The sequence below is a fragment of the Pseudomonas sp. GM60 genome (genome assembly GCF_000282415.1).
Lineage (GTDB): Bacteria > Pseudomonadota > Gammaproteobacteria > Pseudomonadales > Pseudomonadaceae > Aquipseudomonas > Aquipseudomonas migulae.
In genome coordinates, this window is the sequence record NZ_AKJI01000060.1 from 1 (window position 1) to 46,254 (window position 46,254).

43 protein-coding genes and 1 pseudogene are annotated in these 46,254 nt (G+C 59.3%); 28 read left to right on the forward strand and 16 right to left on the reverse strand.

Going from position 1 to position 46,254, the window contains the following annotated elements; all coding sequences use genetic code 11:
* Positions 1–268 precede the first annotated feature (268 nt).
* Positions 269–556: a DUF3509 domain-containing protein gene (locus PMI32_RS14145; protein WP_008029673.1), complete on the forward strand. Its 288-nt coding sequence runs from the start codon at positions 269–271 to the stop codon at positions 554–556.
* A gap of 171 nt (positions 557–727) precedes the next feature.
* On the opposite strand, the gene PMI32_RS14140 is transcribed toward PMI32_RS14145, so the two are convergent.
* Both PMI32_RS14140 and PMI32_RS14135 read right to left on the reverse strand, forming a co-directional pair.
* Complete coding sequence (locus tag PMI32_RS14140) at positions 728–1,591, reverse strand: TIGR02285 family protein (protein ID WP_008029675.1); 864 nt, start codon at positions 1,589–1,591, stop codon at positions 728–730.
* A 58-nt stretch (positions 1,592–1,649) separates the two neighbouring features.
* On the reverse strand, positions 1,650–2,849 hold the full coding sequence (locus tag PMI32_RS14135) for a CaiB/BaiF CoA transferase family protein (RefSeq protein ID WP_008029677.1): 1,200 nt from the start codon (positions 2,847–2,849) through the stop codon (positions 1,650–1,652).
* A gap of 137 nt (positions 2,850–2,986) precedes the next feature.
* On the opposite strand from PMI32_RS14135, the gene PMI32_RS14130 reads away from it, so the two are divergent.
* The 3 genes from PMI32_RS14130 (at position 2,987) to PMI32_RS14120 (ending at position 6,671) form a co-directional block, all read left to right on the forward strand.
* A complete protein-coding gene (locus PMI32_RS14130; RefSeq protein WP_007944886.1) occupies positions 2,987–3,529 on the forward strand; it encodes a YaeQ family protein in 543 nt (180 codons plus the stop codon).
* A gap of 58 nt (positions 3,530–3,587) precedes the next feature.
* Positions 3,588–5,297: a single-stranded-DNA-specific exonuclease RecJ gene (recJ, locus tag PMI32_RS14125; protein WP_008029678.1), complete on the forward strand. Its 1,710-nt coding sequence runs from the start codon at positions 3,588–3,590 to the stop codon at positions 5,295–5,297.
* A 267-nt stretch (positions 5,298–5,564) separates the two neighbouring features.
* Positions 5,565–6,671, forward strand: coding sequence for an NADH:flavin oxidoreductase/NADH oxidase (locus PMI32_RS14120; RefSeq protein WP_008029680.1), 1,107 nt, complete (start codon positions 5,565–5,567; stop codon positions 6,669–6,671).
* A 204-nt stretch (positions 6,672–6,875) separates the two neighbouring features.
* Here the strand turns inward: PMI32_RS14120 and PMI32_RS14115 are convergent, their stop codons facing one another.
* Positions 6,876–8,501, reverse strand: a complete 1,626-nt coding sequence (locus PMI32_RS14115) for a glucan biosynthesis protein D (protein WP_008029682.1) — start codon at positions 8,499–8,501, stop codon at positions 6,876–6,878.
* A gap of 416 nt (positions 8,502–8,917) precedes the next feature.
* Here PMI32_RS14115 and PMI32_RS14110 point away from each other — a divergent pair, with 416 nt between their 5' ends.
* Positions 8,918–9,103: a hypothetical protein gene (locus PMI32_RS14110; RefSeq protein ID WP_008029684.1), complete on the forward strand. Its 186-nt coding sequence runs from the start codon at positions 8,918–8,920 to the stop codon at positions 9,101–9,103.
* An 80-nt stretch (positions 9,104–9,183) separates the two neighbouring features.
* On the opposite strand, the gene PMI32_RS14105 is transcribed toward PMI32_RS14110, so the two are convergent.
* On the reverse strand, positions 9,184–10,053 hold the full coding sequence (locus PMI32_RS14105) for a response regulator transcription factor (protein WP_008029686.1): 870 nt from the start codon (positions 10,051–10,053) through the stop codon (positions 9,184–9,186).
* A gap of 407 nt (positions 10,054–10,460) precedes the next feature.
* Between PMI32_RS14105 and PMI32_RS14100 the strand changes: the two genes are divergently transcribed.
* The 13 genes from PMI32_RS14100 to PMI32_RS14040 all read left to right on the forward strand — a co-directional run bounded on the left by PMI32_RS14100 (position 10,461) and on the right by PMI32_RS14040 (position 21,098).
* Positions 10,461–10,652: a Flp family type IVb pilin gene (locus tag PMI32_RS14100; protein ID WP_008029688.1), complete on the forward strand. Its 192-nt coding sequence runs from the start codon at positions 10,461–10,463 to the stop codon at positions 10,650–10,652.
* 151 nt (positions 10,653–10,803) lie between these two features.
* Positions 10,804–10,995, forward strand: coding sequence for a Flp family type IVb pilin (locus PMI32_RS14095; protein ID WP_008029690.1), 192 nt, complete (start codon positions 10,804–10,806; stop codon positions 10,993–10,995).
* A 153-nt stretch (positions 10,996–11,148) separates the two neighbouring features.
* Entirely contained in the window at positions 11,149–11,340 is a 192-nt protein-coding gene (locus PMI32_RS14090) for a Flp family type IVb pilin (protein WP_008029692.1), read from the forward strand.
* Positions 11,341–11,368: 28 nt separating this feature from the next.
* Positions 11,369–11,899 (forward strand): A24 family peptidase, encoded by a 531-nt coding sequence (locus tag PMI32_RS14085; protein WP_008029694.1) that lies wholly within the window; start codon positions 11,369–11,371, stop codon positions 11,897–11,899.
* A gap of 2 nt (positions 11,900–11,901) precedes the next feature.
* Positions 11,902–13,236, forward strand: coding sequence for a DUF8689 domain-containing protein (locus PMI32_RS14080; protein WP_008029696.1), 1,335 nt, complete (start codon positions 11,902–11,904; stop codon positions 13,234–13,236).
* Positions 13,237–13,251: 15 nt separating this feature from the next.
* Entirely contained in the window at positions 13,252–14,070 is an 819-nt protein-coding gene (cpaB, locus tag PMI32_RS14075) for a Flp pilus assembly protein CpaB (RefSeq protein WP_008029698.1), read from the forward strand.
* Between the two features lie 73 nt (positions 14,071–14,143).
* Complete coding sequence (locus PMI32_RS14070; protein WP_008029700.1) at positions 14,144–15,490, forward strand: TadE/TadG family type IV pilus assembly protein; 1,347 nt, start codon at positions 14,144–14,146, stop codon at positions 15,488–15,490.
* 8 nt (positions 15,491–15,498) lie between these two features.
* Positions 15,499–15,978, forward strand: coding sequence for a TadE/TadG family type IV pilus assembly protein (locus PMI32_RS14065; protein WP_008029701.1), 480 nt, complete (start codon positions 15,499–15,501; stop codon positions 15,976–15,978).
* A complete protein-coding gene (locus PMI32_RS14060; RefSeq protein ID WP_008029703.1) occupies positions 15,978–16,472 on the forward strand; it encodes a TadE family protein in 495 nt (164 codons plus the stop codon). The genes PMI32_RS14065 and PMI32_RS14060 overlap by 1 nt, the downstream gene beginning before the upstream one ends.
* A complete protein-coding gene (locus PMI32_RS14055; RefSeq protein WP_008029705.1) occupies positions 16,466–17,686 on the forward strand; it encodes an AAA family ATPase in 1,221 nt (406 codons plus the stop codon). Before PMI32_RS14060 ends, PMI32_RS14055 begins: the two co-directional genes overlap by 7 nt.
* 3 nt (positions 17,687–17,689) lie before the next feature.
* The gene (locus tag PMI32_RS14050; RefSeq protein ID WP_008029707.1) at positions 17,690–19,123 is read left to right on the forward strand and encodes a TadA family conjugal transfer-associated ATPase; all 1,434 of its coding nucleotides are present in this window, start codon (positions 17,690–17,692) and stop codon (positions 19,121–19,123) included.
* Complete coding sequence (locus PMI32_RS14045; protein WP_008029709.1) at positions 19,120–20,106, forward strand: type II secretion system F family protein; 987 nt, start codon at positions 19,120–19,122, stop codon at positions 20,104–20,106. Before PMI32_RS14050 ends, PMI32_RS14045 begins: the two co-directional genes overlap by 4 nt.
* Before the next feature lie 29 nt (positions 20,107–20,135).
* On the forward strand, positions 20,136–21,098 hold the full coding sequence (locus PMI32_RS14040; protein ID WP_008029711.1) for a type II secretion system F family protein: 963 nt from the start codon (positions 20,136–20,138) through the stop codon (positions 21,096–21,098).
* Between the two features lie 214 nt (positions 21,099–21,312).
* On the opposite strand, the gene PMI32_RS14035 is transcribed toward PMI32_RS14040, so the two are convergent.
* The 4 genes and pseudogenes from PMI32_RS14035 to PMI32_RS30660 all read right to left on the reverse strand — a co-directional run.
* Positions 21,313–21,582: a DUF3613 domain-containing protein gene (locus PMI32_RS14035; RefSeq protein WP_008029713.1), complete on the reverse strand. Its 270-nt coding sequence runs from the start codon at positions 21,580–21,582 to the stop codon at positions 21,313–21,315.
* 18 nt (positions 21,583–21,600) lie between these two features.
* Positions 21,601–22,314, reverse strand: coding sequence for a tetratricopeptide repeat protein (locus PMI32_RS14030; protein WP_008029716.1), 714 nt, complete (start codon positions 22,312–22,314; stop codon positions 21,601–21,603).
* Positions 22,315–22,433: 119 nt separating this feature from the next.
* Entirely contained in the window at positions 22,434–23,657 is a 1,224-nt protein-coding gene (locus PMI32_RS14025) for a type II and III secretion system protein family protein (protein WP_008029718.1), read from the reverse strand.
* A gap of 605 nt (positions 23,658–24,262) precedes the next feature.
* A pseudogene (locus PMI32_RS30660) lies at positions 24,263–24,382 on the reverse strand (phage antirepressor protein); the annotation flags it as partial.
* 296 nt (positions 24,383–24,678) lie between these two features.
* Between PMI32_RS30660 and PMI32_RS14020 the strand changes: the two are divergent.
* Together PMI32_RS14020 and PMI32_RS14015 are read left to right on the forward strand one after the other, a co-directional pair.
* Complete coding sequence (locus PMI32_RS14020) at positions 24,679–25,260, forward strand: ComF family protein (RefSeq protein WP_008029722.1); 582 nt, start codon at positions 24,679–24,681, stop codon at positions 25,258–25,260.
* Positions 25,261–25,265: 5 nt separating this feature from the next.
* The gene (locus PMI32_RS14015; RefSeq protein ID WP_008029724.1) at positions 25,266–25,823 is read left to right on the forward strand and encodes a hypothetical protein; all 558 of its coding nucleotides are present in this window, start codon (positions 25,266–25,268) and stop codon (positions 25,821–25,823) included.
* A gap of 149 nt (positions 25,824–25,972) precedes the next feature.
* Here PMI32_RS14015 and PMI32_RS14010 read toward each other — a convergent pair whose 3' ends face one another.
* The 8 genes from PMI32_RS14010 to PMI32_RS13975 form a co-directional block, all read right to left on the reverse strand.
* Positions 25,973–27,457, reverse strand: a complete 1,485-nt coding sequence (locus tag PMI32_RS14010; RefSeq protein WP_008029726.1) for an APC family permease — start codon at positions 27,455–27,457, stop codon at positions 25,973–25,975.
* 253 nt (positions 27,458–27,710) lie between these two features.
* A complete protein-coding gene (locus PMI32_RS14005) occupies positions 27,711–29,135 on the reverse strand; it encodes a gamma-aminobutyraldehyde dehydrogenase (RefSeq protein ID WP_008029727.1) in 1,425 nt (474 codons plus the stop codon).
* Between the two features lie 160 nt (positions 29,136–29,295).
* Positions 29,296–30,105: an ABC transporter permease gene (locus tag PMI32_RS14000; RefSeq protein WP_008029730.1), complete on the reverse strand. Its 810-nt coding sequence runs from the start codon at positions 30,103–30,105 to the stop codon at positions 29,296–29,298.
* The gene (locus PMI32_RS13995; RefSeq protein WP_008029732.1) at positions 30,095–31,042 is read right to left on the reverse strand and encodes an ABC transporter permease; all 948 of its coding nucleotides are present in this window, start codon (positions 31,040–31,042) and stop codon (positions 30,095–30,097) included. Before PMI32_RS13995 ends, PMI32_RS14000 begins: the two co-directional genes overlap by 11 nt.
* Position 31,043: 1 nt before the next feature.
* Positions 31,044–32,081, reverse strand: a complete 1,038-nt coding sequence (locus PMI32_RS13990) for an ABC transporter ATP-binding protein (protein WP_008029734.1) — start codon at positions 32,079–32,081, stop codon at positions 31,044–31,046.
* Between the two features lie 121 nt (positions 32,082–32,202).
* Complete coding sequence (gene ydcS, locus PMI32_RS13985; protein ID WP_008029736.1) at positions 32,203–33,354, reverse strand: putative ABC transporter substrate-binding protein YdcS; 1,152 nt, start codon at positions 33,352–33,354, stop codon at positions 32,203–32,205.
* A gap of 222 nt (positions 33,355–33,576) precedes the next feature.
* Positions 33,577–35,064: a gamma-aminobutyraldehyde dehydrogenase gene (locus PMI32_RS13980; RefSeq protein WP_081501770.1), complete on the reverse strand. Its 1,488-nt coding sequence runs from the start codon at positions 35,062–35,064 to the stop codon at positions 33,577–33,579.
* Positions 35,065–35,164: 100 nt separating this feature from the next.
* Positions 35,165–36,079, reverse strand: coding sequence for a LysR family transcriptional regulator (locus tag PMI32_RS13975; protein WP_008029741.1), 915 nt, complete (start codon positions 36,077–36,079; stop codon positions 35,165–35,167).
* 187 nt (positions 36,080–36,266) lie between these two features.
* On the opposite strand from PMI32_RS13975, the gene PMI32_RS13970 reads away from it, so the two are divergent.
* The 8 genes from PMI32_RS13970 (at position 36,267) to PMI32_RS13935 (ending at position 46,083) form a co-directional block, all read left to right on the forward strand.
* On the forward strand, positions 36,267–36,989 hold the full coding sequence (locus tag PMI32_RS13970) for a tellurite resistance TerB family protein (RefSeq protein WP_008029743.1): 723 nt from the start codon (positions 36,267–36,269) through the stop codon (positions 36,987–36,989).
* A 642-nt stretch (positions 36,990–37,631) separates the two neighbouring features.
* Entirely contained in the window at positions 37,632–39,254 is a 1,623-nt protein-coding gene (locus tag PMI32_RS13965; RefSeq protein ID WP_008029745.1) for a methyl-accepting chemotaxis protein, read from the forward strand.
* Positions 39,254–39,790 (forward strand): chemotaxis protein CheW, encoded by a 537-nt coding sequence (locus PMI32_RS13960; RefSeq protein WP_008029747.1) that lies wholly within the window; start codon positions 39,254–39,256, stop codon positions 39,788–39,790. The genes PMI32_RS13965 and PMI32_RS13960 overlap by 1 nt, the downstream gene beginning before the upstream one ends.
* On the forward strand, positions 39,787–41,061 hold the full coding sequence (locus tag PMI32_RS13955) for a CheR family methyltransferase (RefSeq protein ID WP_008029749.1): 1,275 nt from the start codon (positions 39,787–39,789) through the stop codon (positions 41,059–41,061). Before PMI32_RS13960 ends, PMI32_RS13955 begins: the two co-directional genes overlap by 4 nt.
* Positions 41,058–41,741, forward strand: coding sequence for a chemotaxis protein CheW (locus PMI32_RS13950; protein WP_008029751.1), 684 nt, complete (start codon positions 41,058–41,060; stop codon positions 41,739–41,741). Before PMI32_RS13955 ends, PMI32_RS13950 begins: the two co-directional genes overlap by 4 nt.
* A complete protein-coding gene (locus PMI32_RS13945) occupies positions 41,738–44,026 on the forward strand; it encodes a hybrid sensor histidine kinase/response regulator (RefSeq protein ID WP_008029753.1) in 2,289 nt (762 codons plus the stop codon). The genes PMI32_RS13950 and PMI32_RS13945 overlap by 4 nt, the downstream gene beginning before the upstream one ends.
* Positions 44,023–45,033, forward strand: a complete 1,011-nt coding sequence (locus PMI32_RS13940) for a chemotaxis response regulator protein-glutamate methylesterase (protein WP_008029755.1) — start codon at positions 44,023–44,025, stop codon at positions 45,031–45,033. The genes PMI32_RS13945 and PMI32_RS13940 overlap by 4 nt, the downstream gene beginning before the upstream one ends.
* Before the next feature lie 48 nt (positions 45,034–45,081).
* The gene (locus tag PMI32_RS13935; RefSeq protein ID WP_008029757.1) at positions 45,082–46,083 is read left to right on the forward strand and encodes a response regulator; all 1,002 of its coding nucleotides are present in this window, start codon (positions 45,082–45,084) and stop codon (positions 46,081–46,083) included.
* The last annotated feature ends 171 nt before the right edge of the window (positions 46,084–46,254 follow it).

Consider the following 46,254-nt stretch of genomic DNA (forward strand, 5'->3'; position numbering starts at 1 on the left):
TCCAAGTGACTCGCCGTAAGGGCGAAACCAATAGCCGCCCTCACCGAAGAACCGGATATTCACCCAATCCCAATCCCAATCCCAATCCCAATCCACCACCAAAACCCAAGCCATACACAAACCTGTCATCTACCCCATGCATGCTCTACCCACCAGAGACGCCGACGCGCCTGCACCTGGAATCCAGAACTTTCTTCTCGGGCCAATGGTCACTTAATGTGAACACGCCCCAGGCACTTTGTTTTCGGACTATTGAGTGGTGATCGAGATGGAAAGTATCAATCTATTGCTCGGTGAGGCTCTGAGCCCGTACCAGGTAACGTTGACCCCCTCGGGCGCCCACGGCGAATGCCTGGTGACACTGAAGAGCACAACCGGCGCCATCGTGGTTGAGCGGGAGTTCAATCAGGCCCAGTTGAACGACAAACGTCTGCTCACGGATGTGGTCGACGGCTTGCATCGCGATCTGATGATTGCCGAAGGACGCCTGGAACCCTGCGTTATCGCGGCATTGCGCAACGCTGCACAAGACAAGGTTTTGGCCAGCCGTAATTGAATTGTCTTTTGTGGGAACCTTCCTCGACCAAGGTCAGTCAGAGCATGTAACAGCAGGATCAAGCATTGTGCTCCGGTGCTTGTAGTCGTGCTGCCACTGGTCTCTTTGTAGACCACGTTTAACCCCGAGATGTCTCCCCACTTCTCGGGGTTTCTTTTTGCCCGCGATTTGTCATTCCAGCGCCTGTTGCTCGAAATACTTCCTGGATTCCTCCAGATAGGCATCGCGACTTTCCGGGTCGAGCCACGCGGCGTACGCCTCGCTCAAGCGATCGTGGGGCATTTTGCGCAGCAATTGATTGATCTCGACAATCGCCTGCCGGCCTTTGGGCGTGTCGGTGCAGCCGATGTAACCGGACAAGAATTTCTCGGCGCCGCGAATCGGGTAGAACTGCAATTCATCCTCGGCGATCCCTTGCTGTTGGGCCTGATAGCGGATTTCCGGGCGGTAGCCCAACAGCAGCCGCAAGCGCCCCAGGCGTTGCATCTGCAACAGGCTGCCCAAGGCGTCGTTGCCGTAGTGCGGGGTCAGCGAGTCAGGTGGTGCCTGTTTGAGCAGCGCGTCGAGGTAATCACCGTAGTTACGCTCGGCGATAATGCCCAGCTTCTCGCCGCCGCTCGCCAGGAAGGCCGCCAGGTCCAGTTCACCGTCCTGGATGAAGGGGGCAAGCGTCTCACGGTCTACGCGCCTTACGGCCACGCCGTTACTCATGGCCCGAAACACCGGAATCGAAAACGCGATCCAGCGTTCGCGTTCCTTGCTCCGGTTCAGCGCCGCATCGCAGGTAAGGGACGGCTCGTGGAGCATTTGCAAGGCGCGAGCACGGTTGACTCGCATCAAGGTGTGTTCGTATTGCGGCATGTCGGCGATCAACAGCGGCAACAGTTGGTCGATGACGCCCAGGCCCTTTTTCGGTCCTTCGAAAATCGTCAGCGGTGGCAGATCCCGCAACAGCCAGATCATGGTTTCCTTGGGCTGCGCCATCGCCGACGAGGTCGGACCGATGAGCAAGGCTATCGCCGCGAGCGCGCACATCACCCTCCTGCCGTGCGACAGGCAGTCTGTGATGAGCAGCGAAAGCAGGCGTTTCAGCTTAGATGGCCCCGTCTTCACGCAGCTTTGCGATCTGTTCCTTGTCGTAGCCAAGATCGTTGAGTACCTGCGCATTGTGTTCGCCCAACTGCGGCCCGACCCATTGCGAACTGCCGGGTGTCTCTGAGAGTTTCGGCACAATTCCCGGCATCTTGAAATCTTTGCCGTCCGGCAGCTTTGCCTTCAGGAACATTTCCCGAGCCAGGTACTGCGGATCACTGAACATATCTTCGGCGCTGAAGATCCGGCTGGCGGGGACGTCGGCCTGATTCAACTGCTCGATGACGGTGTCCAGCGGCAGCGCATTGACCCAGCGATCAATCACCCCATAAATCTCGTCGCGACGGCTGTCACGCCCGTCATTGCTGGCCAGCGCCGGGTCGTTGGCCAGGTCTTCGCGGCCGATGATCAGCATGAATCGCTTGAAAATCGCATCGCCATTGGCGCCGATCTGTACATGTTTGCCGTCGGCGCTGGTGTGGATCGAGGAGGGTGTGATGCCGGGCATGATGTTGCCGGTGCGTTCGCGAATGAAACCGAACACGTCGAACTCCGGGACCATGCTTTCCATCATGGCGAAGATCGCTTCGTACAGCGCCACATCCACCACTTGACCCTGGCCGCCATTGACCTCGCGATGACGCAAAGCCATCAGCGCACCGATCACGCCCCAGAGCGCCGCAATCGAGTCGCCGATGGAAATCCCGGTGCGTACCGGCGGTCGATCCTCAAACCCGGTGATGTAGCGCAGGCCGCCCATGGATTCACCGACCGCACCAAAACCCGGTTGATCCTTCATGGGCCCGGTCTGGCCGAAACCCGAAAGGCGCACCATCACCAGTTTCGGGTTCAGTGCGTGCAAGACGTCCCAGCCCAGACCGAGCTTTTCCAGCACGCCGGGGCGAAAATTCTCGATGAGGATGTCCGCTTCACCGAGCAACTTTTTCAGGATCGCCAGGCCGTCCGGGTGTTTCAGGTTCAAGGTCAGGGACTTTTTGTTGCGTGCCTGAACGAACCACCACAGTGACGTGCCTTCATACAACTTGCGCCATTTGCGCAACGGATCACCACCGTCGGGGGATTCGATCTTGATGACCTCGGCACCGAATTCGCCGCAAATGCGCGAGGCAAACGGCCCGGCGATCAACGTGCCCAATTCGATGACTTTCAGACCTGAGAGGGGTTTGGCGGTGAACGGCATGCTGGATCCTGTAGGACAAAGGCTTGGCTGATAGAGCGTTTTAGCACAGCCCGCCGTCAGTCGCTCAAGGTTGATGGCCGCGAAGCCTGCCGCATCGGTTAGACTTGCCGCCTTTCCACGTATCAAGAAGCCCGTTCATGGCCCAGCCGTCCACGACCTACAAGTTTGAACTGAACCTTACCGACCTCGACCGCAGCGTTTACGAGACGGTGAAGCAGACCATCGCCCGTCACCCTTCGGAAACCGAAGAGCGCATGACTGTGCGGCTGCTGGCCTACGCCTTCTGGTACAACGAGCAGCTGTCGTTTGGCCGTGGTCTGTCAGACGTGGATGAACCCGCCCTGTGGGAAAAGAGCCTGGATGATCGCGTACTGCACTGGATCGAAGTCGGTCAGCCAGACGCCGACCGCCTGACGTGGTGCTCGCGTCGCACCGAACGCACCAGCCTGCTGGCCTACGGCAGCTTGCGCGTCTGGGAAACCAAAGTGATCCCGGCGATCAAGAACCTGAAAAACGTGCACATCGCTGCTGTGCCGCAGGAAGTTCTGGAAACCCTGGCCAAAGACATGCCGCGCGTTATCAAGTGGGACGTGATGATCAGCGAAGGGACGATTTTCGTCACCGACGACCGTGGTCAGCACGAAGTCCAGTTGCAGTGGCTGAGCGGCGAACGCGGCTGATTTTTCGCCACGTCATCCGGTTTTATCCTACGTATTCAAGAGAAGTACCTGTCACCCCATGCGCATCGAACCTCGCCTGTTGCCCGACACCCTGCCATTCCTCGGTGACCTGCCGCCGCTGCTAACCCGTCTGTACGCGGCGCGGGGCGTGGTTTCAGAGGCTGAACTGGACAAGAGCCTGGCGCGGCTGATTCCGTTCCAGCAGCTCAAGGGCATCGATGCCGCGGTGGATTTGCTGGTGACCGCGCTGGAGCAGCGTCAGCGGATTCTGATTGTCGGCGACTTCGACGCCGACGGCGCGACGGCCAGTACCGTGGGCATGTTGGGCCTGCGACTGCTGGGCGCGGCTCACGTTGATTATCTGGTGCCGAACCGCTTCGAGTATGGCTACGGCCTTACGCCTGAAATCGTTGAGGTGGCGCTGACCCGCACGCCGCAGTTGCTGATCACCGTGGACAACGGCATCTCCAGCGTTGAAGGCGTGGCGGCGGCGAAAAAGGCTGGCCTCAACGTGCTGGTCACCGACCACCACTTGCCGGGCGATGAATTGCCGCTGGCCGATGCCATCGTCAATCCCAACCAGCCGGGCTGCGGGTTTCCGAGCAAGGCACTGGCCGGCGTCGGGGTGATTTTCTACGTGCTGATGGCCCTGCGCGCACGCCTGCGCAGCCTCGGCTGGTACGAGAGCAAGCCGCAGCCGAACATCGGCGAGCTGCTGGACCTGGTGGCCCTCGGCAGCGTCGCCGACGTGGTACCGCTGGACGCCAACAACCGGATTCTCGTCCACCAAGGCCTCGAGCGAATCCGCGCCGGACGTGCGCGGCCGGGGATCAAGGCGATCCTCGAAGTGGCGAAGCGTGATCATGCGCGCATCACGTCCACGGATCTTGGGTTCATTGTCGGCCCGCGCCTGAACGCGGCGGGGCGGCTGGATGACATGAGCCTGGGCATCGAATGCCTGCTCACCGAAGACGCCGGGCTCGCCCGGGAAATGGCTATCCAGCTGGACGGCATGAACCAGGACCGCAAATCCATCGAGCAGGGCATGCAGCGCGAGGCGCTGGCCCAGCTCAAGGATTTGCCGGTGGAATCGATGCCGTTCGGCCTGTGCCTGTTCGATCCCGAGTGGCACCAGGGTGTCATCGGCATCCTCGCCTCGCGTATGAAAGAGCGCTATTTCCGCCCGACCATCGCATTTGCCGATGCAGGCGATGGCATGCTCAAAGGCTCGGGGCGTTCGGTGCAAGGCTTCCATATTCGCGACGCCTTGAGCGTGGTGGCGGCTCAGCACCCAAATTTGATCAGCAAGTACGGCGGCCATGCCATGGCGGCAGGCTTGACCTTGCCGGAAGCGAATTTTCCGCTGTTCGCCGAAGCCTTTGACGCTGAAGTGCGTAGGCAATTGCGCGAGGAGGACCTGACCGGGCGACTGCTGTCGGACGGGACTTTGGCGGTCGAAGAATTTCACCTCGAACTGGCGCGTGCATTGCGGCATGCCGGTCCTTGGGGGCAACACTTCCCGGAGCCGTTGTTCCATGGTGTGTTCCAGTTGGTCGAACAACGGGTTGTTGGTGAACGGCACCTCAAAGTTGTGCTGAGAAGTGAATGCGGTTCGGTGAAGCTGGACGGCATCGCGTTCGGAATCGACCGCGATATCTGGCCGAACCCGACCATCAAATGGGTGGAACTGGCCTACAAGCTCGACCTTAACGAGTTTCGCGGGAATGAGACGGTCCAGTTGATGATTGCCCACATAGAACCGCGTTGACCCCATTCGCGAGCAAGCCCGCTCCCACAGGATCTGCGCAGACCCTGTGGGAGCGGGCTTGCTCGCGAAGCGATTTCCCTCACACCGAATCTCTCGGAACCCTCCCTCAACCGTCAATGTCGACTAGGCTCTAAGCACTGCTTGATTTTCCTTGTGACGTCTTGTCGAATTTTTTGCCCGCGGGGGCGGGTGCTGCACCTTTTTCCTGTCACTCGTCGACTTTCAAACAGAACCCTGGAGCCTGCCCACTGATTCGAGAGGTGCCCCATGAGTCTGCTGCTTGAACCCTATACCCTTCGCCAATTGACCCTGCTCAACCGCATCGCGGTGTCACCGATGTGCCAGTATTCGAGTGTCGATGGCCTGGCCAATGACTGGCACCTGGTTCATCTCGGCAGTCGTGCTGTCGGTGGGGCCGGTCTGGTTTTTACTGAAGCCACGGCGGTGACCGCCGATGGACGCATCACCGCCGAAGACCTCGGTTTGTGGAATGACGAACAGATCGAACCCCTGCAACGCATCACGCGTTTCATCGCCGCTCAAGGCGCTGTCGCCGGTATTCAACTGGCCCACGCCGGGCGCAAGGCCAGCACCCATCGGCCGTGGATCGGCAAGCACGGTAGCGTCAAACCTGAAGATGGCGGCTGGACGCCGGTCGGCCCTTCGCCCATTGCGTTCGACCCACAGCACACACCACCGAAGCAGCTGAATGAGAGTGAAATTGCCGAGGTCATCCAGGCGTTCGTTGATTCAGCGAAACGGGCGCTGATCGCCGGTTTCAAAGTCGTCGAAGTTCACGCGGCTCATGGTTACCTGTTGCATCAATTTCTATCGCCCTTGAGCAATCAGCGACGCGATCAATACGGTAGTTCGTTCGAGAATCGAATTCGGTTGGTGCTGCAAGTCACCGAAGCGGTGCGTGCGGTGTGGCCTGAGGAGTTGCCGGTGTTCGTACGGGTCTCGGCCACCGATTGGGTGGAAGACGGCTGGAATCCGGATGAAACCGTTGAACTGGCGCGTCGCCTCAAAGATTTGGGTGTGGACCTGATCGATGTGTCGTCGGGCGGCACGGCGGTCAACGCGGAAATTCCTACAGGCCCCGGTTATCAAACCCGCTTCGCCGAACGAGTGCGCAAGGAGTCAGGCATCGCCACCGGCACCGTAGGAATGATCACCGAGCCGGCCCAGGCCGAGCACATTCTGCGCACCTGTCAGGCGGACATTATCTTCCTCGCCCGTGAGCTGCTGCGCGACCCGTACTGGCCATTGCATGCGGATGATGATTTGGGTGGACACAAGGCCATCTGGCCGGCGCAGTATCAACGCGCGACGCATCGGGATCAGCCGATTCATGAGTCGGATTTGCGTGACTGAGTGATGCGCTAAAAGCAAAAAGCCCCGATCGATGTGATCGGGGCTTTTGCGTTTCTGTGCAGGGATGTTTGTTGGCTGTTAGGCCATCTTCGCGGGCAAGCCTCGCTCCTACAGGTTAGTGTCGGACGAGGATGATAGGCTCGACATCAACTTGTAGGAGCGAGGCTTGCCCGCGAAAGGGCCCGGCCAGACAACCCTTTAACTTCAGGTGTACTTACGCTTCTCCGGCGCCGGCGGGAAATACTGATACAACCAGGTCTCGCTCAACGTCCGGTCATTGGTGCGAATAAACAACCGTAGCTCCACCGGGGCCACACTGTCATTGGTCGGGAACCAGTCAAAGGTAATCCGGTAGCCCTTGATGTCATCCAGCACCAGCACGTTGAAATCCTTGACCTGGCCGTTGGAGCACGTCACCACCGGTTCGATGCCCGTACCTTGCGGCAAGCGATCCAGCCCGCCGCCAGTGAAGTCCACCGCAAACCGGCGCGCCCAGACTGGCGGGTAATGCTCGCCCGGCGCCCAACCTTCAGTGAAGCCGCCCATGCCCGAACGGGTCGCGTTGACCCGCGCCAGTGGCGTTCCGACCGGCGGCAAAGCGCTCCAGTACAGCTTGTAGCCGTAGTTCAGGGAATCGCCGGCCGCGACCGGTTTCTTCGGAGTCCAGAACGCGACGATGTTATCCAGGGTTTCGCCGGTTGTAGGAATTTCCAACAGATCGATAGAGCCTTCGCCCCACGCGGTTGTAGGTTCTACCCACAGGCTCGGTCGTTTGCTGTACCAGTCGACGGTGTCCTGATAACTGGCGAACTCGTGGTCGGTCTGCACCAGGCCGAAACCTTTCGGGTCGGTGTCGGCGAAGGCATTGAATTGCAGGGTTGCCGGGTTGTTCAGCGGACGGCAGATCCACTCGCCGTTGCCACGCCACATTGCCAGGCGATCCGAATCGTGGATCTGCGGGTGGATGGTGTCGCACATGCGCCGCTCGTGGGTGCCGCAGCTGAACATGCTGGTCATCGGTGCGATGCCCAGTTGTTCGATGGCGGTACGCGCATTGATGTGGGCGTCGACGGCCATGACGACCTGACTGGCCTGGCAATCGATATCGAAACGGTAGGCGCCGGTGGCACTTGGCGAGTCCAGCAGGGCGTAGACCACGAAACGGGTGCTGTCCTTGTCCGGGGTTTCGAACCAGAACTTGGTGAAGTCGGGGAATTCTTCGCGCTTCTTGGCGTAGGTATCGACCGCCAGACCGCGTGCCGACAGGCCGTATTGGCCAGTGGCGTCTACCGCACGGAAATAGCTGGCGCCGAGGAAAGACAGCACGTCGTGCCGGTCCAGTTCCGGGGCCTTGAACAGCTTGAACCCGGAGAAACCCAGATCGCCCGTGAGCTGCTTGGTATCGACCGTGGTGTTTTCATAGTTGAACAGCGAAGGGCGGAAATGCACCTCCCGCGCCTGACGTGTCTTGGGGTCGACGCTGTACATGCGCACCGGCTGCTTGAAACCCATGCCGACGTGAAAAAACTGCACGTCCAGCTGACCTTTCAAATCCTTCCACAGCGAATGATTGCCGTCGTAGCGGATCGCGTTGAAATTTTGTGGGGTCATGGTCGCCAGGGTCGGCGGCAGCACTTGCTTGGTGTCCTGATAGCGGTTGCCGGCAAGTTGCTTGGCCTGGATTTTCAGGGCTTCGAAATCGAACGCCTGTGCCTCGCCGTCAGCCGTGCCATTACCGGCCCAGGCCCGCGCAGCCAACAGGCCGGAGGCAGACAAACCGGTGTAGGCAGCGATGGCCATGGACGCTTTGAGCAAATTCCTGCGGTGCATAAGTACAACCTGTCGTGAACAATCCCGCGCCGTTCCTGGCACGTGCTGGATCAGAAATGGAGGTTCGGACATGCCTTCGGCCAAACGCAACGGACTTTAAACAGATGCCAAATAGCTTAAACCGTTCGGTGGCAGAGCAAAAATGATTGATGGCGTGGCAGTGGCACCGCTATGAAACAAGACATTTCCGGTAAACGTTTCCCACAGAGATTTCTGATTTATGCGGCATTTCTGCTTTTTTTGACTAATTACTCTAAAAACCGCTTTTCAGCGCCAATTTAGTTCCTATTCTATGGGCATAACCGGTTTCTGCCCTCAGGCCGGTGGGATTCAGTTGGCACGAGGTGACCGCTGAAAAAGGGTAGGGCGATGCGGTTTTTGCAGTTTTCTTTTTGACGTAGAGAGGGACATCGTCCATGTCGAAAGTACAAGGCATCACTGAAATGTTGGGGATCTTTCCGTGCCTGGGTATGGGGCGGCGAAGGCGCCGGCTTAATTCCGAGGAGTTGAAGCTGGTGGAGCGGTATCGCGAGTTGTCGGAGAACGACCGGATTGCGATGCGATATCTGGTGGATGCGATGCGCAGTGTTTCGCGGTTTTGAGTAAGAAGCCGAGGGGCGGACTGTGAAGTCTGCCCCTTTTTCATGTGCGCCCGGCATGGGCGCAATCTTGCGGGTGCCGATCAACCGCTGAGGCTTTCTATCAGGCTTTCGAGCGCTTCAGTGATAGTTTCATCCTGCGCCAGTTGCGCTGCTGCAGTCGCTCTGACTTGACGTGCCAAGCGGTATTCACTGGGCGTGCAGTTTGCGAACTGCTTGAAGGCACGAGCGAAGTAGGACGGATCCTTGAAGCCGGCCTCATAGCCGATGCTGGTAATAGGCATCTGGCTGTTGTCGAGCAGTTCTTTGGCGAAGTTCATGCGCTTGTTCAAGATGTAATCCGTGAAGCCAAGTCCATTGGCTTCCTTGAACAGGCGGCTGAAGCGAAATGTCGTCATGCCGCAGCGCTGCGCCAAATCCCTTTGATCGATGCTGTCTCGAAAGTGCTGTTCGATGTACAGCATGACATTGCTCAGCGCCTGGTGTTTTTGGTGCCCTGAGGTCAGCCGGATGCTGTCCGGCAGGGTTGGGGAGTGGTCGATCAGCATCGTCTTGCGCAGGTCGGTCACATTTCGGCGCAGCTCGCAGAGCTGAACTACAGCAGTCAGGTAGCGACTTTTCTCTGTGAGCGAGAGCGGGAGCACCATGTATTCCCAGACGCTGGAACGCATGGCCCAGACGGCCAGTTCCTCTGAGTGCTGCACGGTGAACATGGTGATCGGGATGCCCGGTGTGCTGCGTTTGATCTCCAGCAACAGCCTCAAGCCTGGTGTGTCGGGGCGATCGAAATGCATGCAGATCATGTCCGCCTGTTCCCCGATGGGCAGCGCGGAGTTTTTCGCCAGTTTGCAGTCGCAGGTACCCTCGAACTGTGCGATGAGTTCTTTCGTGGATCGATCATGAGTCAGATCGAACCATAGGAGCGATGGCCTTTTGGTCAAATTGGACGTCATGTCTCTACTCGGCAGGTCTGATTGACTCTCTACTCGCTAGTATTGCCAATACGCCATCACTTTGCAGATTGAATCCTTATAAAAACGACGAATTACAGATCTGTTCGATCTATGTGTTTCCTGGAAGGTTGTCCGGTCCCAGTGTTTGCGGGTGTGTTGTCGACGAACCCGGGTTTAACCACTTGTCGCTTCTGAATCAATGGCAATTGCCGTTGCGTTTCAATGCCTTGTTTACCCCTCTCGCGACTTCTGCAAAGGCCAATGAACCGTATCCGGCCGCTGCGCAAAAAAGTCCTAACGATGTGCAAAATCCTCCTAACGCCTATGCCTGCTTACTGACTAGGGTTGCATCAGGCAGCACAGAAAGTTCTGCCTCAGAAACACAACATTTGAGTGAGGTGGCCAAAATGATCATGCAAACAATCAAGGCTTCGGTAGTGAAGTTCGCCAAAGACGAAGACGGTCTGACCATTGTGGAATACGCGGTGGCCGGCGGATTAATCACGGTAGCTGTTGCCGCAATGTTCACTCTTTTGGGCGGTGCCGTGAACACCAGAATCACAGCGCTGTGCGCTGCGGTCAAAGGCGCTACCTGCTGATGACAGTAACCCACTGTGGTGGGGCGCGGTGATATTCATGGAGCAACCGGTTTTACAGTTTCTCTGATCGACCGGCAACTCAATGAACTTCGCGCAGACCCCGCCAATGTATTTTCTGAGTCGTATGACCGCTGAAACGAGGTACTAAAAAATGAATCTGCAAACAATCAGAACTTCAATTACCAAGTTCGCCAAAGATGAAGATGGCCTGACCATTGTGGAATACGCGGTAGCCGGTGGATTAATTACGGTAGCTGTTGCTGCAATGTTTATTCTTTTAGGTGGCGCCGTGAACACCAGGATCACAGCACTGTGCGCTGCGGTCAAAGGTGCCACCTGCTGATGACAACCACTCGTTGTGGCGGGGGCGCGGTGATATCCATAGAGCAACCAGTTTTACAGTTTCTCTGATAGACCGGGCAACTCAATAGACTTCACGCTGTCCCCGCCAACGTACTTTCTGATCCATATCACGGCTGAAGCGAGGTATACAAAAATGAATCTGCTAACAATCAGAACTTCAATCACCAAGTTCGCCAAAGATGAAGATGGCCTGACAATTGTGGAATACGCCGTGGCCGGTGGATTAGTTACGGTAGCGGTTGCCGCAATGTTTATTCTTTTGGGGGCCGAGGTGAACACCAGGATTACAGCACTTTGCGCAGCGGTCAAAGGTGCTACCTGCTAACGATAATCCCGGTTAGGGGGGGCGCGCCATGTCCATGGAATTGTTGGTAATGACTGTTTTACTGCTAGGACTATTGGGCGTGGCGGTGGTGAGCGATCTGCGTCGCCACCGTATTCCCAACATGCTGGTCCTGTTGGGCCTTGCCCTGGGACTGGGCGGTCAAATGTATTTAGGTGGCGTCAGCGGATTGGGTGACAGCCTGTTGGGCATCCTGGTCTGTTTTGCACTGTTTCTGCCGATGTACGCCTTGGGTGGCATGGCCGCCGGCGACGTCAAGTTAATGGCCATGGTCGGCAGCTTTTTACCCTTCCATTTTGCATTGTGGGCTGCCTTGTTCAGCCTGATAGCCGGTGGCGTGTGCGGTTTTTTGATTGTGCTGTATCGCGGCCAGCTGCTTCAGACCCTGGGACGTTATTGGTTGATTCTGAAGGCGCAGGCCTATCTGGCGCCAACTTCAGATGAAGTAGCCAGCAAGCCTTTCCCTTATTCGATTGCAATCTTGATAGGCACTTTAATCAGCGTCTACTGGCAACTGGTTGCCGGTGGATTCGGAGGCTAGTCATGCACATCATTGTCGATAGTGATGCCTACCCCAGCGCTCGGGGCGCGGTGCAACGACTGGCTCCCCAGCCGTGCACAATCCGCGAAACTGGACTGACAGACAGTTTCCTCGGTGAGTTGGTATGCAAACACTTGTATGACGCTGGCGTGCTGGACATGCCGCGGCTGGTGGAGCGCCTGGCGCTGACCGGCGCCGTACTTGATGAAGTCCTGGCGTTTCTGCGCAAGGACGGTCGTGTCGAAGTGCTTGGCCAGTTGGGGTCGCAATCGACAAGTGGGCAAATGCTGCGTTATGGCCTGACCGAACGCGGTCGCAGCGCCGCCCGCGATGCCTTGTCCCGCAGTGGCTATATCGGTGCGGCACCCTTCCCGGTGGACACCTACCGATCCCTGATCAAACTGCAAACCATTCACCATGGTCGCATCAACGCCAACGATATGCGCAATGCCTTTGCTGGCGTAGTGCTTACCGACAGCATGCTCGATCAGTTAGGTGTGGCGATGAACTCCGGGCGCGCCATTATGATTTATGGCCCCGCGGGTACTGGCAAGACCTACATCAGCCGTCGGTTGATCCGTCTGTTCACCGAGGCCATCTGGGTGCCTCATGCCATCGTCATCAACGAGTCCGTGATCGAGATCTATGACCCGCAAGTGCATCAGCGGTTCGAAGATAACGTTCAACAGAACAATCTGATGCTCAACGAAGGGATCGACCGTCGATTGCTGCGCTGCAAACGCCCGATCGTCGTCACTGGCGGTGAGTTGAGCATGGAGCAACTGGACGTTCGCTATGACACTAACACCCGCCAATACCAGGCTTCTTTGCAGCTCAAGGCCAGCAATGGCCTGTTCATCATCGATGACATGGGGCGTCAGCGCATGGCACCCGCGGAGTTGTTGAATCGCTGGATCGTCCCGATGGAAGAGAAGTGCGATTTCCTCAACCTGGGCGGCGGTCGGCATTGCGAGCTGCCGTTCGATCTGATTCTGGTGTTTTCCACCAACCTCAATCCCCTGGAGTTGGCCGATGAGGCCTTTCTTCGCCGGATTGGCTACAAGCTGCAATTCGGTTATCTGAAGCCTGAGGAGTACGAAAAGATCTGGCGTCAGGAAAGCGAGCGTCTGGGCGTGCCTTATGACCAGTTGCTGGTGCGTTATGTGCTGCAAAGGCTTTATGCAAGTGAAGGCATGCCCCTGGTGCCTTGCCATCCCCGCGATCTCCTGAGCATGGCGCTCGATCGTCAACGTTACATGGGCGGTTCCGGACCACTGTCACCGCAAGAGTTGGAATGGGCCTGGCACAACTACTTCGTCCAGCTCGACTTTCTTTGATACGGAGATACTGACATGAGCTCTCGTACTCTTTCCCTGATAGGCGTTTCCCTGGTCATGGGCCTTGGTGCTGCATGGATGGCCGACTCCTGGCTGAGCGCCCGGCTCAATGCCAGCCCGGATGATCACCTTCGAAGCGTAGTGGTCGCCACAGTAGAGATTCCATTCGGGCAGATGGTCGAGGCTCAGCAGGTCACGACCGTACGCATGCCCATGGATACGATCCCGGAAGACGCCTTCGACTTGAGCGAAAAGGCTGTGGGCAAGATCGCAACGTTCGACATTCTGAAGGGCGACATTGTGCGCGGTGCGCGTCTGAGCGAGCACTTGGGTGGCAGCACTCTGGCTTCGCTGATTGCGACAGACAAGCGTGCCATCTCGGTACGGGTGGATGATGTGGTCGGTGTGGGCGGGTTCCTGTTGCCGGGTAACCGGGTCGATGTACTCGCGACCAAAACCACCAGTGCCGGCAGCAACAGCGCCGTGTCCAGGACCATCCTCGAGAACTTGCGGGTATTGGCGGTGGACCAGACGGCAGGTACCGACAAGACCCAACCGGTGGTGGTGCGTGCAGTGACGCTGGAAATGACGACCGCAGAGGCTGAAACCCTGGTCACGGCGCAAACGGAAGGGAAACTGCAATTGACCTTGCGCAATCCGCTGAACTCCGAGAAAAAAATCGCGGCCGTTGCACCTGTAGCGCCTGCCGCACCGGTCATGACGGTGGCCACCGCCACGGTGCCAAAACGCGTGGTGCAACGCAGCGGTGGCGAAAGTAGTGGGGCTGTCACCGTCATCCGCGGGGTCGAAACCAAAGTAGTCAACATTCGCTGACAGGGCGTAACAGGTCCTGGACACCAGGTCTTGGCGGAGCCGATCCGCATCAGTATTGGCAAATGAGGGCTTGATGATGAATCGTCGTATTCAGCAGCCGTTCACTGCGACGCCAAGGCGCCAGAAAGGATCGGTGAGTGTATTGATGGTGATCGCGTTGGCGGCGATTGGCATGGTGGCCGCACTGGCTCTGGACGGCGGGCACATGATGCTGAACAAAACGCGCTTGCAGAATGCGGTGGACGCCGCGGCCCTGAGTGGTGCCAAAACCCTGAGTCAGGTGGAAGGTGGAATCAATATTGCCAGTACGACGCGCACTGCCGCACTCAATACGCTGACGCACAATGCGAATGCCACGGGCAACACAGAATTGGCAACGGCGGTTGGTGGCAACGCAGCCACATTCGCGGTGGTGGAACTGGCAAGCAGTGTCTATGGGCCGTTCTCCTATCCCGGGCCAGCGAATGCCAAATACGTTCGGGTATCGGTACCGAGCTATAACCTGACCGGATTTTTCTGGAACTTCGCCCAGGTATTCGGTTCTGGCGGTCTGGGGGCCAAAGCGGTGGCGGCAATCGCCACTGCCGGACCCAGCCCTACCAGTCCTTGTGATCTCGCACCTTTGATGGTCTGTGGCGACCCGACTCAATACAACCCTGGCGCCGGCGTGTTCTGGGGCTTCCAGTTTGGTGATTTGCAGGTATTGAAGACGGCTGCCGGCAATTCGTCGCCCATTGGTCCAGGCAACTTTCAGTTGCTCGATTTTGGTTCGGGCGGCAGTACGGTCAGGGAGGATCTGGCCGGAGGTGGCAAGGTCTGCCGCACTGTGGGGGACAACGTCCAGACCGCACCTGGCAACAAGGTCGGCCCTACCTCCCAAGGCTTGAACACACGCTTCGGCATCTACAACGGCCCGGTCAGTGCCTCGGACTATCCGCCGGACATGGTGACCGAGTCCAGCAACCCCGCGATCACTTACGACGACTCGGTCACACCGGCACAGGCGAAGTACAAAGGGAAAACCGTCACCTCGAGCAACGGCAATCTCACGGCGGGCGGCGACGCGATATTTGACTACAACGACTGGCGCACGAGCGTTGCCGGGTGTGTGGCAGGGTCTGGCAGTGGTTGTGAGAGCCATGGCGTGTTCGAGCGCCGGATGATGAAAATTGTGGTGGGCAACTGCACTGGCAAACAAGGCGGTTCAACCTCGATCCCTGTCCTCGGTTTTGGCTGCTATTACGTGGTGCAACCAATGGATGGCGGTGGCGGGGACGCTCAGATCTTCGGGCAGTTCGTGAAGGAGTGCGAAGGCGACAACGTGGCCGGCCCTACGCCGTCAACCGATTCCGGCCCACAGATCATTCAGCTCTACAAAACCTATCTCAACGGCAGCGGTACTCCGAGCACTGACTCATAGGAGGCGTCATGAGACTTCACGCGTTTAAACATTCGAAGCGCCAGCAAGGCCTGGCCATGGTGGAGTTCACCCTCGTCCTGCCGGTGTTGTTGCTGCTGTTACTGAGCCTCGGTGAGATCGGCCGCATGCTCTATCAGTACAACGTGTTGCTGCAGGCCAGCCGTGATGCCGACCGTTTTGTCGCAAACCACGCCTGGGACTCGACGCTGGGTGCGGTCTCTCTGAGCAATGCGCTGCAGACCCAGACGAAAAACGTTGCGGTGTATGGCGTGCCTGCCAACACCGGCACCGCTGTGTTGTCCGGGTTGACGCCTGACAACGTGGTCGTCGCCGCGGTGGGCACCGACCATGTGCGAGTCACCATCACCTATACGTTCTGCCCGGTGATTGGCAGTGGCAATTGTGCCGGCTCGATTCCGGGTTTTTTTGGCAATCAGATTGCGCTGAACATTCCGCTGGTTGCCACTACCGTGATGAGGGCACTGTGATGAATAGAAAACACATGCGCGGAATCTATACGGTGGAGTTCGCCTTCGTTGGTCTGCTGGTGTTCACACTGTTGTTTGGCGTGTTGGAAATGGGCCGCCTGTACTTCACGGTCAATGCACTGGATGAGGCCGCGCGCCGTGGTGCGCGCCTGGCAGCCGTCTGCAATATCAGCGATCCGGTGGTGTTGCGGCGGGCAATCTTCAATGCTGCGACCGATGCAGGTACGAGCCAGCTGATCAGCAATCTGGCCACCACTAATCTGACGTTGACCTACCTGGACGCAAATGGCGCCCTGGTGGCCAACCCAGCTGACCTGGTCAGCGCAAACGGCTTTCGTGCCATCCGCTATGTCCAGTTGAGTCTGCAAAACTTCGTTTTCAATCTGTTTATTCCCGGGTTCGGCGTGCCCATTACCTTGCCTGCATTCAGGGCAACGTTGCCGCGCGAAAGTCTCGGGCGTCACTCTGATTCCGGGGAGATCACACCATGCTGAATATGAAGGAAACGCCGATTGCCAGTTCGACTGGCAAAACCGGGTTGCGGTTGCTGATCAGCAGCCGTGATGCCAACTCTTTACGCGATCTGCAGAGTGTCTGTCAGCGCATGCCTGGCCTGGAGGTAAGCACTCGCCTGGTGAGCAATGGGCATGTTGACCCGCTCTACAGTCTGGACCGCATGCCCGATCTGTTGCTGTTGCGCGTCAGCCACCTGTGGCGCGAGGAATTGTCGGCACTGTTGCAACACCCGGCCCATGAGCGTCCGCCGATGTTGGTGTGCGGACTGCTGAGCGAACAGGAAGCCATGCGCCTGGCGATGCAGGCCGGTGCCCGGGACGTGCTGCCGGAGCCCATCGCCGAGACCGAACTGGTCGCCGCCATGAATCGGCTGGTTACGGAGGTTCGGAGCGGCAGTGGGGCTGACGGAAAATTGATCGCCGTGATGAGTGCAAAAGGCGGTTCCGGCGGAACCCTGGTGGCCTGCAACCTGGCACAACAGCTCAGCATGAAAGGCGGCAGTACCTTGCTGCTGGATATGGACCTGCAATTTGGCAGCGTGACGCATTATCTGGATGTGGCGCAGACGCACAGCCATCTGGAGGTGTTGCATCAGATCAACGGCATGGACAGCGTCGCGTTACGCGGTTTTTGCAGTCACTTCAGCCCGACCTTGCATGTGCTGGGCGGTCGGGCCGGTGAGCTGTGTTTGCCGCAGGATGCCCAACCCGAGCAACTTGACACCCTGTTGCAGTTGGCCCGCGCCAGCTATGGCTGGGTGGTGGTCGACCTGCCGCGGCAAATCGATCACCTCACCGGTTCTGTGCTGGAGCAGGTGGATCGGGTGTACGTGGTGGTGCAACAGAGCGTCAGTCATCTGCGCGATGCCAGCTCTCTGGTGCGGATTCTTCGCGATGACCTGGGTGTGCGTGGGGATCAATTGCAGATCGTGGTCAACCGTTATGACAAGGCCGCAGCGATCAGTCTTAAAGATGTCGGCGAGGCGCTGCGCTGCACCAATCTGTCGAAATTACCCAACGACTTCAATCTGGTCAGCCAGAGTCAGAACACTGGCGTGCCGTTGGGGCTGCATGCGCCGAGGGCAGCAATTACTACTGCACTGCGCGACATGACCGAGGACCTGGTCGGTCAACAGGTGGCCGGCAACAAAGGCTTGCTCAAACGCGCCTTCAACCGTTTTTTCGGGGGATGAACCATGATCAGCGACTTTCGTAACCGCTTGCGCAAACAGTCCGGTAAACCCGCCGCTGCCCAACCGGGCGACGATCTGCTGGATCCGCCAGAGGAAATAATGGCGTGGGAACGTGTGGCACCAGACGTTCTTTACGAAACCAAAAGCCAGGTCACCCCGGTGGAGGCGGAGTGGCGGGAAAAGATCTACCAGCAGTTGCTCAAGGTCATGGACCTGTCCTTGCTGGACTCCCTTGAACAGGCCGAGGCTGCTCGGCAGATTCGCGATATTTGCCAGCGCCTGCTCGATGAGCATTCGGCACCGGTGAGTACCGTCAGCCGTCAGTTGATCATCAAGCAGATCACCGACGAGGTGCTCGGCCTGGGGCCTCTGGAACCGTTGCTGGCCGATCACAGCGTGTCCGACATTCTGGTCAACGGCTCTGCCTCGGTATATGTCGAGCGCTTCGGCAAACTGCAACGGACCGATGTGCGTTTTCGCGATGATCAGCATTTGTTGAACATCATCGACCGCATCGTCTCCAGCCTGGGGCGGCGTATCGACGAGTCCTCGCCGTTGGTGGATGCCCGGCTCAAGGACGGTTCGAGGGTCAACGCGATTATCCCGCCGCTGGCCATCGATGGCCCGAGCATGTCGATTCGGCGCTTTGCGGTGGACCTGCTCAATACCGACAGTCTGATTCAGGTGGGAACGTTGACCCCGGCCATTGCCCTGCTGCTCAAGGCGATTGTCCGTGGGCGCTTGAACGTGCTGATTTCCGGCGGTACCGGCAGCGGCAAGACCACCATGCTCAACGTGCTGTCCAGTTTCATTCCGCAAAACGAGCGGATTGTCACCATCGAAGATTCGGCCGAACTGCAATTGCAGCAACCCCATGTGGTGCGCCTGGAAACCCGGCCTTCGAACATCGAGGGTCGTGGCGAAGTGAGCCAGCGGGAGTTGGTGCGCAACAGCCTGCGGATGCGTCCGGACCGCATAGTGATCGGCGAAGTGCGCGGCGTCGAAGCGCTGGACATGCTGACTGCGATGAACACCGGCCACGACGGCTCGTTGACCACGATCCACGCCAACACCGCACGCGATGCGTTGGGGCGAGTCGAGAACATGGTGTCGATGACCGGGGCGACCTTTCCGATCAAGGCCATGCGGCAGCAGATCGCTTCGGCCATTGATGTGGTGATCCAACTGGAACGCCAAGAGGATGGCAAGCGCAGACTGGTCAGCGTGCAGGAAATCAACGGCATGGAAGGCGAGATCATCACCATGACCGAAATCTTTTCCTTCGTGCGCCATGGCATGGGCGAAAACGGCGAAGTGCTTGGTGATTATCGGCCCAGCGGCATGATCCCCGCGTTCCGCGATGTGCTGGCCAAACGCGGCATCGAGTTGCCGCTTACGATGTTCAGGCCTGAATGGATGGAGGCACGGCAGTCATGAACAATATTCCTGGTGAATTCATTCTGATGTTCCTCGGCATGGTGTTTATCGCTGTGTTCCTCCTGTCTCAGGGGGTGGTGGTGCCGGTGTTCGGCGAGGCCGGCAAGATGCGCAAGCGCATCCGCGGCCGTTTGCACGTTCTGGAGAAAGCCAACAATCTGCCCAATATGCAGACGGTGTTGCGACAGAAGTACCTGACGCGCTTGACGCCACTGGAGGCCATGCTCGAGCAGTTGCCCTTTATGGCGAGCCTGACCCAGATGATCGAGCAGTCCGGTCATGAATATCGTGCTTATCGGGTGTTGTTGCTCGGGCTGTTCCTGGGCGCCTGTGCAGGTTTCTCGATCTGGATGGTCTCGTCAGTCTGGTGGATGGCGTTGCTGGCGGGCTTCGGAGCGTTCTGGCTACCACTGCTGAAAATTTCTCGTGACCGTGGCAAACGCTTCGCCGGGTTTGAGGAAGGCCTGCCGGATGCACTGGATGCCATCTGCCGTGCCCTGCGCGCCGGGCACCCGTTCAACGAAACCCTGCGCCTGGTCGGCGAGGAGCATAAGGGGCCGGTCGCTCAGGAGTTTGGCCTGACTTTCGCGGACATCAACTATGGCAACGATGTACGTCGAGCCATGCTCGGCCTGCTGGAAAGGATGCCGAGCATGACGGTGATGATGCTGGTGACCTCAATCCTCATCCATCGCGAGACCGGCGGCAATCTGACCGAGGTGCTGGAGCGTTTGAGTCGCCTGATCCGCGGGCGTTTTCGCTTCCAGCGCAAGGTCAGGACCCTGTCGGCCGAAGGGCGGATGTCAGCCTGGGTGCTGGTGTCGATTCCATTCGTGCTGGCGATTGCGATCGTTGTCACAAGCCCCACCTACATGCCTGTGCTGCTCAATGATCCCATAGGCCACAAACTGATCATCGGGGCGTTTTTCGCCATGCTGCTCGGGATTTTCTGGATACGCAAAATCATTCGGATTCAGGTTTAAGCGGTTTTCGCTACCGGGAGGTACAGGTCATGGACTTTTTGCTCGGGTTGTTCAGTCGGGTCACGGGAAGCGAGGAGGTGGCGCGCCTGTTGTTCCTCGGCGCGATCGGTTTGAGTACGGTGCTTGCAGTTGTCGCCGTGAGCTTGCTGATTTTGGGGCTTCAGGATCCGGTGCAGCGTCGTCTGGCACTGATCAAGCGTGGTCATTTAGGCAATACCGCCGGGCAGGAAGCCCCGGGTAATCTGCAACTGTTACTGGAACGGGTCGGCCAGCGCTTTGCCTCGGCCGAGTCGGCTCAGACCTCCGTCACCCAGACTTTATTGACGCATGCTGGGTACCGTTCCACTTCAGCGGTGCAGATGTACTGGGCTGTGCGCTTGATGACGCCGCTGTTATTAGTCGGTATTGCGTTGCTGCTATTGCCGATGATTCCCAGGGTTTCCCTGGCCATGGGGCTGCTGGTGGTGGTCTTGGCAGCCGGTATCGGATGGTTGCTGCCAGCGCTGTATGTCGCCAAGCGCAAGCAGTTGCGACAAGGTCGGTTGCGTGCCGCGTTTCCGGATGCGCTGGATCTGATGGTCGTGTGTGTGGAGTCGGGCCTTGCCTTGCCCACGACGATCGAACGGGTGGCTGAGGAGATGTCGGTCAGTCAGGTCGAACTGGCTGAAGAACTGGCCCTGGTCAATGCGCAAATCCGCGCGGGCATTTCCAGTACCGCGGCGCTCAAACAACTGGCTGTGCGCACTGGCCTGGATGACGTACAAGGGCTGGTCAGCCTGTTGGCGCAGAGTATCCGCTTTGGTACCAGCGTGGCCGATACGCTGCGCATCTATGCCGATGAGTTCCGTGACCGGCGTACGCAGGCCGCCGAAGAGATGGGGGCGAAAATTGGTACCAAGCTGATATTTCCACTGATTTTCTGTCTGTGGCCGAGCTTCTTTCTGGTCGCTATCGGCCCGGCCATGATCGGTGTACTCAAAGTATTCGGGTGAGGTAAAACGGGTGGAGGCTATCGAGTGCGATGGCCTTGCCCCCCGAGCCTGATCTGCACTTTCCTGTCATGGACCCACACATTTCCCGCCGCGGGATCATCCAACCAGGGTTGGATAATGTGTAGAGACTACTTTCCTGAACACGACATCAAGCCCGGCTTTGCAGCCAGGCTACTCTGGACTACGCCAGAGGCTGATCACCCATCGACATGCCTCAGTTGCCGCTACTCATATCTCCCCCAGCATCCTGTTCAAAAAACATCGGAATCGGGAAGTTGAAGCTATTCAGCCAGCGCTGCATGGCCTGTTCACGTTCGGCGGCCGAAGCGGTTTGCAGATTAGGGGAGGCAACCACACCTCGAATCTGCAACTGCAACCACTGTTCGGTGCCTTGTTGGTACGGCGAAGAGGGGCCCGGCTCAATAGCCCAGGCAGTGGTGGACAGGCAAGCCATGCACACGATCAACAGCCTTTTGGTCTTCATCTCGATTCCTCGTACGTTCTACTTGTTCGCACTGGAAGAGGCATCGGCTACTTCCGTCTTGCGATTCCCCTCGGTAGCCACCACTTTTTTGGCGGAGGCCTTGAGTTTTTCCGCGCGGGTTTGCGCCTCGGCGACTTGCTTGGGGCTCAAGTCGGCGCGGGTCACCAGGTCAGCAGCCGACTTCCAGTTATCCTGGTAGATCAGCAGCGTCACCATATTGAGTGCCGCCAGTGTGTTTGCCTGCTTGAGCTCCATGGCGGTCATGAACTCAAAGCGTGCTTCAGGGATCCGTCGCTGATTGAGGTAGACGACCCCTAGGTCATTTCGCATCCTGTCGTCGGTGGGGGCCATCTTCACCGCACGCTCAAGGTGAGTGGCAGCGGAGGCGTTATCATTTTTGGCGGCGGCCAACTGGCCCAGGCCATGTTCCCCTTCCGCCGTCAGACAGGTGCCGAGCAAGCTTTCGTACAACGGCTGCGCGTCGCCGCTACGCCCCATCATGCGCAACACCCGAGCCTTGCGCAGGCGAACCTGGACCAGGTCATCGGGCAAACCTTCCAGGTTCGCCAGGCTGGCATACAAACGGCCTTCGTCGGCCATGTTGTCGGCCAGGTTCAGGGCCAGTTCCTGCTCCGAACCGGGCTTGGCACAGCTGGGCGGTCGCGAAGTCAGGCCATTACTGGCGCAACCTGCGAGCATTAACGTCGTCGCTATTGCAATGACTGCTTTCATCGTATGTCCTCTGGCTACAACATGTTGAACGCCCGGCCAATGGCAATGAAGCTGGTCCGGCAGGCGTTCAACGTCACCGTTACGAGTGAGGGCGAGGCGAGTCTGGTTCAGGCTCCGGATCATTGCGAGAGCCCGCTGAGACTGTCGAAGTCGCCATTTTCCAGGAAAAACATGCGGTAGAAGTTCGGGTCGTAATTGCGCAGCTGTTCGCCAGGCAATGACGGTAGTGGTGCATTGGCAGCCAGTGGCTGGACCAGATGGGGGGTGACGATCATCAGCAGTTCGCGTTCTTCACGGTTGATGGTGTTGTCGCGGAAAAATGCGCCCAGAACCGGGATATCGCCCAGCCCCGGAAACTTGTTCACCTGGGAATTGTTGCGGGAGCTGATCAGGCCGCTGATGACAAAGCTTTCGCCGTCGGCCAGGGAGATGCTGGTATCGGTACGGCGCACGCTCAGGGCCGGGACTATCGTGCCGGCGATGCTCACGGCGTTGGTGAAGTCCAGTTCACTGACTTCCGGCGCCACCTTCAGCGCGATACGATTTTTCCCGACGATGGTCGGCGTCAGAGTCAGGCGGATACCAAATTCCTTGTACTCGATGGACACGTTATCGCTGCCTGAACTGGGCACCGGAATCGGTATTTCACCGCCGGCCAGGAAGCTCGCACTCTGCCCGCTGAGCGCTACCAGGCTTGGCCGCGCCAGGGTGTAGGCGAAACCACTGCCTTCCAGCGCATTGAGTGCCACCAGGGTACTGCCGGTAGCAAACGTGAGGTTGAAGTTGTTGTTGTTCACCGGTATCGCGGGCGTGACAATGCCGCCGATGGTCGGCAAGGTTCTCGGTGAGCCGAACAGGAAGTTGCCACGGATACCGAAAATCGAAGCGGAGGCTTCCTTGAGCTTGGTCCGGCTGACTTCGACGAAACGGATATCGGTCTGCACCTGGCTCGGCAGCAGCGGGTCGTCGGAGGGCACTGACGGCACGCTGGTCAGTGCCGATGTGGCTTTACCCTTGACGAACACCATGCTTTGGCGCGGCGATTTAGAACAGGCCGTCCAGACCATCAGGCTGGTGGTCCCCGGTGCAATGCCCGTGAGTATGAACGCGCTGCTGCCACTGGGTTGCACGTCGGCAATTTTCGGGTCACCCACCGCCAGTTGCGTTACCGGAACGGGGCTGCGCAGTTCATTCTGCAGCCCCTGACCGACCTCGAACGTTGTCGACCAATTGTCCAGTTGCGAACAATTGGCAGGTGCGGCCTGAGCCGCATTCACGCTGAGGCCCGTCCAGAACAGGCCATGGATAATTTTCTTGAAAGCGGGCGCGGGACGAAGGCTCATTTGGTGAATCCTCACTGGATAGGCCATCTATAGGCAGACAAAGTTGTCTCTGATCACTTCACGGGGATCGGACTATCCCCCCCAATGCGCCACACCATTTATCGATGGCTTTGGCGTTATTCCTTGCGTGCAACACACGAGCGGGCGCAGTTCGCTGACCTGGCTGGACAGCGAGCGACCTTTGCTAAAACGGTTTTTAGTGAGGCGGTTACCTGAACTGCGCGCCAGAGTGACGCTGGCAGTTACGGACGCTACTGTCCGCCGACCTGCCCCCCCCGAAAAGTAAACGGCCATGTAGGTACAGAGCCGGAATACGCCTGCCATGATCATAGTGAGCTAACTCCTTTTGCCAATCTGATCACTGAAGCTAACTTGGAAACTGGAGCCGTTATGACTTCTTATTGTTTGACGGTAGTTCAATCAAACCAAAGTGCCATGATTTTAAAAAAAAACCATGGGTGCAAAAGCTGTAGAAAGGCAGGTGGGTGAGCGGTGCAGGCAAGGTCGTAGCGCAGTGCGATTGGTTGATACCGAGGGGGAAATGAAGGCAAAAAAAAGGCCCATCAGTCAGGCTGAACGGGCCTTTTTCATGTCTCAGCCTGCCTTCAACTGCAAATGCCCGTGATCGGAAACGGTCGCTGCGCCTGCACCAGATCCGGCATATCCCGCCACTTGATCCACGCCGAATCTTGCCAGTGCAGCAGCGGTACCGAGAGGCCTCCCCATCAAACGTCCCAGTTCCTATGGTGGTGCGGATGCGCCATGTTGATGATTGACCGGCTTCGACCCCGGGCCGCTGATTTGGCAGCGACGGGACAAAGCCTATCGGTCAGGCGCTCGCGGCGACAAGTCTTTTCCGGCGACGCTTGCCGTAGGAATCAGAGTTTTTTCAGGAAGGCTCGATCTGTAGGAATTTCCTGTTTTTGCGGTCCAGTGCCCGTCACTGCTTTTCATTGCCTATGGTCACTGAGCGCCATGAAATTTTCGGTGCTCAACGTCAAGCTTTGAAATGGAGAACGCCTTGAAAGTAACCCTCAAACAGATAAACGGTCCTTGGGATCAAGGTTGGGTGCTGGACAAGCACATGCTAAGTAGTACCTTTCTAGGGGACGATGAGCATGGAAACCCACGTTTTGAGAATCATCGTACCGAGGTAGGAGAGGCAACCTACCAACTCAAATACCAGAAGGATTGGAGTCAAGTGGGGCCCCTTGCTCAAGCAGTAGCGACTAATGTTTTCCCAAAGCTGGCTCAAGTAGGATTCGTAGTTCCTATGCCGGCCTCAAATGTACGCCCACGTCAGCCAGTAACGGAGGTCGCCGTGGAGTTAGGGCGAATTATCGGAAAGCCTGTATTCTCGGATTTGCTCCGTAAGGCACCTACGGGGAAATCGCTCAAGGACCTGCATTCTAAAGCTGAAAAAGTCGCAGCTATTGGGGCGAGTTTCAGCGTCAATGATGAAATTAAGAAAGCAGGTTGTTGGAATGTTTTGGTCGTCGATGATTTGTTTGACAGTGGGGCGTCGATGGACGCAGCCTGTTCTGTCTTGCGTCAATATCCAAAAGTAGGAAAAATTTACGTGGCAGCACTAACTTGGAAGTGAGCTAAATGACAACTGTATTTATTGCGGGCTCTATTAATATCAAGCACCTTGATCCAAAGGTGAAAGAGCGTATCGATAATATTGTTGCTTCGGAATTCGATGTGGTTGTTGGGGATGCTGGTGGCGCCGACACTTCTATTCAAGAGTACTTGTTGAGTTTGTCACTTTCTAAAACCACTATTTATTGCAGTGGGGCGACTCCGCGAAACAACCTTGGGAAATGGCCGGCAAGGCCGGTGGAGAGCAAGTATGCCAAGGGGTCTAGAGCCTTTTTTACCGCTAAAGATGTTGTTATGGCCGAGGCGGCTGATTACGGCTTGATGATATGGGATGCAAAAAGTACGGGCACATTGAGTAATGTTATTGAATTATTGTCTCGAAGGAAGAAGTCGCTGGTTTTTGTGAATAAAGAAAAAGCCTTTAAGGTGGTTGGTGATGTGAGCCAGCTTGAGGACTTGGTTGCGGTTATGTCGGATCAAGATAAACAAAAAGCCGACGCAAAAATTAAGCTTTTTGATCGCATCTCTTTGTTGAAGCATGATCAGGCAGAATTAATTGTGTAGCGTTTTTTTGCATAACCAATATCTGTTGATGATTCCCCTCCCTCTAAAAATAGAGGAAGGGGAATTTTTTATCTGACTAGACCCCGTCACCAGCAACCTGAAAGCATCGCAAGTCACCTCGTGGGCCATCGACACCGGGGCGAATTCAGTTACCGACTAACCTTCCAGGCATCCCCCGCAGGCGCCGTACCATGGTCATACGGCTTGGCAATCCACATATAAACCAGCCCCAAGCCAATCACGATCGCCGTACTCAACACCATCGCATAGTTGATGTACCACGCGGCATCCGGTGTGCGCGGCCAGGCCATGTTGATGATGGCGCCGACGCCGTAGACTAGCGCGCCGATGTTCACCGCCCAGCCCCAGGCGCCGAGGGTGAATTTGCCGCTCGGTTTCCAGCCTTTCAGGCGGGCATAAAGGGCTGCAAGCACGATCATCTGGAACGCGAGGTAGATGCCGATTGCTGCGAAGCTGACGATGGTGGCCACGGCGTCTTGCAGGAAGAAGCCCAGAATAATGATCAGCGCCGGCAGGACGCCGGAGACGAACAGCGCAGCAACCGGAACCTGGGTTGTAGGCGAAATCTTTTTCAGCAATGAGCTGCCGATGACCATTTCATCCCGGGCGTAGGAATACAGCAGACGACTCGCCGCCGCTTGCAGGCTGATGACGCAGGAGATGAAGGAAATCATCACCACGCCCATGACCATTTTCGAACCGACCGGGCCGAAGGCGTTGTTGAGGATGGTGCCGACCGGATCTTTGTCGGTGCCGTTGATCACCGCTTGCATGTCCGGCACGGCGAGGATCAGTGCCAGGCAAGCAAACATCGCCGCAACGCCGCCGATGTAGATGGTCATGCGCATGGCCACCGGGATTTTCTTGCTCGGGTTCGGGGTTTCTTCGGCCACGTCGCCGCAGGCCTCGAAGCCGTAGTACAGGAACATCCCCGCCAGCGAGGCGGTGAGGAAGGCCGGCAGATAAGAGCCGTCAACGCTGATGTCGAAGGTGTTGAACAACACGCTGATCGATTGATGACGTTCGAAAATCAGCAGGTACATGCCGACGATCACCGCGCCGACCAGTTCGCAGAGGAAGCCGAACATGGCGATTCGCGCCAGCACTTTGGTGCCGCTGAGGTTGACCAGCGTGGCGAACAGGGTCAGCACCAGGGCGATGACGATGTTGGTGTTGTTGCTCGGTTCGAAGCCCATCATCGCGGCAAGGTAAGGCCCGGCACCGACCGCAACGGCGGCGATGGTCACGCACAGGGCGATGGAGTAGATCCAGCCGACCATCCACGCCCAGCGTTTGCCCACCAAGCGGCGAGCCCATGGGTAAACACCACCGGAAATCGGGAACTGCGAGACCACTTCACCGAAGATCAGGCACACCAGCAATTGGCCGCAACCGACCAGCAAATACGCCCAGAACATCGGTGGTCCACCGGCGGCCAGGCACAGGCCGAAGAGGGTATAAACCCCTACGACTGGTGAGAGGTAAGTGAAGCCCAGGGCGAAGTTTTCCCACAGGCTCATGCTGCGGTTGAAGTTGGAGGTGTAACCCAGCTTTCGGAGTTGCTCGGCATCGCTGTCGGCAACGGCTGCGGAGAATTCAGGTAGTGCACTCATGGTGTGTTAGCTCCGGAAAATCGGCAGATTTCGGATGTCCGAAACCGTGACAGGGCCGTGATGGCGCTGCCCGGATCGGTGGTTATTGTTTTTTTGGTCTGGCGTTGAAGCCTGGTGGTGCGTATTGACGGTTTCTACCTTGAAACCGAGGTGACACCTTCGCGGGCAAGCCTCGCTCCTACAGGATTGAGGGTGTTCGCAAAAATTGCGTACGACGCAAAACCCGTAGGAGCGAAGCTTGCTCGCGAAGCTTTTAGTGCTTGAACATCACATGCCGCACAACGGTGTAATCCTCCAACCCATACATCGACATGTCCTTCCCGTACCCGGACAGTTTCTGACCGCCATGGGGCATTTCGCTGACCAGCATGAAGTGCGTGTTCACCCAGGTGCAGCCGTACTGCAAGCGCGCCGACAGGCGATGCGCGCGGCCGACGTCCGAGGTCCACACCGACGACGCCAGGCCGTAGTCCGAATCGTTGGCCCAACCGAGCACCTGCGCTTCATCGCTGAATTTGGTCACCGACACCACTGGCCCGAACACTTCGCGGCGGACGATTTCGTCGTCCTGCTGTGCATCGGCCAGCACCGTTGGTTCGAAGAAGAAACCGTTGCCTTCAACTGCCTTGCCGCCAGTGATCAAGCGAATGTGCGGTTGCGCCACGGCGCGGTCGACAAACCCGGCTACCCGGTCGCGATGCTGTGCGGTGATCAGCGGGCCGAGTTCGGTCGACGGATCATCCTGCACGCCGTACTTGATGCTGCTGACTGCCGCGCCGAGCTTCTCGACGAATTTTTCGTAGATGCCGGCCTGTGCGTAGATGCGGCACGCGGCGGTGCAGTCCTGGCCGGCGTTGTAGAAACCGAAGGTGCGAATACCTTCCACGGCGGCATCAATGTCGGCGTCGTCGAAGATGATCACCGGGGCCTTGCCGCCCAATTCCATGTGCATGCGTTTGACGCTGGCGGCGGTGCTGGAAATGATGTTTGAGCCGGTGGCGATGGAGCCGGTCAGCGACACCATGCGCACTTTCGGGTGGGTGACCAATGGGCTGCCTACGGTAGGACCACGGCCGAACACCAGGTTGAGTACGCCGGCCGGGAAGATTTCCGACGCCAGTTGTGCCAGGCGCAACGCGGTCAGCGGGGTTTGTTCCGACGGCTTGAGCACCACGGTATTGCCGGCGGCGAGGGCCGGGGCGATTTTCCAGGCGACCATCATCAACGGGTAGTTCCACGGCGCGATGGAGGCGATCACGCCCACCGGGTCGCGGCGGATCATCGAGGTGTGCCCGGCCAGGTATTCACCGCCTGCCGAACCGCTCATGCAGCGGCTGGCGCCGGCGAAGAAACGGAACACGTCGGCAATCGCCGGGATCTCGTCGTTCAGCGCAGCGCTGTAGGGTTTGCCGCAGTTGTCGGATTCGAGTTTGGCCAGCTCTTCGCCGTGGGCTTCGATGGCGTCGGCGAGTTTGAGCAGTAACAGCGAGCGCTCTTTCGGCGGGGTGTGCGACCAGCTTTCGAACGCGGCATCGGCAGCGCGTACGGCAGCATCGACCTGGGCTTCGCTGGCTTCGTTGATTTCCACCAGCACACGACCGAGGGCCGGGTTGAACACCGGTTGGGCGGGGCCTTCGCCGTCGAGCAGTTGGCCGTTGATCAAGAGTTTGGTTTGCATGGCGTTGTCCTCTTTGAATCTATTATTTTTCTGCCGAAACCGGATCCTGTGTAGGAGCGAGGCTTGCCCGCGAAGCTTTTGGCGCTCTCGAGGACGCCTTCGCGGGCAAGCCTCGCTCCTACACAGGATTCGGTTTCTACAGTGGATATTGAGTTGTTCGTTACTTCCCGCCACTCCCTGCCACGCTTTCACCGCCACGGGTCAGGTAATAGGCGCCGAGAATCGGCAGCATGGTCACCATCATCACCAGCATCGCGACGACGTTGGTCACCGGCACGTCCCGTGGGCGGCTGAGCTGGTTGAGCAGCCACAGCGGCAGGGTGCGTTCATGGCCGGCGGTGAAGGTGGTGACGATGATTTCGTCGAACGACAGCGCAAACGCGAGCATGCCGCCGGCCAGCAACGCCGAGCCGAGGTTCGGCAGGACGATGTAGCGGAAGGTCTGCCAGCCATCGGCGCCGAGGTCCATCGAGGCTTCGATCAAACTGTGCGAAGTGCGGCGCAACCGGGCGATGACGTTGTTGTAGACGATCACCACACAGAAGGTCGCGTGGCCGACGATGATGGTGAACATCCCCGGCTCGATGCCCAGCGTCTTGAAAGTCGCCAACAGCGCGATCCCGGTGATGATCCCCGGCAACGCGATGGGCAAAATCAGCATCAGCGAGATGCCTTGCTTGCCGAAGAAATCCCGCCGGTACAACGCCGCCGACGCCAGCGTGCCGAGCACCAACGCGATCAACGTCGCGACGGAGGCGATCTGCAGCGACAGCTTGATCGCTTCCAGTACATCCGGCCGCGCGAACGCCACGCCGATCCACTTCAGGGTGAAGCCCTTGGGTGGAAAGCTGAACGCCGCGTCTTCGGTGTTGAACGCGTAGAGGAATATGATCAGGATCGGGAAGTGCAGAAACACCAACCCGCCCCAGGCTGCGATGCGCAACCCTAAAGAAGCTTTCTCAGAGTGCATCGAAGGCCCCCAGTCGTTTGACGATGGTCAGGTAAATGGCGATCAACACAATCGGCACCAGCGTGAACGCCGCGGCCATTGGCATGTTGCCGATCGCGCCTTGTTGGGCGTACACCATGCTGCCGACGAAGTACCCCGGCGGGCCCACCAGTTGCGGCACGATGAAGTCGCCCAGGGTCAGCGAAAACGTGAAGATCGACCCGGCGGCGATGCCCGGAATCGACAACGGCAGAATCACTTGCATAAAGGTCTGGCGCGGCTTGGCGCCGAGGTCGGCGGAGGCTTGCAGCAACGACGGCGGCAGGCGTTCCAGCGAGGCTTGAATCGGCAGGATCATGAACGGTAGCCAGATGTAGACGAACACCATGAAGCGCCCCAGGTGCGAGGTCGACAAGGTGCTGCCACCCACGCCCGGAATGCCCAGCACAAACTGCAAGACAGGCTCCAGTCCCAGGTGTTGAACGAACCATTGCGCCACGCCACCCTTGGCCAGCAGCAACGTCCACGCATACGCCTTGACGATGTAACTGGCCCACATCGGCATCATCACCGCGATGTAGAAAAACGCCTTGGTCTTGCCGGTGGTGTAGCGCGCCATGTAGTAGGCGATCGGGAACGCGACGATGGCGCTGGCAATCGACACCACGACAGCCATGCTCAGGGTGCGCAGAATGATGTCGAAGTTCGACGGCTGGAACAGCGCGGTGAAGTTCGCCAGGGTCAGGTCGGGCGTGACCGCCATGGTGAAGTCGTCGAAGGTGTAGAAGCCTTGCCACAACAGCACCAGCAGCGAACCGAGGTAGATCGCGCCGAACCACAACAGCGGCGGCACCAGCAGCAGCGCCAGGTAAAAGTTCGGCCGGCGATACAGCAGGTTGGAAAACCTGCGCAACGGCGAGCCGCTGGCCGGGGATTGAGGGAGAGCCACGCTGGTCATCTCACACCCCGCCGGCAACGGTGTCGTGCAGCGGGATCATCGCTTCCCGCGCCCAGCGTGCGCTGATGCGTTGCCCGGTCTGGTGTTGCGCGCTGACGTCCAGCCATTGATTGTTGGCCTGGCTGATGTTCAGGGTCTGGCCGTTTTCCAGCTTCAGTTCATAACGGGTGGCGCTGCCCTGGTACTGAACGTCGTGGAGCAAACCACTGACTTCGATTTCGTGGCTGGCCAACGGGCCGTCGGCGAAACGCACGTGTTCCGGGCGAATCGAAAACGGCTGCGGATTGCCGCTGAGCTGCTGCGCCAGATCGCCGCGAATCACGTTGGAGGTGCCGACGAATTCCGCGACAAAGGTGGTTGCCGGTTTCATGTAGAGGTTGCGCGGGGTATCGACTTGTTCGATGCGCCCCTTGTTGAACACCGCCACGCGGTCGGACATCGACAAGGCTTCGGTCTGGTCGTGGGTGACGAAGATGAAGGTGATGCCGAGCTGGCGTTGCAGCTTTTTCAGCTCGCTCTGCATTTGCTCGCGAAGCTTCAAGTCGAGGGCGCCCAGCGGTTCGTCGAGCAGCAGCACCCGTGGGCGATTGACCAATGCGCGGGCCAGGGCCACACGCTGACGCTGACCGCCCGACAGTTGCACCGGTTTGCGTGCGCCGTAGCCGCCGAGGGCGACCATGTCGAGGGCTTCTTCAGCGCGTTTCTGGCGTTCAGCTTTGCCGACGCCTTTGACTTTCAAACCGTAGGCGACGTTGTCGAGTACGTTCATGTGCGGGAACAGGGCGTAATCCTGAAACACCGTGTTGACGTCACGCTCGTACGGCGGCAGCCCGGCGGCTTCGTTGCCGTGAATCCGGATCGAGCCTGCGCTCGGTTGTTCGAAACCGGCGATCAGGCGCAAACACGTGGTTTTGCCCGAGCCGGAAGGGCCCAGCATGGAGAAGAACTCGCCGTCCTGGATGTCGATGGAAACCCGGTCTACGGCTTTCACTTCGCCGAACAGACGGGAAACGTTGGTGAACTGGACTGCAAGCGTCATGGTGCGGTGCTCCGAAATATCAAATCTGAAAAGCATCGCTGGCAAGCCAGCTCCTACAGGGGGTACGCGTACTTTGTAGGAGCCGGCTTGCCGGCGATAAGGTCCGAAGGACCTTCAGGCGTCAGCGACCGCCCATGATCGCGATGTAGTCCTGGGTCCAGCGGCTGTACGGCACGAACTTGCCGCCTTCAGCCTGCGGGGTTTTCCAGAAGGCGATCTTGTCGAACTGGTCGAAGCCGTTGGTCTTGCAGCCTTCGGCACCGAGCAATTCGCTCTCTTTGCACCCCGCCGGAACCGACGGCAACGAACCGAACCAGGCGGCCAGGTCACCCTGGACTTTCGGTTGCAGCGAATGGTCCATCCACTTGTAAGCACAGTTCGGGTGCTTGGCGTCGGCGTGCAGCATGGTGGTGTCGGCCCAGCCCGTTGCACCTTCTTTTGGAATGACCGAGGCCACCGGCTGCTTGTCCGCCACCAGACCGTTGACCATGTAGCCCCAGGTGCTGGACGCCACGACGCCTTCGTTCTTGACGTCACTCATCTGCACGGTCGCGTCATGCCAGTAGCGGTGGATCAGAGGCTGCTGCTTGCGAAGCAGGTCCAGCGCGGCCTTGTACTGTTCTTCGTTGAGCTGGTACGGGTCCTTGATCCCCAGTTCCGGCCGTTTCGCCTTGAGATAGAGCGCTGCATCGGCGATGTAGATCGGACCGTCGTAGGCTTGGACCCGGCCCTTGTTGGACTTGCCGTCCGGCAGGTTCTGTTCCTCGAACACCACGCCCCAGCTGTCCGGGGCGGTCTTGAAGACGTTGGTGTTGTACATCAACACGTTCGGGCCCCACTGATACGGAGTGCCGTAGGTTTGTTTGTTGACGACGTACCACTGGCCATCCTTCAGGCGCGGGTCGATGTTCTTCCAGTTCGGAATCAACGCGGTATTGATCGGTTGCACGCGTTTGCCAACGATCAACCGCAGCGACGCATCGCCCGACGCGGTCACCAGGTCGTAACCGCCCTTGGACATCAGGCTGACCATCTCATCGGAAGTGGCGGCTGTTTTGACGTTGACCTTGCAGCCGGTTTCCTTCTCGAAACTGGTCACCCAGTCGTAGGCCTTGTCGCTTTCGCCACGTTCGATGTAGCCGGGCCAAGCCACGATATCCAGCTGACCTTCGCCGGCACCGACGGCTTTCAGCGGTTCGGCGGCCTGGATACTGGCGCTGGCCAACAGCGCTGTGGTGATTGCACTGAGCAGTGCGGTCTTGTGCACGAACATGGGAATTCCCTCTTCTTTAAATTATGGTCGGGGCAGTTTTGAACGTGGTTCAGCGTTGTAAACACGATCCTGTAGGAGCCGGCTTGCCGGCGAAGAGGCCATTAAGCCTTGCGATGTCCTTTCGGACGCCTTCGCCGGCAAGCCGGCTCCTACAAGGAATTCGCGGTGTTCCAGCGTTTCTGCGCTAATGCCTTTACGGCTAATTGTTAGCGTAGTGCGCTTTTATAAATGCTGTCCGTGGCGAGCCATGATGTGCCGCACCACGCTGTAGTCCTGAAGCGAATCGCTGGACAGGTCTTTGCCGTAGCCCGAGCGTTTCAGGCCGCCATGGGGCATTTCGCTGACCAGCATGAAATGGCTGTTGATCCAAGTGCAGCCGTACTGCAAGCGCGCGGCGACCTGCATCGCCTTGTCCAGGTTCTGGGTCCAGATCGAGGAAGCCAGGCCGTATTCCGAATCGTTGGCCCAGTCCACGGCTTGTTCGAGCCCATCGAAGCGGGTCACGGTGACCACCGGCCCGAACACTTCGCGCTGGACGATTTCATCGCTCTGCTTGCAGCCGGCCAGCAGCGTCGGTTGGTAATAGAAGCCGGCACCGGAATGCACGGCCGCGCCGGTCACGCGCTCGATGTGCGGCTGACCCAGGGCGCGTTCGACGAAACTGGCCACGCGGTCGCGCTGGCGGGTGCTAATCAGCGGCCCGATTTCGTTGTCGGCATCGCGCTTACCGGCGAAGCGCAGGCTGCTGACCGCCGCGCCGAGTTCGGCCACCAGGCGGTCATGAATGCCGGCCTGTGCATAAATGCGGCAGGCGGCGGTGCAATCCTGGCCGGCGTTGTAGTAACCGTACGTGCGCACGCCTTCGACCACCGCCTGAATGTCGGCATCGTTGCAGACGATCACCGGGGCCTTGCCGCCGAGTTCGAGGTGTGTGCGCTTCAGGGTTTTCGCTGCGGCCTGGAGGATTTTTTGCCCGGTGACGATATCGCCGGTCAGCGACACCATGCGGATTTTCGGGTGGCTGACCAAGTGGCTGCCCACGCCTTCACCGCCGCCGCAAATAATGTTGATCACACCGCGTGGGAGGATCTCGGCCAGCGCGGGCGCCAGGGCCAGGATCGACAGCGGCGTGTGCTCGGAAGGCTTGAACACCAGCGTGTTGCCGGCAGCGAGGGCCGGGGCGATTTTCCACGCGGCCATCATGATCGGGTAGTTCCACGGAGCAATCGAGGCGACCACGCCAATCGGATCGCGACGCACCATGCTGGTATAACCCGGCAAGTATTCGCCGCTGAGCTGACCGGTCTGGCAGCGCACCGCACCGGCGAAGAATCGGAACACGTCGACCGTCGCGCTCAAGTCGTCCTGACGCGCCAGGTGCAACGGTTTGCCGCAGTTCAGGGATTCGAGGCGGGCGAGCAGGTCGGCTTGTTTTTCGATGGCATTGGCGATGTCCAGCAGCAGGTTCGAGCGCTGCTGCGGCGTGGTCCGCGACCAACTGGCGAACGCACGGTGCGCGGCGAGGATTGCGGCTTCGACTTGTTCGGTGCTGGCCTCGGCGATGTGCGTTATCACCTCACCGGTGGCCGGGTTGAGGATCGGCTCGACAAAACCCTGACCCGCGACCAGTTCGCCATCGATCAACAACGCGGTGAACAACGGGGTCTGCGCGCCAGCCATTTTTCGGGTTCTCTTTTCTTGTGTGGCCATGCTGCTCCCTGTGACTGGGGCCCGGCCGTCTTATAGATGTTCCAAGACTAGTGCCCGGATCCGAGGTCGACAAATACTAAATACTGAAGGTGGCGTTCGATTAAATAGATGGCTTGCGCCCGCCGTGGGGCTGCTCGCGTGCGACGGTCAGGAACGGGTCGACCAGTGCCGGACGCGCCGTTCCGCGGCGCCAGGCCAGGCCGACATCGAGCGTCTGGCTCAGGTCGGCAATCGGCCGCGCTTCGATGATGTCGCCCTCCAATGACCAGGGGCGATAGGTCATGTCGGGCTGGATCGACACGCCCAATCCGGCGGCCACCAGGCTTCGTACCGCTTCGGTCGAAGCGGTTTTAAGGGTGATGCGCGGTTGAAGCGACGCCGCCGACCACATGCGCTGGGCGTTGCGGTCCATTTCATCAACGTTCAGTTGAATCAGCGGTTCACGGGCGACGTCGGCCAGGTTGATGCTGTCGTGTTCCAGCAGCGGATGCTGGGCCGGCAGCCATAAACGATGGGGCGAATGGGTCAGCACTTCCGTTTGCAGGGCGTGGCGGTCTTCGAGGTTGGAGAGGATCAGCACACCGACATCGATCTCGCCGCTGACCAGCAAATGCTCGATGTACGGGCGTTCGTCCTCCATCACGCGGATCTCGACGTTGGGGTAGGCGCGTTGAAAGCGGGTGAGCAGGTCAGCGAGGTAATAACCGGCGACGAGACTGGTTACACCGACAATCAACTGCCCGGCGACCTGATCGGTGCTTTGTTGCAGGCTGCGTTTGGCGTTGTCCACCGTTGCCAGAATCAGGTGTGCCTGGCGTAGGAACTGATGGCCCTGGTGGGTCAGCGTCATGCCCTTGGCATGGCGGTTGAACAGCCCGACGCCGATTTCCTGCTCCAGTTGCTGGATGGCCAGGGTCAGTGTCGATTGGGAAATGAACGCGGTTTGCGCGGCGGCAGAGATCGAGCCGGTCTCGGCCACGGCGATGAAATGACGAATTTGACGCAAAGTCATCATGAAGAAGTACCCGGTGGGCGGTTTTTATAGATTCGCTTGAGTGTATATCTTTTTAATCGATGGGCTTTTTAGCGTTACAGGAGGTGAGCAACATCTGGAAGCACTCTCGCCGGGAAGGGCTGGGCACTTTCGATCTAGGCTGGTGGCCTTATGTGTCCGGTTAACCCCTTTTGTGGAGGCGGCAAGAATGAATACCCGTGGATTGCTCGATCAATTACTCAAATCCGGCCAGGACCTGTTGCAGAACAAGACCGGTGGCGCGCAGAACAAGGCGTCCAGCGGCGGATTGGGCGGATTGCTTGGTGGTGGCGGTGGTTCGGGCGGCCTTGGCAGTTTGTTGTCAGGCGCGGGTGGCGGTGCATTGGCCGCTGGCGCGATGGGCCTGTTGATGGGTAACAAGAAGGCTCGCAAAGTCGGCGGCAAAGTCGCTGTCTACGGCGGCCTCGCGGCATTGGGCGTGATTGCCTACAAGGCTTACGGCAACTGGCAGGCCCAGCAGGGCACTGCACCGAAGCAAGAGCCGCAAACCGTGGACCGCGTGCCGACGGCGCAGGTCGAGCAACACAGCCAGGCGATTCTCAAGGCGCTGGTGGCGGCTGCCAAGGCTGATGGTCATGTCGACGAGCGCGAGCGTGCGTTGATCGAAGGCGAGTTCATCAAACTCGACAATGATCAGGAACTCCAACACTGGCTGCACGCCGAACTGAACAAACCCCTCGATCCAACCGATGTTGCGCGCGCCGCCAGCACCCCGGAAATGGCGGCCGAGATGTACATCGCGAGCGTGATGCTGGTGGACGAGGAGAACTTCATGGAGAAGTCTTACCTGGACGAACTGGCGCGCCAACTCAAGCTTGAGCCAGCGTTGAAGGTCGAGCTGGAAAAACAGGTGCGCCAGGCCTCCATGTAGAAACCGGCTTCAAATCCTGTTTCGCTCCCTAGACCGCCATCGCCAGCAAGCCGGCTCCTACAAGGGAATTGCGGTGCGCACAACATGCGTGCCCGATACCGTTCCCCTGTAGGAGCCGGCTTGCTGGCGATGAGGCCCTCAAATCCTGCCCCGCCCTCAAGACCGCCATCGCCGGCAAGCCAGCTCCTACAAGGGAATTACGGTGAGCACAACATTCGTGCACGACCCCGACCCCCTGTAGGAGCCGGCTTGCTGGCGATGAGGCCCTCAAATCCTGCTCCGCCCTCAAGACCGTCATCGCCGGCAAGCCAGCTCCTACAAGGGAATTGCGGCGCGCACAGCATTCGTGCCCGACACCGAACACCTGTAGGAGCCGGCTTGCCGGCGATGAGGCCCTCAAATCCTGCCCCGCCCTCAAGACCGCCATCGCCGGCAAGCCAGCTCCTACAAGGGGTTTTCGGTGCGCACAACATTCGTGCCCGGCGCCGAACACCTGTAGGAGCCAGCTTGCTGGCGATAGCCTTTTCAGCCCCGCCACAACCCTCATTCGCCGAGATGTGAACCGCCGCGCATCCGTCTTATAAATGAAACACCGCCCTCGGCTATACTGCGCAGCATTTGAAATGGCCCCGAGGACTGACTGTGAAGAACTGGACGTTGCGCCAACGCATTTTGGCGAGCTTTGCGGTAATTATCGCCATCATGTTGCTGATGGTCGTCGTCTCGTATTCCCGGCTGTTGAAGATCGAGGCCAGCGAAGTCAGCGTTCGTGACGACGCGCTCCCCGGGGTGTATTACAGCTCGATGATTCGTGGCGCCTGGGTCGACAGCTATCTCCAGACCCAGGAAATGCTGGGCTTGAAGGAAGGGCAGGGCATCAGCGCCGAGGACGCTGCAGACTTCAAGAGTTTTGAAGCACGCGTGCAAGACGCGATGAATAGCTATCGCGCCACCGTCACCACGGATGAAGACAAGCTCGAATTCGCAGCCTTCGAAAAATTCCATGAGAATTACGGCAAGATCCTGGCCGCGGTGCTCGAATTGCATAAGCGCAATCAGGAAGCCGAGGCGATCAAGTTGTTCAACGAACAACTGACCCCGACGTGGACGGCGGGGCGCATGAAACTCAATGACATCCTGCGCGAAAACAAAGCCGTGGCGGATCAGGACATGGCATACATTGATGATGCGGTGTTCACCGCGAAAGTCATCATGGGCATTTCCCTGCTGGTGGCGGTATTGGCCGCCGGTCTCTGCGGTTTGCTGCTGATGCGCGCGATCATGGCGCCCATGAACCGCATCGTGCAGATCCTCGAAGTCATGCGTACCGGCGACCTCAGTGGCCGCTTGAACCTGGAGCGCAAGGACGAATTCGGCGCCGTGGAAACCGGCTTCAACGACATGATGGCCGAGCTCACTTCGTTGGTGTCTCAGGCGCAGCGCTCGTCGGTGCAGGTCACCACGTCCGTGACGGAAATCGCCGCCACCTCCAAACAGCAGCAAGCCACCGCTACTGAAACCGCCGCCACCACCACCGAAATCGGTGCCACGTCCCGTGAAATCGCCGCCACCTCGCGTGACCTGGTGCGGACCATGACCGAAGTCTCCACCGCTGCCGATCAGGCCTCGGTGGCTGCCGGTTCCGGGCAGCAAGGCCTGGCGCGAATGGAAGAGACCATGCACTCGGTGATGGGCGCCGCGGATCTGGTCAACGCCAAACTGGCGATCCTCAACGAGAAGGCCGGCAACATCAATCAAGTGGTGGTGACCATCGTCAAGGTCGCGGACCAGACCAACCTGCTGTCGCTGAACGCTGCCATTGAAGCCGAGAAGGCCGGTGAATACGGTCGTGGATTTGCCGTGGTTGCCACCGAAGTGCGGCGCCTGGCGGACCAGACCGCCGTGGCCACGTACGACATCGAACAGATGGTGCGCGAGATCCAGTCGGCGGTGTCGGCCGGGGTCATGGGCATGGACAAGTTCTCTGAAGAAGTGCGTCGCGGCATGTCCGAGGTGCAGCAGGTCGGCGAACAGCTGTCGCAGATCATCCATCAGGTTCAGGCGCTGGCGCCGCGGGTGTTGATGGTCAACGAAGGCATGCAGGCCCAGGCCACCGGCGCCGAGCAGATCAACCATGCACTGGTGCAGTTGGGCGATGCCAGCAGCCAGACCGTCGAGTCCTTGCGTCAGGCCAGTTTTGCCATCGACGAACTGAGCCAGGTGGCCGTCGGGCTGCGCGGCGGCGTTTCGCGATTCAAAGTCTGATGAGCGAACTCACGGCCAAACGCACCGCCGTGAAGCCGGCGATGCATGCATTGTTTCTGGTGTTTCGCATCGGCAGCGAGCGCTATGCCTTGCAAGCGATCGAAGTGGCAGAAGTGCTGCCGCGCTTGCCGTTGAAGCCGATTCCTCGTGCACCTGACTGGGTCGCTGGGGTGTTCGCCTATCGCGGCGCGGTAGTGCCGGTAATCGACCTCAGTGCACTGACCTTTGGCGAACCGGCCCAGGCGCGCACCAGCACGCGCCTGGTGCTGGTCAATTACCGTGCGGATGAAACCGCCGAGGCGCAATTGCTCGGGCTGATCCTGGAGCAGGCCACCGACACGCTGCGCTGCAACCCGGCGGATTTTCAGCCGTACGGCCTCGATAATCGCCAGGCGCCGTACCTCGGACCGGTGCGTGAAGACGCGCAAGGTTTGCTGCAATGGGTGCGCGTCGCCGATCTGCTGGACGAGCAGGTCCGGGCACTGCTGTTTCCGTCACCCCCGCTGGACCTGGCGCAGCTTGAGGTGCAGCCATGAGCAGCGATCAGCGGTTTTTCGATTTTCTCAAGGAACGCATCGGCCTCGACGTCACCTCGGTGGGCCCCGCGATCATCGAACGTGCGGTGCGCCAGCGCAGCACGGCGTCCAGCGCGCTGACGGCCGATGAGTATTGGCACACCTTGCAGGGCTCGCAGGATGAGCAGCAAGCGTTGATCGAAGCGGTGATCGTTCCCGAAACCTGGTTTTTCCGTTACCCGGAATCCTTCGCCGCCCTGGCAAAACTGGCGGCCAAGCGCCTGACCGATATCAACAACATGCGCGCATTGCGGATTCTCAGCCTGCCGTGTTCCACCGGCGAAGAACCCTATTCCATCGCCATGGCCTTGCTCGATGCCGGGTTCAAACCGCATCAGTTCAAAGTCGAAGGCATGGACGTCAGCCCGCTGTCGGTGGAAAAAGCCAGGCGCGCGCAGTACGGCAAGAATTCGTTTCGCGGCCAGGACATCGCGTTTCGCGAGCGGCATTTCACCGCCGAGGACGAGTCCTATCGCCTCAGCGAGCGCGTGCTGGAACAGGTGCGTTTACAGGTCGGCAACCTGCTGGATCCGGCGTTGCTGGCCAACGAATCGCCTTATGACTTCGTGTTCTGCCGCAACCTGCTGATCTATTTCGATCAGCCGACGCAACAACAGGTGTTCGAAGTGCTCAAGCGCCTGACCCATGTCGAGGGTGTGCTGTTTATCGGCCCCGCCGAGGGCAGTTTGCTGGGACGCTTGGGCATGCGTTCGATTGGTATTCCACAGTCATTTGCGTTCAGTCGCCAGAGCGCGCCCGAGCCTGAACCTTTTCCAGCCTTCGTACCGACGCCGCTGCCGTTGCCAGTGCGCCAACCGGTGCGCAGCGTCACGCCGGCGCCGGTACGCCTGCGGCCCTTCGCAACGGTGACGCCGCTGCCGGTGGCGACAAAAGCCGCCAGTCCCGACGCCGCTACGTTGCTGGCAAACATCGCCGCACTGGCCAATGAAGGCAAAAGCGCCGAAGCCCGCGCCGCGTGCGAAAGTTATTTGCGCAGCCATGAACCGGTAGCCCAGGTGTTTTACTGGCTGGGGCTGCTCAGCGATGTCGCCGGCAGCGCCCTCGAAGCCCAGGGCTTTTATCGCAAGGCGTTGTACCTCGAACCGCAACATCCCGACGCGTTGATGCACCTGGCGGCCTTGTTGCAATCCCAGGGCGACACGGCGGGCGCCAAACGATTGCAGGACCGCGCCGCCCGCAGCGAGCGCGCAGACAGTGAGCGCAAACGATGAATGCCGCCGACAGCTTTAGCCTCACCCATGAAGATGCCCAGGCCATCGACGATTGCTGGAACCGTATCGGTATCCACGGCGACAAGTCCTGCCCGCTGCTGATCGAACACATTCATTGCCGCAATTGCGCGGTGTATTCGGCGGCCGCTACGCGTTTGCTCGACCGTTATGCGTTGCAACAGGAAGACCGCGGGCAAGTCTCGGTCGCGGTCGAAAGCGAGGTGAAAACCCGCTCGCTGCTGATGTTCCGCCTCGGCGAAGAATGGTTGGGCCTGGCCACCCGCAGCCTGGTGGAAGTGGCGCCGCTGCAAGCGATTCATTCCTTGCCGCACCAGCGCTCCCGGGCCTTGCTCGGCGTGGCGAATGTGCGCGGCGCGTTGGTGGCGTGCCTGTCGCTGGTGGAACTGCTCGGGCTCGACGGCGTGAGCAGCGTGGCGCCTGGTGCGCGCGTGATGCCACGCATGCTGATCATCGCGGCCCACGGCGGGCCGGTGGTGGTGCCGGTGGACGAAGTCGACGGGATCCATGCCATCGACGAGCGCCTCCTTGAGGCCGCATCGCGTTCCGGTACGCAAGCCAGCGCCAAATACACCCGCGGCGTATTGCAATTCAAAGGTCGCAGCCTGCGTTGGCTGGATGAAGAACAGCTGCTGTCCGCCGTGACCCGGAGCCTCACATGACCCCCGAGCAAATGCGCGACGCCTCTTTGCTGGAACTGTTCAGCCTCGAAGCCGAGGCCCAGACACAAGTGCTCAGCGCCGGTCTGTTGGCGCTGGAGCGCAACCCGACCCAGGCCGATTACCTCGAATCGTGCATGCGCGCGGCGCACTCGCTCAAAGGCGCGGCGCGAATTGTCGGCGTCGATGCCGGCGTCAGCGTTGCCCATGTGATGGAAGATTACCTGGTCAGCGCCCAGGAAGGCCGGTTGTATCTGCGGCCCGAGCACATTGATGCCTTGCTGCAGGGCACCGATTTGCTGATGCGCATCGCGACGCCGAACAACGCACCGGCGCCTGCGGATATCGAAGCTTATGTCGTCTTGATGGGACGGCTGCTTGTTCACATGGCGACGGTTGCCCCCATCGCGCCGCCGATGGCAGAACTTCAGCTGGAGCCGCCGACGGCCACGGTTGAGTCGCCCATGCAAGCCGCCATGGAAGCCGCCTCGGCAGCTGCCGCCGAGCCCTCGCCCAAGACCAAACGCACCACCGAAAGTGGCGAGCGCGTATTGCGCGTTACGGCCGAACGCTTGAACAGTCTGCTCGACCTGTCGAGCAAATCCCTGGTGGAAACCCTGCGGCTCAAACCGCACCTGGCCACCATGCAACGCCTCAAGCGCATGCAGAACAACGGCCTGCGGGCGCTGGAAAACCTCAATGTCCATCTCAAGGATCAGACCTTGAGCCTGGAAGCCCGGGAAGCCCTCGACGATGCGCGTCGGTTGCTGGCGGAATCCCAGCAATTGCTGGTGGAAAAAAACGCCGAACTGGATGAGTTTGCCTGGCAGGCCAGTCAACGTGCGCAAGTCCTGTACGACACCGCGCTGGCCTGCCGCATGCGGCCGTTTGCCGATGTGCTGAGCGGGCAAGTGCGCATGGTTCGCGACCTGGGGCGCAGCCTCGGTAAACAGGTGCGGCTGGAGTTCGAGGGCGAGAAAACCCAGGTCGATCGCGACGTCCTGGAGAAACTCGAAGCGCCGCTGACGCACCTGCTGCGCAACGCCGTCGACCACGGCATCGAATCTCCGGAGCAACGGCTGCTGGCCGGTAAACCGGAAGAAGGTGTGATCCGCCTGCGCGCCTCGCATCAGGCCGGTCTGCTGATGCTGGAGCTGAGCGATGACGGCAACGGCGTCGACCTCGAAAAGGTCCGCCGCAGCATCATCGAACGTCAGTTGTCCCCGGCCGACACCGCCGCGCAGTTGAGCGAAGAGGAGTTGCTGACGTTCCTGTTCCTGCCGGGTTTCAGCCTGCGCGACGCGGTCACTGAAGTGTCCGGACGTGGCGTCGGCCTGGACGCGGTTCAGCACATGGTCCGCCAGTTGCGCGGCGCGGTGGTGCTGGAGCAGACGGCGGGCGAGGGCAGCCGCTTCCATCTTGAAGTGCCGCTGACCCTGTCGGTGGTGCGCAGCCTGGTGGTGGAGGTCGGCGAAGAGGCGTACGCGTTTCCGCTGGCCCACATCGAGCGCATGTGCGACCTGGAACCGGCGGACATCGTGCAGGTCGAAGGCCGTCAGCATTTCTGGTACGAAGGCCGGCATGTCGGGTTGGTCGCGGCCAGCCAATTGCTTCAGCGTCCGGCGAGCACCAACAGTCAGCAAACCCTCAAGGTCGTGGTCATCCGCGAGCGCGATGCGATCTACGGTGTGGCGGTCGAGCGGTTTGTCGGCGAGCGCACGCTGGTGGTCTTGCCGCTGGACGAGCGTCTGGGCAAAGTGCAGGACATTTCCGCAGGCGCCTTGCTCGACGACGGTTCGGTGGTGCTGATCGTCGATGTCGAAGACATGTTGCGGTCGGTGGACAAACTGCTCAATACCGGGCGTCTGGAGCGGATTGCCCGTCACAGCAATCAGGCGGCCGAAGCAGCGCGCAAACGGGTTTTGGTGGTCGACGATTCGCTGACCGTCCGCGAGTTGCAACGCAAACTGTTGCTCAATCGCGGCTACGACGTGGCCGTGGCGGTGGACGGTATGGATGGCTGGAATGCCCTGCGTTCCGAGGATTTCGATCTGCTGATCACCGACATCGATATGCCGCGCATGGACGGTATCGAACTGGTGTCATTGTTGCGCCGGGACAACCGCCTGCAATCGCTCCCGGTGATGGTGGTGTCCTACAAGGATCGCGAAGAAGACCGTCGTCGTGGACTGGACGCCGGGGCCGACTATTATCTAGCCAAAGCCAGTTTTCACGACGACGCCCTGCTCGATGCAGTGGTCGAGCTCATAGGAGGAGCGCGGGCATGAAAATCGCAATCGTCAACGACATGCCCATGGCCGTGGAGGCCTTGCGCCGGGCCTTGGCGTTTGAGCCGGAGCATCAAGTGATCTGGGTCGCCAGCAACGGTGCCGAGGCGGTGCAACGTTGCGTGGAAAACACCCCGGACCTGATTCTGATGGACCTGATCATGCCGGTGATGGATGGCGTAGAGGCGACGCGGCGAATCATGGCCGAGACGCCGTGTGCCATCGTGATCGTCACGGTCGACCGCCAGCAGAACGTGCACCGGGTGTTCGAGGCCATGGGCCACGGCGCTCTGGATGTGGTCGATACGCCGGCAATCGGTGCCGGCAATGCCCAGGAAGCAGCGGCACCGCTGCTGCGCAAAATCCTCAACATTGGTTGGCTGATCGGCGACAAGGGCAATCGTGTGCGACCTGCGCCGGGCCCGTTGCGCAATTCAGGTTCCCGGCAAAAGCTGATCGCCATCGGTTCCTCCGCAGGCGGGCCGGCAGCCCTGGAGATACTGCTCAAAGGGCTGCCGATAAATTTTTCCGCCGCCATTGTGCTGGTGCAGCATGTTGACCAGGTGTTCGCCGCCGGCATGGCCGAGTGGCTCAGCGGCGCCAGCGGCCTGAACGTGCGCCTGGCCCAGGAAGGCGAGCCACCGCAGGCGGGCACCGTGCTGCTGGCTGGCACCAACCACCATATTCGCTTATTGAAAAACGGCACGCTGGCGTACACCGCCGAGCCGGTCAACGAGATCTATCGGCCCTCGATCGATGTGTTTTTCGAGAGCGTGGCCAGTTACTGGAATGGCGATGCTGTGGGTGTTTTATTGACCGGCATGGGACGCGATGGCGCGCAGGGGCTTAAACTCATGCGCCAACAGGGTTACCTGACCATCGCTCAGGACCAACAAAGCAGCGCGGTGTATGGCATGCCGAAAGCGGCAGCGGCCATCGACGCCGCTGTAGAAATTCGCCCGCTGGACAAGATAGCGCCACGATTGCTGGAGATTTTTGCCAAATGACTATGCTCAGCAGCAATCCTGGCCCAGGCAGTACTCAGGTGACCGCACATGAATGACTTACAGCTCGACGGCTTCAAAACCGACGAAAACGCCGCCATGGTGTTGTTGGTGGACGATCAGGCCATGATCGGCGAAGCGGTGCGCCGCGGGTTGTCGAATGAAGAAAACATCGACTTCCACTTCTGCGCCGACCCGCATCAGGCGATTGCGCAGGCGATCCGGATCAAACCGACGGTGATCCTCCAGGACCTGGTCATGCCCGGTCTCGATGGCCTGAGCCTGGTGCGTGAATACCGCAATCACCCGGCCACCAAGGACATTCCGATCATCGTGCTGTCGACCAAGGAAGACCCGCTGATCAAAAGCGCGGCATTCGCGGCCGGGGCCAATGATTACCTGGTCAAACTGCCGGATAACATCGAACTGGTGGCGCGCATCCGCTATCACTCGCGCTCCTACATGACCCTGTTGCAGCGTGACGCGGCGTACCGCGCGTTGCGGGTCAGCCAGCAGCAATTGCTCGACACCAACCTGGTGCTGCAACGCCTGATGAACTCGGACGGCCTGACCGGCCTGTCGAACCGTCGTCACTTCGACGAGTACCTGGAACTGGAATGGCGACGCTCGTTGCGCGACCAGAGCCAATTGTCGTTGCTGATGATCGATGTGGACTACTTCAAGTCCTACAACGACAACTTTGGCCACCTGGAAGGCGACGAAGCCCTGCGCAAAGTCGCCACGGCCATCCGCGACGCCAGCGCCCGACCTTCTGACCTGCCGGCCCGTTATGGCGGTGAAGAATTCGCGCTGGTCCTGCCCAATACATCACCGGGCGGTGCGCGACTGGTGGCGGAAAAACTGCGCCAGACCGTGGCGGCACTGAAAATCCCGCACATTTCACCGACCGAAGGCTCAAGCCTGACCATCAGCATCGGCCTGTCGACCATGACCCCGCAACCGGGCGCCGATTGCCGTCAATTGATCTCGGCGGCGGACAAGGGGCTGTATCTGGCGAAGAACAATGGGCGCAATCAGGTGGGTATCGAGTAACAGGGACTTCATCCCTTGCCGGCGATGGACGCCAACGATAACGCGGGGTGTCTGAATGAACGCGTTGCCCAAACGCTTTTCGCCGGCAAGCCGGCTCCTACAGGGAATCGCGTACGCTTTTGATTTTCACCACTCATCAGGCCGAGCGTTAGCTCGCCTTCCGCTTTTGAT

Bases quoted from the DNA above. Each gene is read 5' to 3' on its own strand.
- PMI32_RS14145 (WP_008029673.1), top strand. From the start codon at position 269: ATGGAAAGTATCAATCTATTGCTCGGTGAGGCTCTGAGCCCGTACCAG.
- PMI32_RS14140 (WP_008029675.1), bottom strand. From the start codon at position 1,591: ATGTGCGCGCTCGCGGCGATAGCCTTGCTCATCGGTCCGACCTCGTCG.
- PMI32_RS14135 (WP_008029677.1), bottom strand. From the start codon at position 2,849: ATGCCGTTCACCGCCAAACCCCTCTCAGGTCTGAAAGTCATCGAATTG.
- PMI32_RS14130 (WP_007944886.1), top strand. From the start codon at position 2,987: ATGGCCCAGCCGTCCACGACCTACAAGTTTGAACTGAACCTTACCGAC.
- recJ (WP_008029678.1), top strand. From the start codon at position 3,588: ATGCGCATCGAACCTCGCCTGTTGCCCGACACCCTGCCATTCCTCGGT.
- PMI32_RS14120 (WP_008029680.1), top strand. From the start codon at position 5,565: ATGAGTCTGCTGCTTGAACCCTATACCCTTCGCCAATTGACCCTGCTC.
- PMI32_RS14115 (WP_008029682.1), bottom strand. From the start codon at position 8,501: ATGCACCGCAGGAATTTGCTCAAAGCGTCCATGGCCATCGCTGCCTAC.
- PMI32_RS14110 (WP_008029684.1), top strand. From the start codon at position 8,918: ATGTCGAAAGTACAAGGCATCACTGAAATGTTGGGGATCTTTCCGTGC.
- PMI32_RS14105 (WP_008029686.1), bottom strand. From the start codon at position 10,053: ATGACGTCCAATTTGACCAAAAGGCCATCGCTCCTATGGTTCGATCTG.
- PMI32_RS14100 (WP_008029688.1), top strand. From the start codon at position 10,461: ATGATCATGCAAACAATCAAGGCTTCGGTAGTGAAGTTCGCCAAAGAC.
- PMI32_RS14095 (WP_008029690.1), top strand. From the start codon at position 10,804: ATGAATCTGCAAACAATCAGAACTTCAATTACCAAGTTCGCCAAAGAT.
- PMI32_RS14090 (WP_008029692.1), top strand. From the start codon at position 11,149: ATGAATCTGCTAACAATCAGAACTTCAATCACCAAGTTCGCCAAAGAT.
- PMI32_RS14085 (WP_008029694.1), top strand. From the start codon at position 11,369: ATGTCCATGGAATTGTTGGTAATGACTGTTTTACTGCTAGGACTATTG.
- PMI32_RS14080 (WP_008029696.1), top strand. From the start codon at position 11,902: ATGCACATCATTGTCGATAGTGATGCCTACCCCAGCGCTCGGGGCGCG.
- cpaB (WP_008029698.1), top strand. From the start codon at position 13,252: ATGAGCTCTCGTACTCTTTCCCTGATAGGCGTTTCCCTGGTCATGGGC.
- PMI32_RS14070 (WP_008029700.1), top strand. From the start codon at position 14,144: ATGATGAATCGTCGTATTCAGCAGCCGTTCACTGCGACGCCAAGGCGC.
- PMI32_RS14065 (WP_008029701.1), top strand. From the start codon at position 15,499: ATGAGACTTCACGCGTTTAAACATTCGAAGCGCCAGCAAGGCCTGGCC.
- PMI32_RS14060 (WP_008029703.1), top strand. From the start codon at position 15,978: ATGAATAGAAAACACATGCGCGGAATCTATACGGTGGAGTTCGCCTTC.
- PMI32_RS14055 (WP_008029705.1), top strand. From the start codon at position 16,466: ATGCTGAATATGAAGGAAACGCCGATTGCCAGTTCGACTGGCAAAACC.
- PMI32_RS14050 (WP_008029707.1), top strand. From the start codon at position 17,690: ATGATCAGCGACTTTCGTAACCGCTTGCGCAAACAGTCCGGTAAACCC.
- PMI32_RS14045 (WP_008029709.1), top strand. From the start codon at position 19,120: ATGAACAATATTCCTGGTGAATTCATTCTGATGTTCCTCGGCATGGTG.
- PMI32_RS14040 (WP_008029711.1), top strand. From the start codon at position 20,136: ATGGACTTTTTGCTCGGGTTGTTCAGTCGGGTCACGGGAAGCGAGGAG.
- PMI32_RS14035 (WP_008029713.1), bottom strand. From the start codon at position 21,582: ATGAAGACCAAAAGGCTGTTGATCGTGTGCATGGCTTGCCTGTCCACC.
- PMI32_RS14030 (WP_008029716.1), bottom strand. From the start codon at position 22,314: ATGAAAGCAGTCATTGCAATAGCGACGACGTTAATGCTCGCAGGTTGC.
- PMI32_RS14025 (WP_008029718.1), bottom strand. From the start codon at position 23,657: ATGAGCCTTCGTCCCGCGCCCGCTTTCAAGAAAATTATCCATGGCCTG.
- PMI32_RS14015 (WP_008029724.1), top strand. From the start codon at position 25,266: ATGACAACTGTATTTATTGCGGGCTCTATTAATATCAAGCACCTTGAT.
- PMI32_RS14010 (WP_008029726.1), bottom strand. From the start codon at position 27,457: ATGAGTGCACTACCTGAATTCTCCGCAGCCGTTGCCGACAGCGATGCC.
- PMI32_RS14005 (WP_008029727.1), bottom strand. From the start codon at position 29,135: ATGCAAACCAAACTCTTGATCAACGGCCAACTGCTCGACGGCGAAGGC.
- PMI32_RS14000 (WP_008029730.1), bottom strand. From the start codon at position 30,105: ATGCACTCTGAGAAAGCTTCTTTAGGGTTGCGCATCGCAGCCTGGGGC.
- PMI32_RS13995 (WP_008029732.1), bottom strand. From the start codon at position 31,042: ATGACCAGCGTGGCTCTCCCTCAATCCCCGGCCAGCGGCTCGCCGTTG.
- PMI32_RS13990 (WP_008029734.1), bottom strand. From the start codon at position 32,081: ATGACGCTTGCAGTCCAGTTCACCAACGTTTCCCGTCTGTTCGGCGAA.
- ydcS (WP_008029736.1), bottom strand. From the start codon at position 33,354: ATGTTCGTGCACAAGACCGCACTGCTCAGTGCAATCACCACAGCGCTG.
- PMI32_RS13980 (WP_081501770.1), bottom strand. From the start codon at position 35,064: ATGGCCACACAAGAAAAGAGAACCCGAAAAATGGCTGGCGCGCAGACC.
- PMI32_RS13975 (WP_008029741.1), bottom strand. From the start codon at position 36,079: ATGATGACTTTGCGTCAAATTCGTCATTTCATCGCCGTGGCCGAGACC.
- PMI32_RS13970 (WP_008029743.1), top strand. From the start codon at position 36,267: ATGAATACCCGTGGATTGCTCGATCAATTACTCAAATCCGGCCAGGAC.
- PMI32_RS13960 (WP_008029747.1), top strand. From the start codon at position 39,254: ATGAGCGAACTCACGGCCAAACGCACCGCCGTGAAGCCGGCGATGCAT.
- PMI32_RS13955 (WP_008029749.1), top strand. From the start codon at position 39,787: ATGAGCAGCGATCAGCGGTTTTTCGATTTTCTCAAGGAACGCATCGGC.
- PMI32_RS13950 (WP_008029751.1), top strand. From the start codon at position 41,058: ATGAATGCCGCCGACAGCTTTAGCCTCACCCATGAAGATGCCCAGGCC.
- PMI32_RS13945 (WP_008029753.1), top strand. From the start codon at position 41,738: ATGACCCCCGAGCAAATGCGCGACGCCTCTTTGCTGGAACTGTTCAGC.
- PMI32_RS13940 (WP_008029755.1), top strand. From the start codon at position 44,023: ATGAAAATCGCAATCGTCAACGACATGCCCATGGCCGTGGAGGCCTTG.
- PMI32_RS13935 (WP_008029757.1), top strand. From the start codon at position 45,082: ATGAATGACTTACAGCTCGACGGCTTCAAAACCGACGAAAACGCCGCC.